The sequence below is a fragment of the Pseudomonas sp. 14P_8.1_Bac3 genome (assembly GCF_025466085.1).
Taxonomy (GTDB): Bacteria; Pseudomonadota; Gammaproteobacteria; order Pseudomonadales; family Pseudomonadaceae; genus Aquipseudomonas.
On sequence record NZ_JANLOD010000047.1, the window covers coordinates 1 to 56,424 of the forward strand.

At 60.6% G+C, this 56,424-nt stretch carries 54 protein-coding genes and 1 other RNA gene (1 of these 55 only partly in view); 38 read left to right on the forward strand and 17 right to left on the reverse strand.

Translation table 11 applies throughout. The features are described from left to right. Positions 1-99 precede the first annotated feature (99 nt). From ehuA to ehuB, 4 genes are all read right to left on the reverse strand, one after another. Complete coding sequence (gene ehuA, locus NTD84_RS12155) at positions 100-894, reverse strand: ectoine/hydroxyectoine ABC transporter ATP-binding protein EhuA (protein ID WP_262165891.1); 795 nt, start codon at positions 892-894, stop codon at positions 100-102. Between the two features lie 80 nt (positions 895-974). Further along, positions 975-1,631 carry an ectoine/hydroxyectoine ABC transporter permease subunit EhuD gene (ehuD, locus tag NTD84_RS12160; RefSeq protein ID WP_262165626.1) on the reverse strand — a complete coding sequence of 219 codons (657 nt, stop codon included), beginning with the start codon at positions 1,629-1,631 and terminating at the stop codon, positions 975-977. Next, complete coding sequence (gene ehuC, locus NTD84_RS12165) at positions 1,628-2,287, reverse strand: ectoine/hydroxyectoine ABC transporter permease subunit EhuC (protein ID WP_262165629.1); 660 nt, start codon at positions 2,285-2,287, stop codon at positions 1,628-1,630. Before ehuC ends, ehuD begins: the two co-directional genes overlap by 4 nt. 69 nt (positions 2,288-2,356) lie before the next feature. After that, entirely contained in the window at positions 2,357-3,214 is an 858-nt protein-coding gene (gene ehuB / locus NTD84_RS12170) for an ectoine/hydroxyectoine ABC transporter substrate-binding protein EhuB (protein WP_262165632.1), read from the reverse strand. A 282-nt stretch (positions 3,215-3,496) separates the two neighbouring features. Here ehuB and NTD84_RS12175 point away from each other — a divergent pair, with 282 nt between their 5' ends. The 8 genes from NTD84_RS12175 to NTD84_RS12210 all read left to right on the forward strand — a co-directional run bounded on the left by NTD84_RS12175 (position 3,497) and on the right by NTD84_RS12210 (position 12,908). Then, positions 3,497-4,891, forward strand: a complete 1,395-nt coding sequence (locus tag NTD84_RS12175; protein WP_262165893.1) for a PLP-dependent aminotransferase family protein — start codon at positions 3,497-3,499, stop codon at positions 4,889-4,891. Positions 4,892-4,998: 107 nt separating this feature from the next. Next, on the forward strand, positions 4,999-5,970 hold the full coding sequence (eutB, locus tag NTD84_RS12180) for a hydroxyectoine utilization dehydratase EutB (RefSeq protein ID WP_262165634.1): 972 nt from the start codon (positions 4,999-5,001) through the stop codon (positions 5,968-5,970). Between the two features lie 34 nt (positions 5,971-6,004). Next, entirely contained in the window at positions 6,005-6,997 is a 993-nt protein-coding gene (eutC, locus tag NTD84_RS12185; protein ID WP_262165636.1) for an ectoine utilization protein EutC, read from the forward strand. A gap of 42 nt (positions 6,998-7,039) precedes the next feature. Further along, complete coding sequence (doeA, locus tag NTD84_RS12190; protein ID WP_262165639.1) at positions 7,040-8,230, forward strand: ectoine hydrolase DoeA; 1,191 nt, start codon at positions 7,040-7,042, stop codon at positions 8,228-8,230. A 3-nt stretch (positions 8,231-8,233) separates the two neighbouring features. After that, positions 8,234-9,235, forward strand: a complete 1,002-nt coding sequence (gene doeB / locus NTD84_RS12195; protein WP_262165641.1) for a N(2)-acetyl-L-2,4-diaminobutanoate deacetylase DoeB — start codon at positions 8,234-8,236, stop codon at positions 9,233-9,235. Positions 9,236-9,381: 146 nt separating this feature from the next. After that, the gene (locus NTD84_RS12200) at positions 9,382-9,861 is read left to right on the forward strand and encodes an Lrp/AsnC family transcriptional regulator (RefSeq protein WP_262165643.1); all 480 of its coding nucleotides are present in this window, start codon (positions 9,382-9,384) and stop codon (positions 9,859-9,861) included. Positions 9,862-10,038: 177 nt separating this feature from the next. Then, positions 10,039-11,511 carry an NAD-dependent succinate-semialdehyde dehydrogenase gene (locus NTD84_RS12205; protein WP_262165645.1) on the forward strand — a complete coding sequence of 491 codons (1,473 nt, stop codon included), beginning with the start codon at positions 10,039-10,041 and terminating at the stop codon, positions 11,509-11,511. Between the two features lie 11 nt (positions 11,512-11,522). Further along, complete coding sequence (locus tag NTD84_RS12210) at positions 11,523-12,908, forward strand: aspartate aminotransferase family protein (RefSeq protein WP_262165648.1); 1,386 nt, start codon at positions 11,523-11,525, stop codon at positions 12,906-12,908. Between the two features lie 123 nt (positions 12,909-13,031). Here NTD84_RS12210 and NTD84_RS12215 read toward each other — a convergent pair whose 3' ends face one another. Then, complete coding sequence (locus tag NTD84_RS12215; protein ID WP_262165649.1) at positions 13,032-13,466, reverse strand: YhcB family protein; 435 nt, start codon at positions 13,464-13,466, stop codon at positions 13,032-13,034. A 144-nt stretch (positions 13,467-13,610) separates the two neighbouring features. Between NTD84_RS12215 and NTD84_RS12220 the strand changes: the two genes are divergently transcribed. From NTD84_RS12220 to zapE, 3 genes are all read left to right on the forward strand, one after another. Next, a complete protein-coding gene (locus tag NTD84_RS12220; protein ID WP_262165651.1) occupies positions 13,611-14,240 on the forward strand; it encodes an alpha/beta hydrolase in 630 nt (209 codons plus the stop codon). Between the two features lie 24 nt (positions 14,241-14,264). Next, on the forward strand, positions 14,265-15,620 hold the full coding sequence (locus tag NTD84_RS12225) for a tryptophan--tRNA ligase (protein ID WP_262165652.1): 1,356 nt from the start codon (positions 14,265-14,267) through the stop codon (positions 15,618-15,620). A gap of 90 nt (positions 15,621-15,710) precedes the next feature. After that, on the forward strand, positions 15,711-16,805 hold the full coding sequence (zapE, locus tag NTD84_RS12230) for a cell division protein ZapE (protein WP_262165653.1): 1,095 nt from the start codon (positions 15,711-15,713) through the stop codon (positions 16,803-16,805). A gap of 139 nt (positions 16,806-16,944) precedes the next feature. Here the strand turns inward: zapE and NTD84_RS12235 are convergent, their stop codons facing one another. From NTD84_RS12235 to NTD84_RS12255, 5 genes are all read right to left on the reverse strand, one after another. After that, complete coding sequence (locus NTD84_RS12235; protein WP_262165655.1) at positions 16,945-17,925, reverse strand: asparaginase; 981 nt, start codon at positions 17,923-17,925, stop codon at positions 16,945-16,947. A 70-nt stretch (positions 17,926-17,995) separates the two neighbouring features. After that, the gene (locus NTD84_RS12240) at positions 17,996-19,192 is read right to left on the reverse strand and encodes a hypothetical protein (RefSeq protein WP_262165657.1); all 1,197 of its coding nucleotides are present in this window, start codon (positions 19,190-19,192) and stop codon (positions 17,996-17,998) included. A gap of 13 nt (positions 19,193-19,205) precedes the next feature. Next, the gene (locus NTD84_RS12245; RefSeq protein WP_262165658.1) at positions 19,206-20,093 is read right to left on the reverse strand and encodes a nitrilase family protein; all 888 of its coding nucleotides are present in this window, start codon (positions 20,091-20,093) and stop codon (positions 19,206-19,208) included. Between the two features lie 184 nt (positions 20,094-20,277). Continuing rightward, on the reverse strand, positions 20,278-22,233 hold the full coding sequence (locus tag NTD84_RS12250; protein WP_262165660.1) for a flavin monoamine oxidase family protein: 1,956 nt from the start codon (positions 22,231-22,233) through the stop codon (positions 20,278-20,280). A 136-nt stretch (positions 22,234-22,369) separates the two neighbouring features. Then, positions 22,370-23,266 carry a GlxA family transcriptional regulator gene (locus NTD84_RS12255; RefSeq protein ID WP_262165896.1) on the reverse strand — a complete coding sequence of 299 codons (897 nt, stop codon included), beginning with the start codon at positions 23,264-23,266 and terminating at the stop codon, positions 22,370-22,372. A 244-nt stretch (positions 23,267-23,510) separates the two neighbouring features. On the opposite strand from NTD84_RS12255, the gene NTD84_RS12260 reads away from it, so the two are divergent. After that, the gene (locus tag NTD84_RS12260) at positions 23,511-24,647 is read left to right on the forward strand and encodes an acyl-CoA dehydrogenase family protein (protein WP_262165662.1); all 1,137 of its coding nucleotides are present in this window, start codon (positions 23,511-23,513) and stop codon (positions 24,645-24,647) included. Between the two features lie 264 nt (positions 24,648-24,911). Here NTD84_RS12260 and NTD84_RS12265 read toward each other — a convergent pair whose 3' ends face one another. Next, positions 24,912-25,952: an NADP(H)-dependent aldo-keto reductase gene (locus NTD84_RS12265; protein ID WP_262165664.1), complete on the reverse strand. Its 1,041-nt coding sequence runs from the start codon at positions 25,950-25,952 to the stop codon at positions 24,912-24,914. 245 nt (positions 25,953-26,197) lie between these two features. On the opposite strand from NTD84_RS12265, the gene rplM reads away from it, so the two are divergent. The 7 genes from rplM (at position 26,198) to NTD84_RS12300 (ending at position 31,086) form a co-directional block, all read left to right on the forward strand. After that, entirely contained in the window at positions 26,198-26,626 is a 429-nt protein-coding gene (gene rplM, locus NTD84_RS12270) for a 50S ribosomal protein L13 (RefSeq protein WP_007905295.1), read from the forward strand. Between the two features lie 14 nt (positions 26,627-26,640). After that, positions 26,641-27,033, forward strand: coding sequence for a 30S ribosomal protein S9 (gene rpsI / locus NTD84_RS12275; RefSeq protein ID WP_003205364.1), 393 nt, complete (start codon positions 26,641-26,643; stop codon positions 27,031-27,033). Positions 27,034-27,301: 268 nt separating this feature from the next. Beyond that, positions 27,302-27,895, forward strand: coding sequence for a ubiquinol-cytochrome c reductase iron-sulfur subunit (gene petA / locus NTD84_RS12280; RefSeq protein WP_007905300.1), 594 nt, complete (start codon positions 27,302-27,304; stop codon positions 27,893-27,895). After that, a complete protein-coding gene (locus NTD84_RS12285) occupies positions 27,895-29,106 on the forward strand; it encodes a cytochrome b (RefSeq protein WP_262165670.1) in 1,212 nt (403 codons plus the stop codon). The genes petA and NTD84_RS12285 overlap by 1 nt, the downstream gene beginning before the upstream one ends. Then, positions 29,106-29,888, forward strand: coding sequence for a cytochrome c1 (locus tag NTD84_RS12290; RefSeq protein ID WP_262165673.1), 783 nt, complete (start codon positions 29,106-29,108; stop codon positions 29,886-29,888). The genes NTD84_RS12285 and NTD84_RS12290 overlap by 1 nt, the downstream gene beginning before the upstream one ends. A gap of 150 nt (positions 29,889-30,038) precedes the next feature. Then, positions 30,039-30,656 carry a glutathione S-transferase N-terminal domain-containing protein gene (locus tag NTD84_RS12295; RefSeq protein WP_262165676.1) on the forward strand — a complete coding sequence of 206 codons (618 nt, stop codon included), beginning with the start codon at positions 30,039-30,041 and terminating at the stop codon, positions 30,654-30,656. Positions 30,657-30,672: 16 nt separating this feature from the next. Further along, complete coding sequence (locus NTD84_RS12300; protein ID WP_262165678.1) at positions 30,673-31,086, forward strand: ClpXP protease specificity-enhancing factor; 414 nt, start codon at positions 30,673-30,675, stop codon at positions 31,084-31,086. 167 nt (positions 31,087-31,253) lie between these two features. On the opposite strand, the gene NTD84_RS12305 is transcribed toward NTD84_RS12300, so the two are convergent. The 4 genes from NTD84_RS12305 to NTD84_RS12320 all read right to left on the reverse strand — a co-directional run bounded on the left by NTD84_RS12305 (position 31,254) and on the right by NTD84_RS12320 (position 34,700). Then, the gene (locus tag NTD84_RS12305) at positions 31,254-31,832 is read right to left on the reverse strand and encodes a BON domain-containing protein (protein ID WP_262165681.1); all 579 of its coding nucleotides are present in this window, start codon (positions 31,830-31,832) and stop codon (positions 31,254-31,256) included. Further along, on the reverse strand, positions 31,829-32,422 hold the full coding sequence (locus NTD84_RS12310; protein ID WP_008025961.1) for a phosphoheptose isomerase: 594 nt from the start codon (positions 32,420-32,422) through the stop codon (positions 31,829-31,831). The genes NTD84_RS12305 and NTD84_RS12310 overlap by 4 nt, the downstream gene beginning before the upstream one ends. Before the next feature lie 104 nt (positions 32,423-32,526). After that, entirely contained in the window at positions 32,527-32,889 is a 363-nt protein-coding gene (locus NTD84_RS12315; protein WP_262165899.1) for a YraN family protein, read from the reverse strand. Beyond that, the gene (locus tag NTD84_RS12320; protein WP_262165685.1) at positions 32,889-34,700 is read right to left on the reverse strand and encodes a penicillin-binding protein activator; all 1,812 of its coding nucleotides are present in this window, start codon (positions 34,698-34,700) and stop codon (positions 32,889-32,891) included. The genes NTD84_RS12315 and NTD84_RS12320 overlap by 1 nt, the downstream gene beginning before the upstream one ends. A 176-nt stretch (positions 34,701-34,876) precedes the next feature. Between NTD84_RS12320 and rsmI the strand changes: the two genes are divergently transcribed. The 18 genes from rsmI (at position 34,877) to lpxC (ending at position 54,377) form a co-directional block, all read left to right on the forward strand. Further along, entirely contained in the window at positions 34,877-35,782 is a 906-nt protein-coding gene (rsmI, locus tag NTD84_RS12325; RefSeq protein ID WP_262165688.1) for a 16S rRNA (cytidine(1402)-2'-O)-methyltransferase, read from the forward strand. A 75-nt stretch (positions 35,783-35,857) separates the two neighbouring features. Beyond that, positions 35,858-36,211, forward strand: an RNA gene (rnpB, locus tag NTD84_RS12330) — RNase P RNA component class A. 355 nt (positions 36,212-36,566) lie between these two features. Further along, positions 36,567-37,022 (forward strand): division/cell wall cluster transcriptional repressor MraZ, encoded by a 456-nt coding sequence (gene mraZ / locus NTD84_RS12335; RefSeq protein ID WP_003205355.1) that lies wholly within the window; start codon positions 36,567-36,569, stop codon positions 37,020-37,022. Then, positions 37,019-37,966 (forward strand): 16S rRNA (cytosine(1402)-N(4))-methyltransferase RsmH, encoded by a 948-nt coding sequence (gene rsmH / locus NTD84_RS12340; RefSeq protein WP_392891182.1) that lies wholly within the window; start codon positions 37,019-37,021, stop codon positions 37,964-37,966. Before mraZ ends, rsmH begins: the two co-directional genes overlap by 4 nt. Next, positions 37,963-38,256 carry a cell division protein FtsL gene (ftsL, locus tag NTD84_RS12345; RefSeq protein ID WP_262165692.1) on the forward strand — a complete coding sequence of 98 codons (294 nt, stop codon included), beginning with the start codon at positions 37,963-37,965 and terminating at the stop codon, positions 38,254-38,256. Before rsmH ends, ftsL begins: the two co-directional genes overlap by 4 nt. Then, complete coding sequence (locus NTD84_RS12350) at positions 38,256-39,995, forward strand: peptidoglycan D,D-transpeptidase FtsI family protein (protein WP_262165905.1); 1,740 nt, start codon at positions 38,256-38,258, stop codon at positions 39,993-39,995. Before ftsL ends, NTD84_RS12350 begins: the two co-directional genes overlap by 1 nt. Continuing rightward, positions 39,995-41,458 (forward strand): UDP-N-acetylmuramoyl-L-alanyl-D-glutamate--2,6-diaminopimelate ligase, encoded by a 1,464-nt coding sequence (locus NTD84_RS12355; protein WP_262165696.1) that lies wholly within the window; start codon positions 39,995-39,997, stop codon positions 41,456-41,458. The genes NTD84_RS12350 and NTD84_RS12355 overlap by 1 nt, the downstream gene beginning before the upstream one ends. Then, positions 41,451-42,818 (forward strand): UDP-N-acetylmuramoyl-tripeptide--D-alanyl-D-alanine ligase, encoded by a 1,368-nt coding sequence (gene murF, locus NTD84_RS12360; protein WP_262165698.1) that lies wholly within the window; start codon positions 41,451-41,453, stop codon positions 42,816-42,818. The genes NTD84_RS12355 and murF overlap by 8 nt, the downstream gene beginning before the upstream one ends. Then, a complete protein-coding gene (gene mraY, locus NTD84_RS12365; RefSeq protein ID WP_262165700.1) occupies positions 42,818-43,900 on the forward strand; it encodes a phospho-N-acetylmuramoyl-pentapeptide-transferase in 1,083 nt (360 codons plus the stop codon). The genes murF and mraY overlap by 1 nt, the downstream gene beginning before the upstream one ends. 5 nt (positions 43,901-43,905) lie before the next feature. Next, complete coding sequence (gene murD, locus NTD84_RS12370) at positions 43,906-45,252, forward strand: UDP-N-acetylmuramoyl-L-alanine--D-glutamate ligase (protein WP_262165702.1); 1,347 nt, start codon at positions 43,906-43,908, stop codon at positions 45,250-45,252. After that, positions 45,249-46,466 (forward strand): putative lipid II flippase FtsW, encoded by a 1,218-nt coding sequence (gene ftsW / locus NTD84_RS12375; protein WP_410017347.1) that lies wholly within the window; start codon positions 45,249-45,251, stop codon positions 46,464-46,466. Before murD ends, ftsW begins: the two co-directional genes overlap by 4 nt. Continuing rightward, positions 46,456-47,526 carry an undecaprenyldiphospho-muramoylpentapeptide beta-N-acetylglucosaminyltransferase gene (gene murG / locus NTD84_RS12380; protein WP_262165705.1) on the forward strand — a complete coding sequence of 357 codons (1,071 nt, stop codon included), beginning with the start codon at positions 46,456-46,458 and terminating at the stop codon, positions 47,524-47,526. The genes ftsW and murG overlap by 11 nt, the downstream gene beginning before the upstream one ends. After that, positions 47,519-48,979, forward strand: coding sequence for a UDP-N-acetylmuramate--L-alanine ligase (murC, locus tag NTD84_RS12385; RefSeq protein ID WP_262165707.1), 1,461 nt, complete (start codon positions 47,519-47,521; stop codon positions 48,977-48,979). Before murG ends, murC begins: the two co-directional genes overlap by 8 nt. Then, complete coding sequence (locus tag NTD84_RS12390) at positions 48,976-49,944, forward strand: D-alanine--D-alanine ligase (RefSeq protein ID WP_262165708.1); 969 nt, start codon at positions 48,976-48,978, stop codon at positions 49,942-49,944. Before murC ends, NTD84_RS12390 begins: the two co-directional genes overlap by 4 nt. 4 nt (positions 49,945-49,948) lie before the next feature. Continuing rightward, complete coding sequence (locus tag NTD84_RS12395; RefSeq protein WP_262165710.1) at positions 49,949-50,818, forward strand: cell division protein FtsQ/DivIB; 870 nt, start codon at positions 49,949-49,951, stop codon at positions 50,816-50,818. Positions 50,819-50,833: 15 nt separating this feature from the next. Continuing rightward, entirely contained in the window at positions 50,834-52,093 is a 1,260-nt protein-coding gene (ftsA, locus tag NTD84_RS12400) for a cell division protein FtsA (RefSeq protein WP_046048247.1), read from the forward strand. A 66-nt stretch (positions 52,094-52,159) separates the two neighbouring features. Continuing rightward, complete coding sequence (gene ftsZ, locus NTD84_RS12405) at positions 52,160-53,353, forward strand: cell division protein FtsZ (RefSeq protein WP_150633452.1); 1,194 nt, start codon at positions 52,160-52,162, stop codon at positions 53,351-53,353. A 112-nt stretch (positions 53,354-53,465) separates the two neighbouring features. After that, on the forward strand, positions 53,466-54,377 hold the full coding sequence (lpxC, locus tag NTD84_RS12410) for a UDP-3-O-acyl-N-acetylglucosamine deacetylase (RefSeq protein ID WP_105696110.1): 912 nt from the start codon (positions 53,466-53,468) through the stop codon (positions 54,375-54,377). A 117-nt stretch (positions 54,378-54,494) separates the two neighbouring features. Here the strand turns inward: lpxC and NTD84_RS12415 are convergent, their stop codons facing one another. After that, positions 54,495-55,994, reverse strand: coding sequence for a sensor domain-containing diguanylate cyclase (locus tag NTD84_RS12415; RefSeq protein ID WP_262165719.1), 1,500 nt, complete (start codon positions 55,992-55,994; stop codon positions 54,495-54,497). 110 nt (positions 55,995-56,104) lie between these two features. Here NTD84_RS12415 and NTD84_RS12420 point away from each other — a divergent pair, with 110 nt between their 5' ends. After that, positions 56,105-56,242 carry a hypothetical protein gene (locus NTD84_RS12420; RefSeq protein WP_262165723.1) on the forward strand — a complete coding sequence of 46 codons (138 nt, stop codon included), beginning with the start codon at positions 56,105-56,107 and terminating at the stop codon, positions 56,240-56,242. Here NTD84_RS12420 and NTD84_RS12425 read toward each other — a convergent pair whose 3' ends face one another. Continuing rightward, positions 56,243-56,424, reverse strand: the 3' portion of a protein-coding gene (locus tag NTD84_RS12425) for a hypothetical protein (RefSeq protein ID WP_262165726.1). The gene runs 43 nt beyond the window's last position; the window shows 182 of its 225 coding nt (coding positions 44-225); its start codon lies beyond the right edge, outside the window; the stop codon is at positions 56,243-56,245.

Consider the following 56,424-nt stretch of genomic DNA (forward strand, 5'->3'; position numbering starts at 1 on the left):
GGGCTGGCTATGACGGTTTGAAAAAAATATCTTGGTTTCTGATTCGCCGCCATCGCGAGCAGGCTCGCTCCCACATGCGTATCTGCCCTGTCTCTTTATCTAATTTGCTTCTTTCACCGCGCTGAGAAATGCGCAGGTGCGTTCCTGCTGCGGGTGTTCGAATATCTGCGCTGGCGTGCCCTGCTCGTGAATCTGCCCCTTGTAGAAAAAACACACGCGATCCGCGAACTCCCGAGCGAAGCCCATCTGGTGCGTGACCATCAGCATGGTCAGGTTGTGCTCGGTGCCGAGCTTGCGGATGACGTTAAGCACTTCGCCACACAGTTCCGGGTCGAGGGCTGAGGTCACTTCATCGAACAGCATGACTTTCGGGCGCATTGCCAGCGCCCGGGCGATCGCCACCCGTTGCTGCTGGCCGCCGGACAATTGCGACGGGTAATGCCCAAGCTTGCTACCCAGCCCCACCAGTTCCAGCAAGTCTGCGGCGCGCTCACGTGCCTCGGCGGGTTTCATGCCGAGCACCTGCACGGGCGCCTCGATCACGTTTTGCAACGCCGTCATGTGCGGGAACAGGTTGAAACTCTGGAACACCATGCCGATCTTGCCGCGCACCCGACGGATGTGCCGATCGTTGGCAGGCACCAATACGCCATTGCGGTTGTGCATGTGGGTCAGCAAGTCGTCTTCGATGCGGATCAACCCGTCGTCGATGCCTTCGAGCGTCATCAGTACCCGTAACAGCGTGGATTTGCCCGAGCCGCTGGGACCGATGATCGCGACTTTCTCGCCCGGCGTGACATCGAGGTTCAAGTGATCGAGCACCGTGAAGTTGCCGTAGCTCTTGGTGACGTCCTGGAAACTGACGATCGGTTTGACCGCCTGGGTTGCCTGCATGGCCGTGGCCTCCTGCGGATGCAGCGGGGGCGGGGTGCTGTGTCGGGAAAAGTCGCTGGGTGTCGAGAGTGGAGAAGTCATTAGCGTAGCTCCAGGCGCACTTCAAGGCGCCGTACCAGATAAGCCAAAGCGATGCTCAGGGCGAGGAAAAACAGACCGACCATGGTGATCGGCTCCAGGTAGCGGAAGTTCTCGGAGCCGATGTTCTTGGCCTGTTGCATGATTTCCACCACGGTAATCGCCGACAGCACCGGCGTGTCTTTGAGCATCGCCACCAGGTAGTTGCCCAACGGCGGCAGGATCGGCCGCAGGGCCTGGGGCAGAATGATGTTGCGATAGGCGCTGTACGGGGCGATGTTCAGCGCGGTGACCGCCTCCCATTGCGCGCGTGGCACGGCATCGAGGCCACCGCGATAGACCTCGGCGATGTAACAGGCGTAATGCAGGCCGATGCCGAGAATGCCCACTTGCATGGCGCTCATGCTGACGCCGTAGTTGGGCAGCACGTAATAGAGGAAATACACCTGGATCAGCAGCGGCGTGCTGCGAATGAACTCGATCACCCCGGTCGCCGGCAGCGAGAGCCACAGCCTGCGACTGCGGCGGCCGATGGCCAGGAACAAGCCCAGCACGATGGCGATCAGGAAACCGATCAGGGTAATGCCCACGGTGTTGAGCGAGGCCTGCAGCAAGTCGGGCAGGATTTGCCAGGCATAGGTCCAGTCGAACAGGGTCATGACAGACCTCCACGCATCCGTCCGCGCGCCAGGCGCCGTTCAAGCTGGCGCATGCCGAGGTTGATGGCCTGGGCCAGGATGAAATACATCACCAGGGCCAGGCTGAAAATCTCCAGGGTCTGGAACGTCGCCTGATCGAGTTGACGAGCGCGGAAGCTCAAGTCCGACAAGGTAATCAACGACACCAGCGAGGTGTTTTTCAGCAATTCGATCAGCAGGTTGGTGCCCGGCGGAATGGCCGCCAGCAGTGCCTGCGGCAGAATGATCCGGCGAAAACGCTTGTAGCCGCTGAAGTTCAGCGCCGTGGACGCTTCGTACTGACCCTTGGCGACGGAGCCGATCGCACCGCGCATCACTTCCGCACCGTAAGCACCGATGTGCAAACCGAGGCCGACGATGGCCACGCTGTATGAACTCAACTCGACGTTGAACGGCGGCAAGGGCAATACAAAAAACAGCCAGAACAATTGCACCAGCAACGACGTGCCGCGAAACACTTCAATGTAGGCAATGGAAAACCAGCGCAACGCTCGCCATGGCGACATGCGTCCCAGCGCCGCGAGGATGGCGGCGACGATGGCCAGCAGCGAGCCGAACACCGTCACCTGGAGCGTGACCCAGGCGCCTTGTATCAACAGCGGAAGTAATTCACCCATGGTTTAAACCTGGCCATCCGGATTAAGCAGGGAAATAGGCATCGCGCCGCAGCGCCATGCCTGTTTCGACTATTGAGCGCAGAGCTCGGCAGCCGTTTTGCTGGTCACGTTGGATTTGTCGAACCCGAACGGGGCGACGGCCTTGAGGTGCTCCTCGGAGCCCAGCCACTTTTTCAGTTCGGCGTTGACCGCGTCACGCAGGTCCTTGTCTTCCGGACGGAAGGCGAGGGCGCCGTAACCGATGTGCGACGGATCGTCCTTGAACTCGGTAACCGCTTCGACTTTCTCGCCGCCCTTGGAAGCCAGGCCTTTCATGGTCAACTGAGTGCCCACGGCCGCATCGGCACGCCCGGCCCGTACGGCTTGCAGTTGTGCGGTCGTGTCCGGCACCTGAAGAATCTGCGCATCCTTCACCCCCGAATCCCGCGCATACGCCAGGTTCACCGTGCCGGCCATGATCGCCAGTTTCACATCCGGGTTCCTGGCGATGTCTTCATAGCTGTGCAGGTTTTTCGGATTGCCCTTGGCGGTCAGCAGGGCGTCCGGCAACTGGTACTGCGGATCGGTAAACAGCACTTGCTTGCAGCGCGCCGGGGTGATGTACATGCCGGCCGCGATCACATCAAAACGTCCGGCGCGCAAACCCGGAATCAACGAGCCCCACTCGGTCAACACGCCGTCGACTTTCTTGATGCCCATTTTCTCGAAGATCGCCTTGGCGATTTCCGGCGACTCACCGGTGACCCTGCCGTCGGTTTCAGTAAAGGCAAAAGGGGTTTCGTTGGCGTAGCCGATGCGGATGCTGCTGTTTTGTTTGACGGTTTCCAGCGTAGTCGCGGCGTGGGCGCTGGCGGCCAGGCCGAATATCGCGCAGGCCACGAACAGGCAACGCAATGCAGGGGTCGTGCGGGAAGGGAAATTGCTCATCGATAAAATCTCCTGTTTCTTGTGGACCCGTCGTTGACGGCTCTGTGGTAGGAGGCAGTGTTACAAGAGCAAAGCGTACAAAGGCTGGTTCCATTGAATGGGACACCGCCTGGGTACAGATCGATTGGTATTTTTGTGAGGGCTTGCTGACAAGCCCGGGCATCGACCTTGGACCGAGCATACAAAAGCCCCGGCCATCATTGCATTGCACTAGGACAATTGCTTTGCAGGGATTCTCGCGGGATGCTGTCGGCACTGGCATTTACGCGGGTTTTAGCGCTGATGGAGAAGTGGAAAGCAGCTTTGGAGATCGCCCGCAGCGGCGAATCCAAATACAAGATCCTGGTGCAGGCCATCGCCGAAGACATCGAGCAGGGTGTGCTGGCCAACGATCAGCGCCTGCCACCCCAGCGGCAGGTGGCCGATGCCATGGGTATCAGCGTGCAGACGGTGACCAATGCTTACAAGGAACTGGAGCGCCAGGGCCTGGTGCGTTGCGAAGTCGGGCGCGGCAGCTTTGTCTCGCGGCGCATGAGCGACCGGGTGGCGACCTATATTCTCGACAGCCCCGAACGGGCGCTGGTGGACTTTTCTATCGCACGGATCCTCCACACCCGCGAGCACGATCAGTGCTGGCGCGACACCTGCCGGGCGCTCAGCACGGAAGAAGACCAGCCGTGGATTCGCGCCTTTCGTCCGATCGCCGGTTTCGAATCGCACCGCGAAGCCGCGATGCACTGGATCGCAAAGCTGGGCCTGCGGGTAGAACGCGACGATATCCTGATCACCAATGGCGCGGCGCACGCGGTGTTCCTTGCCCTGGCCTCACTGGCCGGCCCAGACGACGTGGTGTTGTGTGAAGGCATCACCGACCATGGCGTCATCGGCAATTCCCAGGTGTTGGGGTTTACCCTCAAAGGCTTGGAGATGGACCGATATGGCATCGACCCGGAACACTTTGAAGACATGTGCAGCAACGAGCGCATCACCGCGCTGGTGTGCACGCCGAACCTGAACAACCCGACCACGACCCTGATGCCGGACAGTCGTCGCCGGGAAATCGCCGACATTGCCCGACGGTTCGGCGTGCACATCATTGAGGACGACGTGTATGGCCCGCTGCTGGATGAGCGCCACGCACCGCCGATCAGTCACTACCTGCCGGAACTGTCGTTCTATTGCACCAGCATGACCAAGTCGGTGCTCACCGGTTTACGCGTCGGCTATCTGGTCATGCCCAAGCGGCTGGCGTTGCGCACCGAGAGCATCCTGCGAGTCAACAGCTGGATGGCCACGCCCATGGTGTCGGAGATCGCGGCGCGCTGGATTCGCGACGGTCGCGCCGACACCCTCGTGGCTTTGCAGCGTCAATTGCTGGCCGGGCGGCAGGCGATGGTCAGCGAATACCTGGGCGAGTTCCTGCTGGGGCAGCATCCCCATGCCTTGAACGCCTGGGTCGGGATTCCGGCGCATTGGGAAGTCGACAGTCTGGTGCGGGCCCTGCGTCACCGGCACATTGCGGTCACCTCGCCTGACCCGTTCACCGTACGTGGCACGCCCCGGGCCCGGGCGGTGAGGATGTGTGTCGGCGCCGAATGCAGCGATGAAGAAATGCGTGACGCACTGATGAGCATGCGCGAGATCTTCGGCCAGTACCCGCAAATCCATGACTTCTGACCGGGGAAAAGACGGCGAAAAGTTTGTCGGCTAAATTGCCCTAGTACATTCATTGCGACAATCCAGTCCTCTTAGACTGCGCCCAACACCTCCGTCGGGACGCGGTCATGGCAACGTTGCAGCTACAGGATATTTACCTCGCTCGCCAGCGCATCGAATCGCTGGTTCGGCGGACCCCGATGGAATATTCGCCCAGCCTTTCACAGCGCCTGGGCGTGGCGGTTTACCTCAAGCTCGAATCCCGGCAAATCACCGGCAGCTTTAAGTTGCGCGGTGCAAGCCATGCGGTGGCGCAGCTCAGTGCCGAGGAAAAAAGTCGTGGCGTCGTGGCAGCATCGACCGGCAATCACGGTCGCGCGCTGGCGTATGCCGCTTCCCGCCAAGGCGTGAAGGCGACTATTTGCCTGTCGCAGTTGGTGCCGGCAAACAAGGTTCAGGCCATTCGCGACCTGGGTGCCGAGGTGTGCGTTTTCGGTCGGTCCCAGGACGACGCCCAGCGTCAGGCCGAGCGCATTGCCAGCGATGAGGGCGCGACCTTGCTGCCGCCGTTCGATCACCCGGCCATCATCGCGGGGCAGGGCACGCTGGGCCTGGAAATCCTCGAACAACAACCCGACGTGACGCAGGTCCTGCTGCCGTTGTCCGGTGGTGGTCTGTTTGCCGGTGTGGCGCTGGCGCTCAAAAGTGCCAGCCGGAATATCGTCACTCATGGCATCAGCATGGCGCGCGGTGCGGCCATGCACGCCAGCCTCGCGGCCGGTTATCCCGTGGTAGTCGAAGAGCTGCCGACCCTCGCCGATTCGCTCGGCGGCGGCATCGGCCTGGACAACCGTTACACCTTCAGCCTGACCCGCGAGCTGTGCGATCACCTGCACCTGCTCAGCGAAGCCTCCATTGCCAATGCCATGCGCCATGCCTATCGCGAAGAGCGCCTGGTGCTCGAAGGCGCGGCGGCGGTCGGCATCGCCGCGCTGCTCGATGGCCTGATCGAGCCGCGCGGACCGATCGTGGTGGTGGTCAGCGGTCGCAACGTCGATGTCGATCAGCATCTGCGCGTACTTGCCGGAGCCGATGCATGAACCCCAACCAAACACTGACGGGAGCGCTGCGTTGATGAGCGGAATCACTTTATTGAGCGAAGCGGATCTGCGCGCCTGCGTGGCGCTGGATGTGTCGGTCATCGACGCCATCGAACAGGCCTTCGTGCTGTTGGCCACGGCGGACGTGGCAATGCCGCCGATCTTGCGTCTGGATATTGCGCAGCATAACGGTGAAGTGGACGTGAAAACCGCTTACCTGCCAGGTCTCGAGCGGTTCGCGATCAAAGTCAGTCCGGGTTTTTTCGATAACCCCACACTGGGCCTGCCGAGCCTCAACGGCATGATGATGTTGTTGTCGGCGCGCACCGGTTTGCTGGACGCCTTGTTGCTGGACAACGGTTACCTGACCGCTGTCCGCACCGCGGCGGCGGGTGCGGTCGCGGCGCGAGCCCTGTCGCGGGTCGACAGTTGCTGCGTGGCCTTGATCGGTGCGGGTGAGCAAGCCGCGTTGCAGCTTCAGGCGTTGCGTCTGGTGCGGCCGATTGAGTCGGTCCGCGTCTGGACACGGGACATCGCCAAGGCCGAAGACTTCAGCGCCGGGCTGGCGCGCACTACCGGGCTGACGGTCAGCGCTTGCGCGAGCATCGAAGAGGCCATCGCTGACGCGGACATCGCCGTGACCTGTACGCCGAGCCGTGAACCGCTGATTGAAGCGCGTCACTTGCACCCCGGCCTGCATATCACCGCCATGGGCTCGGACGCCGAACACAAGAACGAAATTTCCCCCCAGGCGCTGGCCAGGGTCGATCGTTACGTGGCGGATCGCCTGAGCCAGACGCGCATTCTTGGCGAGTTGCATCACGCCCTGGTGGCCGGCGCTATCACCGACGAATCGGGCCTGACGGAGCTGGGCCAGATCCTCGCGGGTCAGCACCCCGGTCGCACCGATGCCTCGCAGATCACGTTGTGCGACCTCACCGGCACCGGAGCTCAGGACACGGCCATGGCCAATCTGGCCTTCGAGCGCGCGCGCTCGGCCGGCAAGGGTTTTCAGTTCGGCAGCTAAACGTTTTTTTCATCCGTGCGTCATTTATCAGAGGGCATGTGCATGTCTCAGATAGTCGTCAATCTCCCGTTCGAACGGGAAGAGTACGCCCAGCGTCTGGCCAAGGTTCGAGCGGCCATGCAAACCCAGGGCATCGAGCTGTTGCTGGTGACCGATCCGTCGAACATGGCCTGGCTGACGGGCTACGACGGTTGGTCGTTCTATGTTCACCAATGCGTGCTGCTGGCGCTCGACGGCGAGCCGGTGTGGTTCGGTCGCGGGCAGGATGCCAACGGTGCCAGGCGCACGGTGTTCATGCAGCACCAGAACATCGTCGGCTACCCGGACATTTACGTGCAGTCCCGGGAACGGCATCCGATGGATTACCTGTCACAGGAAGTCATCAGCGCCCGCGGCTGGGACGCGCTGACCATCGGCGTGGAAATGGACAACTACTACTTCAGTGCGGCCGCGTATCTGTCGCTGCAACGACACCTGCCGAAAGCCACCCTGATCGACGCCGTCGGGCTGGTGAACTGGCAGCGGGCAATCAAGTCGCCCCAGGAAATCGCCTACATGCGCATTGCCGCGCGCATCGTCGAGAACATGCACGGGCGGATCCTCGAGCGGATCGAACCGGGCATGCGCAAGAACGAACTGGTGGCCGAGATCTACAGCAGCGGCATCCTTGGCGCCGATGGCCATGGTGGCGACTACCCGGCTATCGTGCCGCTGTTACCAACCGGCGCCGACGCCAGCGCGCCGCACCTGACCTGGGACGATACGCCGTTCGAAAAAGGCGCCGGGACATTCTTCGAAATAGCCGGGTGCTACAAGCGTTATCACTGCCCGTTGTCGCGCACGATCTACCTGGGTAAACCGCCGCAACATTTTCTCGAAGGCGAAAAAGCCGTGGTCGAAGGCATTGCCGCGGGGCTGGACGCGGCGAAACCGGGCAACACCACCGGCGACATTGCCGTGGCGTTTTTCAAGGTGCTGGAGAAGTTCGGCATCCACAAGGACAGCCGTTGCGGCTATCCGATCGGGATCAGTTATCCGCCGGACTGGGGCGAGCGCACCATGAGCCTGCGCCCCGGCGACAGCAGCGTGTTGCAACCGGGTATGACGTTCCACTTCATGCCGGGCCTGTGGATGGACGACTGGGGGCTGGAAATCACCGAAAGCATCCTGATCACCGAGACCGGCGTCGAAACGCTGTGCACTGTGCCGCGCCAACTGTTCGTGAAGGATTGAGCCATGAGCGAACTGCCAGAAAACCCGATCAGCGCCACGGTGGATTTCGCCCGTGAAGGCGTGCAGCACGGGTTTCTCAAACTGCCTTACTCGCGGGACGACTCGGCCTGGGGCGCGGTGATGATTCCGGTCACGGTGATCCAGCGTGGTCAGGGGCCGACCGCACTGTTGAGCGGCGGTAACCACGGTGACGAATACGAAGGGCCGGTTGCGCTGAGCAAACTGGCCCACCGTCTTACGGCTGCCGAGGTGACCGGGCGGGTGATCATCGTTCCGTTCATGAACACGCCGGCGTTCCATGCCGGTCGGCGCACATCACCGATCGACAAAGGCAACCTCAATCGCAGTTTTCCCGGCAAACCGGACGGCACCGTCACCGAGAAAATTGCCGATTATTTCAACCGGACGTTGTTGCCCCTGGCGGACATCGTCCTGGACATTCATTCCGGCGGTCGCACCCTGGATTTCCTGCCATTTGCCGCGTGTCATGTGCTGCCCGACAAACGCCAGCAGGCGCAATGTGAAGCCGGCATGCGCGCGTTCAATGCGCCTTACAGCATGCGCATGCTGGAACTGGATGCCGGGGCGATGTACGACACTGCCGCCGAATCCCAGGGCAAGGTGTTCGTCACCACGGAGTTGGGCGGTGGCGGTTCGTCCACTGCGCGCAGCGTGGCGATTGCCGAGCGCGGCGTGCGTAATCTGCTGATTCATGCCGGGATCGTCGAAGGCAAGATGCAGTCGGCGCCGTCGATCATGCTCGACATGCCCGATGGCGATTGCTTCATCGCCAGCGAGCACGACGGTTTGCTGGAAATGTGCCGCGACCTGGGCGACACCGTGGACAAAGGCGAAGTGATCGCCCGGGTCTACGACGCCACCCGCAGCGGCGTGGCGCCGGTGGAGTACCGCGCGGCCCGCAGCGGCTTGCTCGCGGCGCGGCATTTCCCGGGGTTGGTGCAGTGTGGCGACACCCTTGCGGTGATTGCCGACATACTGGACTAAGGTCCCCCTGTAGGAGCGTGCTCGCTCGCGATGGACGTTAACGAAAACGCGGGGTGCCTGATGCCCAACGGTGCATCGTCGGAATGCCGCCCGGAGCGTGCTCACTCCTACAGGGGTTTTTTATTTATTCAGGAGATCACCGACCCATGCACAAACTCGATCGCTATGACCTGAATATCCTGCGGATCCTCGCCGAAGACGGTCGGATTACCAAGTCGAGTCTGGCCGAGGCGATCAATCTGTCGGTGACCCCGGCCTGGGAGCGGGTGCGCAAACTGGAGGCGCTGGGGCTGATCAAAGGCTACCGCGCGCAAATCGACTGGAACGCCGTGTTCAAAAGCCAGCAGGTGCTAGTGGAAATTACCCTGGCCCGGCACACGGCTCAGGACATGCGGCGTTTCGAGCAGCGCATGCGCGAGTCCGCTGAAGTCGCGTTCTGCTACGCCACCGGTGGCGGCGTCGATTACATGGCGATGATCCAGGCGCCGGACATCGATCATTACCAGCGTTTTATCGATCAGTTGCTGCTCGATGACCTGGGCATCGAGCGTTATTTCACCTACATCGTCACCAAGACCATCAAGACCGCTGGCGCCTTGCCGGCCGAGTTGTCGCAAGAATCCTGAACACCCCCGAAAACCCTGTGGGAGCTAGCGCCCACAATCGTTTTGCTCCAACCGCAAAATCAGCTGTTCACCCCCGCCCAATCAGAAAAAACCACCTGCCAGCCCCCGCCAAACGCCAAATCTGCCGGCCCCCGCTGCCCTAGCATGGGTTCACGCACACGGTTTGGAGTGAACGCCATGACATACAAACATCCACTGCTGTTCAAAGCCCTTTGCTACGTCGATGGGCATTGGGTGCACAGCGACAGCGGCCACAGTGTTGCCGTGCACAACCCGGCCGACCAGCAATTGATGGGGCATGTGCCGATGCTCGACCGGCCGCAAATAGTCGCCGCGGTCGATGCGGCGCACCGGGCCTTTGCCGGTTGGCGCGAGCAGAGCCTCGACGCCCGGGCCACGATCCTGCGGCGCTGGGCGGCGTTGATGCTTGAGCATCAGGAAGACCTCGCGCGCATCCTCAGTCAGGAGCAGGGCAAGCCACTGGCCGAGTCCCGTGGCGAGATCGCCTACGCGGCGAGTTTCATTCCGTGGTTCGCCGAAGAAGCGCGCCGCCTGTACGGGCAGAACATACCCAGTCATATCCCCGGTGCGCACCTGGGGACGCTGAAGGAGCCGGTCGGCGTCTGCGCCCTGCTGACACCCTGGAACTTCCCCTCGGCGATGATCACCCGCAAAGCCGCGGCGGCACTCGCCGCCGGTTGCACCGTGGTGATCAAACCGGCCCACGAAACGCCGTTTTCGGCCCTGGCCCTGGCGCAACTGGCGGAGGAGGCCGGCTTCCCGGCGGGTGTCTTCAACGTGGTCCTGGGTGAACCGCAAATGGCCATGGAGACGCTGGTGCAGGACGCCCGCGTGCGCTCGGTCAGCTTCACCGGATCGACCCGCGTCGGTCGGTTGGTCCTGCAGGCCGCCGCTCAGGATGTGAAGAAAGTCTCGCTGGAATTGGGCGGCAACGCGCCATTCATTGTGTGCGCGGATGCCGATCTGGAGCTGGCCGTGAAGGTCGCGGTCGAGGCCAAGTTCCAGACCTCTGGTCAGGATTGCTGCGCCGCCAACCGGATCATGGTCGAGCGCTCGATCTACCCGGCCTTCCTCCAGCGCTTCGCGGCGGCAGTACGCGAATTGCGGGTCGGCCCGGCGCTGGTCGGTCAACAGGAGCAAAGCGTCGATATCGGGCCGTTGATGCATCAGGCCGCGCTAGAGGTCACCGCCGCCCGTGTGGCGGATGCCGTGCAACGGGGCGCCCAACGGCTGGTCGGCGGTGAGGCCCACGCATTGGGGGGATTGTTCTATCAACCGACGGTGCTGGCCGATGTCACGCCCGAGATGCGCATCTACCGCGAAGAGAACTTCGCGCCGATTGCCGGCGTGATGCCATTCGACAGCCTCGAGCAGGCCATCGAGATGGCCAATGACACCGAATACGGTCTGGCCGCCTACATTTGTTCCAATCGCCTGGACCTGATCTACCCGCTGATTCGTCGTCTCGACCACGCCATGGTCGCGGTCAACGGCGTCAAGTTCACCGGCCATCCGATCCCGTTCGGTGGCATGAAAGCCTCGGGCCTTGGCCGCGAAGGCGGCACCGAGGGCTTCGACGCCTTTGTCGAAACCAAATACTTTTGCCTGCACCATCAAGGCCAGTTCTAAGGAGATCCACCATGAGCCAAGAACTCGACACGCTGTTCGAACAAGACCGCGCGCACTTCATGCACCCGTCGACCCACGCCCACGACCACGCCAGTGGCGCGCTCAAGGGGCGCATCATCAAGAGCGCGTCGGGCATCCGCATTCGCGACCACGAAGGCCGTGAATTCATCGACGCCTTTGCCGGTTTGTATTGCGTGAACATCGGCTACGGTCGCACCGAAGTCGCCGATGCGATCTACAAGCAAGCCAAGGAACTGGCCTATTACCACACCTACGTCGGCCACTCGACCGAGGCGATCATCGAGCTGTCCAGCCGCATCATGGACTGGGCGCCGGAGGGCATGAAAAAGGTCTACTACGGCCTGTCCGGCTCCGACGCCAACGAAACCCAGATCAAACTGGTGCGTTACTACAACAACGTGCTGGGGCGTCCGCAGAAGAAGAAAATCATCTCCCGCGACCGTGGTTATCACGGCTCGGGCATCATGACTGGCAGCCTGACCGGCCTGCCGACCTTCCATCAGCATTTCGATCTGCCGGAGCAAGGCATCAAGCACACGGTGTGCCCGCATTGGTATCGCAAGGCGCCGGCCGGGATGGATGAAGCCACGTTTGTGCGGTATTGCGCCGACGAGCTGGAAAAAATGATCTTGGCGGAAGGGCCGGACACCGTCGCGGCGTTCATCGGTGAACCGTTGATGGGCACCGGCGGGATCATCGTGCCGCCGGCCGGTTATTGGGCGGCGATTCAAGCGGTGCTGAACAAATACGACGTGCTGTTGATTGCCGACGAGGTGGTCTGTGCCTTTGGTCGCCTGGGCTCGAAGATGGGCAGCCAGCGTTACGGAATGCGTCCGGATTTGATCACCACCGCTAAAGGCCTGACCAGTGCCTATGCACCCTTGTCGGCGGTGATCGTCGGTGAAAAAGTCTGGGATGTGATCGAAAAGGCTTCCGAATCACAAGGTGCCATGGGCCACGGCTGGACGTACTCCGGCCACCCGATTTGCGCCGCCGCGGCCTTGGCCAACCTCGATATTCTTGAGCGGGAAAACCTGACGGCGAACGCGCAGAAGGTCGGCAGTTACCTCAACCGTCGGTTGCGCGAGGTGCTGGAAGGTCATCCGCTGGTGGGCGAGGTGCGCGGCGACGGCATGCTGGCGGCGGTCGAATTCATGGCGGACCGTGAGCAGCGCACACCGTTCGATGCGGCGTTGAAGGTGGGGCCGAAGGTCTCGGCGGCGTGCCTGGAGCGCGGCATGATCGCCCGCGCGATGCCCCATGGCGACATTCTCGGCTTCGCACCGCCACTGATCCTGACCGAAGCCGACGCGGACTTGATCGTCGACATCACCCAAAGTGCGGTGGACCAGGTGGCCAGCGAGGTGCTTGGCTGAGGTGATCTCCTGTGGGAGCGGGCTTGCTCGCGAAGAGCCCAACCGCCCAGCAGAAATAATGGAAACAAAAAAGCCCCCGGACGAGTGATCATCCGGGGGCTTTTGGTATCGCGCGAAACCTGATTACTTCTTCAGACCGTAATGCTCATCGAGCATGCCCGGCGCGTTAGGGGCTTTCGGGGCGTAGTCGCGAGGCGGCTCCTGATTGCGCGGTGGCGTCAGGCGTTCACGTGGGGCCGCTGCCGCATCGGCGTGCAGCGAGGCCAGCAGGCGTTGGCGGGTCTGCTCGTCCAGGGCCAGACGATTGGCACCCTCGGCGAGATGATCCTGCACTTCCTGATAGCTCTGAGTCAGTTTCTTGACCAGGGAAGCGGTGCTGTTGAAGTGGGTAACCACCTCGTTCTGATAACTGTCGAAACGTTCCTGAACGTCATCCAGCTGACGTTGCGTGCTGCTGGGAGCGGCATTCGGCACCAGGCGAGCGATCAGGAATCCAATGGCGACACCCACGACCAGGGCAAGAGTCGGCAACAACCAAACTAAGAGCGAGTGTTCCACGAGTCCTTCCTCTATAAACGGCTTTGCTTTACGTTAACGGCTCGAACCTGCGCTGTATACCGCGATTCACTCGCAATAGACTGGCACAGACAATTTGCTAGACGAGTCGACCCGATTCGAGGTCACGGAGTTCCTTCCTTGCTTATGCGCGAAACCCCTGTAGTGATTGATGGCCCGGTCGGTCAACTGGAAGCTTTGTATCTGGAGATTGAGCAGCCCCGCGGCCTGGCGCTGATCTGCCATCCAAACCCGGTGCAGGGCGGCACCATGCTCAATAAAGTCGTGTCGACCCTGCAGCGCACCGCGCGCGATGCCGGTTTGATTACCTTGCGTTTCAATTACCGGGGCGTCGGTGCCAGCGCAGGCACGCACGACATGGGCACAGGCGAGGTCGACGATGCCCAGGCCGCGGCGCAATGGCTGCGGTCGAAACATCCCGGCTTGCCGCTGACGTTGTTCGGTTTCTCCTTCGGCGGTTTTGTTGCCGCAAGTCTCGGCGGACGCCTGGAAGCCAAGGGCGAACACTTGAAACATCTGTTCATGGTCGCGCCGGCGGTCATGCGCCTCGGTGATCAGGATCAACTGCCGCAGCACGGCGAGCTGACCCTGATCCAGCCGGAAACCGACGAAGTCATCGACCCGCAAGCCGTCTACGACTGGTCCGCGAAACTCGAGCGTCCCCATGAGCTGCTGAAAGTGGCAGAATGCGGGCACTTTTTTCATGGCAAGCTGACCGATCTCAAGGATCTGATCCTGCCGCGTCTTTCGAATTGATTGCAGTCTGACAAGCGATTACCCATGACGACTCGTACCCGTATCCTCACTGGCATCACCACCACCGGCACGCCGCACCTGGGCAACTACGCCGGCGCCATCCGCCCGGCGATCCTGGCCAGCCGTGACAGCAATGTCGATTCGTTCTACTTTCTGGCCGACTACCACGCCCTGATCAAATGCGATGACCCGCTGCGCATCCAGCGTTCGCGTCTGGAAATCGCCGCGACCTGGCTGGCCGGTGGCCTCGACGTGGACCGCGTGACGTTCTACCGCCAGTCCGACATCCCGGAAATCCCCGAGCTGACCTGGCTGCTGACCTGCGTCGCCGCCAAGGGCCTGCTCAACCGCGCCCACGCCTACAAGGCCTCGGTGGACAAGAACGTCGAAACCGGTGAAGACCCGGACGCCGGCATCACCATGGGCCTGTACAGCTACCCGGTGTTGATGGCCGCGGACATTCTGATGTTCAACGCGCACAAGGTGCCGGTCGGTCGTGACCAGATCCAGCATGTGGAAATGGCGCGGGACATCGGCCAGCGTTTCAACCACCTGTTCGGTCAGGGCAAGGAATTCTTCACCATGCCCGAAGCGTTGATCGAAGAAAGCGTGGCCACGCTGCCCGGTCTCGACGGTCGCAAGATGTCGAAAAGCTACGACAACACCATTCCGTTGTTCAGCAGCGCCAAGGACATGAAAGACGCGATCTCGCGGATCGTCACCGACTCCCGGGCACCGGGCGAAGCGAAAGATCCGGACAATTCGCACCTGTTCACCTTGTTCCAGGCCTTCGCCACTCCGGCGCAGTCCGACGAATTCCGCAGCGAACTGCTGCAGGGACTGGGTTGGGGCGAGGCGAAGAATCGCCTGTTCCAGCTGCTCGACAGCGAACTTGGCGAGTCCCGTGAGCGCTATCACCAGTTGATCGAACGCCCGGCAGACCTGGAAGACATGCTGCAGGTCGGCGCCAGGAAGGCCCGTTCGGTGGCGACGCCGTTTCTTCAGGAACTGCGTGAAGCGGTCGGCCTGCGTTCGTTTGTCGCCCAGACCCAGGTCGCGGCGACCACCAAAAAGAAAGCCGCGAAAGCCGCGCGTTTTGTCAGCTTCCGCGAAGACGATGGCAGTTTCCGTTTCCGCCTGCTGGCAGCCGATGGCGAGCAACTGCTGCTGTCGCGCAATTTCGCCGACGGCAAGACCGCCGGTCAGGTGACCAAGCAACTGCAAGCGGGCCAGCCACTGGACGTGCGCAGCGAAGACCTGAGCTTCAGCGTCTGGCTGGAAGGCGAGTGCGTCGGCGACAGCCCGGCCTTCGCCGACAGCGCCGCTCGCGACAGCGCGATCGATGCCCTGCGGGTCGCGCTGACGCCGGTTCAGGAATAATCAACGGCGCGGCCCGACCAAGGGCTGATTGCCATTCCCACGGGCCATCGCTACAGTGACGGCCCGTTTTTGTTGCCTTGCTAACGAATTATGACGCCCCTAGAACGATATCAAGCTGATCTGAAACGCCCGGAATTCTTCCATGACGCCGCGCAGGAAACCGCCGTGCGCCATTTGCAGCGCCTGTACGACGATCTGGTCGCGGCCTCGCAAAACAAACCGGGCCTGCTCGGCAAACTGTTTGGCAAGAAGGATCAGGCGCCGGTCAAGGGCCTGTACTTCTGGGGCGGCGTGGGTCGCGGCAAGACTTACCTGGTCGACACCTTCTTCGAAGCGCTGCCGTTCAAGGAAAAGACTCGCACGCACTTCCACCGCTTCATGAAGCGCGTGCACGAAGAAATGAAAACCCTCGGCGGCGAGAAAAATCCGCTGACCATCATCGCCAAGCGTTTCTCAGATGAGTCGCGGGTGATCTGCTTCGATGAATTCTTCGTCTCCGACATCACCGACGCGATGATCCTCGGCACGCTGATGGAAGAGCTGTTCAAGAATGGCGTGACCCTGGTCGCGACGTCGAACATCGTGCCGGACGGCCTGTACAAGGACGGCCTGCAACGTGCGAGATTCCTGCCAGCCATCGCGCTGATCAAACAGAACACCGAGATCGTCAACGTCGACAGCGGCGTCGATTATCGCCTGCGTCACCTTGAGCAAGCGGAGCTGTTCCATTTTCCGCTGGACGAAGCGTCCAACGAAAGCCTGCGCAAGAGCTTCCGCGCACTGACGCCGGAATGCACCGCCGCCATCGAAAACGATGTGCTGATTATCGAGAACCGCGAAATTCGTGCCTTGCGTACTTGCGATGACGTGGCCTGGTTCGACTTCCGTGAACTGTGCGATGGCCCGCGCAGCCAGAACGATTACATCGAACTGGGCAAGATCTTCCACGCCGTGTTGCTCAGCGGTGTCGAGCAGATGAGCGTCACCACCGACGACATCGCGCGCCGCTTCATCAACATGGTCGACGAGTTCTACGACCGTAACGTCAAGTTGATCATTTCTGCTGAAGTCGAGCTGAAGGACCTCTATACCGGTGGTCGCCTGAACTTCGAATTCCAGCGCACCCTCAGCCGGTTGCTGGAAATGCAATCCCACGAATTCCTGTCCCGGGCGCACAAGCCTTAGCACGCCCCGCTTCCTGTAGGAGCGAGCTTGCTCCGGGCGGCGCTCCGACGATGGACGTCAACGATGACGCGCTCATTCTGGATGAACGCGTTGTCAGGACGTTTTTTCGCGAGCAAGCTCGCTCCTACAGTGGGGTGTGTCAGTCGTGGGCGAGGAAAAGCGCCAGCTCATCCTGTCGCTGGCATCCCACCAGCAACCACAGCAGAATCCTGGCTTTGCGCGGACAGAGAAACCCCGCCATCAACGCCCCCCTGCCGAGCAAATCCATCTCGCTGCCGATAAACCCGTAGCTCGACCGAGCCGTCGAGCCTGAACCGGTCCGTGTGGCAATCACCACCGGGATCTTTTCGGCAACGGCCTCAATGGCATCCGCCCAGCCCCCGGATACATGCCCCGCACCGAAACCCGCAATGACCAGTCCGTCGTAGCCCATGGCGATGATGTTTTCCAGCAGCAGGTTGTCCGCAGAAAGCGACGCTTCCAGCAGCGCAATCCGCTGTGAGGTCTGCAATGGCAACGGCAGGGTTTTGCGCGGGCAGGGTGGGCGCAGATAGCGAACGGTGTCCTCCACCATCAGGCCCGCAGGCCCGACGATGGCTGAATTGAACGCCTGCAACGCCAGCGAGTCGCTTTTGCGCACGGCGTTTGCCGAGTGAATTTGCCCGTTCATGACCACCTGCACGCCGCGACCGCGGCTACGGTCTGCCATGGCTACCCGACAGGCATCCAGCAGGTTCGCCGGACCGTCCGCCCCCGGCTGCGCCGCCGAACGCATGGCGCCGGTCAGGATCAACGGCTCGGGGTGGTCCCATAAGTAGTCAAAAAAGGTCGCGGTTTCTTCCAGGGTATCGGTGCCCTGGAGGATGACGACGCCTGCAGCGCCTTGCTTGATCTGGAAATTCGCCCAGGACAGCACGCTCAGCAGAAACTCGAAATCCAGTGAGGCACTGGGCAACAATCCAAGTGTTTCGATCTTCACCCGGGCCAATGACGACAACTCGGGGACGGAAGCCAGCAGGGTTTCGCCACTGATGGTCGGGATGACGCCTCCGCCGGCGTTCCTGGCTTGCATGCTCACGGTGCCGCCGAGCGCCGCAATGGCCAGTGTGGGTAAGTCCATGTGCTACCTCGCTTTGCTGTGATGAGGGCGGCTGCACCGCGTTCGCGCTGCAGCCGGATAACAGGGTGGGTCAGTGGGTGAGCAGGAAGCCGATGAACGGAATGGTCAGCAGCGTACTAAGGGCCATGGACAGCACGTTGCCAATGAACCCGTGCATGTCCGCCGGCAACCGCTTCGCTATCGCCCACGCCAGAGGCGGTGCAATCAAGGCCCCGAGCAGTGCGCTCATGACAATCACCTGCCAGCTACCGCCATAGGTCAGCAGCGCCGCCGGCACCACCGACACCAGCGGAACGTAGGTGGGATACCAGCCATAGGCGATCCAGTGCCGACGCCAGATCACCACACCCAGCGCCGAGGTCAGCGCTTGCGCCGCGATCAGCTGTGGCAGCAAGGCCGAGCCGTAAACCGGGCTCAACGGATTCAGCGTGAACGCCAGCAGAGCGCCCAGGATCAGGCCGAGGCTCGCCCATTCGTTGCCAAAGAACGGCGCTTCCGAAAAGTCGGCGAGGATTCGACGCAGACTCCAGATCACCCCGTAGTCAGGCGCCCTGGTGGGCTCGGGTGCAGGGTCGGACGGTTGCACCGGCGCCGTGGGTTTCACCAGGCCCGGCAGATAGCGGCAGAGCAAAAAGGCCAACACGCTGGCGATGGCCATGCCGGAGACATTGCCAATCACGACGGGCAAGCCGAGCGGGTTGCACACGTAATTGACCATGAGCAAACACATCGGTGTGACGAGCACGGCGCCCAAAATTGCCCCGTTGATCGTGACCTTCCAGCCGCCACCGAACATCAACACCATCGCCGCCGGCAGTGAAACAAACGCGGCAAAAGTGGGTTGCCAACTGGTGGCGGTCACCGTCCAGCCCCACATCAGGTTGCTCAGCAGCAGCCCGAGCAACGAACTGGTGACCAGCCACGGCCATAAGCCGCTGCCGTAGGCGATGGCAAAACCTTGCCAGGATTTGCGCGTCCGGTTCGCCCAATAGGCCAGATAGGCGCCCGCCAACAGTCCGATCGAGGCGAATTCGTGCTTGTAGAACGCCACTTCGCTGATGTCGCCGAGTACCCAGCGCAGCCAGGCACTCGGCTCGGGAAGCCCCGACAGCATGTCGCTGTAACCGGGCCAGTGAGCGGCCCAGAGCGTACGGTTGGTGAGTGAAAGCCAGATCACCAGCAGCGTGATGCCGATCATCAGCAAAATGACCGCCGTATCGAACGGCGATCGCTGGGCAGACCGGTTTTTCTCGGTTGTGGTTTGCATGAGTCAGGCCCCCTTAGCGCGGGAGGCATGGGTGATGGGTGTAACCGAGCATCTGATCGTAAAGGTCGGCGCGACGATCACGATGCAGATCGTTCAGGTCGTTCCAGATCGGCGCGCTGCGGGCGCTGGTCAGGTCGATGTCGGCCAACAGGATTTCCTCTTGGTCTGCCGACGCCACCGCGCCAATCGGCCAGCCATTGGTACCGGCAATCAGTGAGCAGCCAAGATAACGGGCGCCGCGCTCCTCACCGATCCGGCTGGCCGCAGCGATAAACACGTTGTTGACATGCGCAGCGGTCATCGTCAGGTACGACGCCATGCATTTGCCCGCTTCGTCGAACAACGGCGGGGGCGTCCAGACCCAGTTGTTCAGGCTGCAAATGATGTCCGCGCCTTGCTGGCTGAGGATGCGCGGCACTTCCGGAAACCAGATGTCCCAGCAGATCAACAAACCGATGCGACCGATCGGTGTGTCGAACACCGGAAAACCGAGGTCCCCCGGCGTGAACCAGAGCTTCTCCAGATTCCACAAATGCGCTTTGCGGTACTTGCCGATAAACCCGTCAGGCCCGAGCAGCACGCCGGTGTTGAACAGCCGCGCACCGTCGCGCTCGGTCAGGCCAGCCACCAGGTAAACCTGGTGCTGGCGGGCGAAGTCCATCCAGGCTTGCACGCTCGGGCCATCGGGCACCGGCTCCGCATGGGCGAAGGCATCCTGCCGATTGTTGAAAAAATACCCGGTGCTGGACAGCTCGGGCAGAACAATAAGGTTCGCTCCACCGTCCAGCGCTTCCTGCGCCAACTCCAGGCTTCGCCGGAGATTTTCCTCACGATGCTCGATGCCGACTTGTGGATCGAATTGCACGACTGCTACGCGAACAGGACTGGTTACTTCGCTCATTCCGGTGACCTCTTTTTATTGTTATTCACGCTGTTTAATTGCGTGTTTATAAGAGTTGAAAGCCGGCGATGAGCGGAAGTCGGCGGCTTCCGGTACCGTTGTAGTCCTTGTCCGAAGATGCGCGGGTTATTTTGCCAAGGGCGTAGGACGCCAGTGCCAGCACGAGGCGTGCAGGGCGCTGGCGTCAGGTTTGTCGGACGTTGGGCTGGTAGTGCGGATAGTCATTCATGGAAAACCCGCCGTTAAACGTTGCGTGGGTTTTGCTGCAGATGTGAATGACCGCATCCACGGCACCGCGAAAGCAGGGTTCCGTCCAGCCGGCATCCACGGAAAATGATTCACCAGAAAAATACAGGCCTGAAACATGGGCGAAATCCCGGTTGTACTTCATCAATCCCACGGCTTCGTAATAGGTGCCGGGCCGATATAACTTTGCACAGCCCAGCGCATTTTTATCGGTGATCCAGCGCTGGACCACCGCATGTTCAAGCGCAATGTATGGCGAGATTTTTTCCCGGATGTTGGTGGCGTTCATGAGGATGCGATCCAGTTCATTGGCGCACCGAGTCACCAGTTCCTTGTCGCTGAATGAGGCAAGCTTGGTGGCATCGTCTTCCCAGGTGTAACTCAGAAGGATGCAGTCATAACTGTAATGATCGTTGTAGCGATAGGTGTAGACATCGTGGATAAAACTGTCGGTGACGATGGCTTGAGGAATGTTGGTGTTTTTTGAAAGAAACGATTTTTTCAAGGGCGCGAAAACCTTGCAGCTGGTTTCCCAGTGTGCGGTTTTATAGGCATTGATCGTCTCGAAAGGCAGCATCTGCGCTGTGAAGCTTTCCAGGGTGATCCGGGTTTCGATCAGCCACGACGGCAGCGTCATGATGACCGAATCGAAGTCGGCGAAGCGTTCCCGGGCTTCCTCGGGTTGGCTGTGTTTCCAAGTGAAGTAAACGCGGATTTTCTGGTTGCTCAGTTTTCTGAGCCTGGTAACGGACGCATCGGTCAAGAGGCCGGTATTTCGTTCGTGGCTGTGTTCGTAGACCGATTTTCCGGTCTCGGCGGTTTTCATGAACATCAGGCATTCGTCCAGCGCGGCGAGCCCAATGTAGCGGGGCGGATCGAACGTCAGTCCCGCCGAGTCGAAAACGGCTTCATTGTTGAGGTAGGGCGAATCCAGTGGATCACCGTTTGAGTCGACCCGGCCATGGATCAACTGCAGTTGGCTGCTGAAACCAAAGATGGCAGTGCGTAGCGGATACAGGCAGCAAACGTCGTAAAAGGCGCCCCAGCTGCCGTCACCGATACCGATCGCATAGAAAATCGCCGACTCCTCTGTGGACATCCCCATGCCGCCAAAGTCGCCGGGCGAGCGTTCATCCCAGGCGTCCAGGGCCGCCATACTGACCAGATCGCGAAATGAAACCCGTTGGTATTTTTTGACGATGGCCGCCCACATCGCCTCCCATTGCGAGCTCGCGTAAACCTCGGCGACATGATCGGTCATGCGGTCGGCGAAGGTTTTCCATCTGGCATAGACCTTCTGCAGTGCCTCGCCAGGGGGCGGGGTCAAGCCATCCGCGTTTTTCCAAATCAGCATGTGCGGTGCCGGTTCGCCGCTGAGGCTGCCTTCTCGCAGATAGATGCCGGTCGAGCTGACCCATTGGCTACCGGGGTTGGCGAAGTCTGAAAATGCCAGGTCGAACGTCTGGGCGTAGTGGGCCATGAGTGACCGCCCTTCGGTCGGCGACTCGTCGGCGCGATTGAAGAAGGGCATGCGCATTGCGCCCATCTCGAACGGTGTGTGGCTCCGCGTGGAGTGTCGGCTGCCGGGGACGGTCAGGTGTCGGCCACCGATGCGTCGGGCTTGTTCGATGAGGGAAATCTGGGTAAAGCCGCACCGATAAAGTTCTCTGGCCGCTGTCAGTCCAGTAACGCCGGCGCCGATGATGCAGATGCTGTGTTGTAAGTCGGTTGCCTTGGCAATGCCGTTTTCTTGCTCCACCAGCGCTCTGTAGTCAAAGCAGAGATCTGGCGGATTGGGAAAGCGTCCAACCCATTTATTGTCAGCCGAACGCTTGGTTCGAACGGCATCGCGGGCAATGGAGGAGGGGTAGTCGTAGCTTGATCCAATAGTCACTGTTCATCTTCCCTGATGGAATTGCGAGGGAAGATGTTGAGGTATTAAACGGGCCGTGTATGTGAGTAAAGTCCGGGGCTACGCTGTTCCGTCTTCGGTTTTTCGCGTGGGAAAACAGACGTTGAGGCCCGACCGTTCAAGCCGCCTGCTGAAACTGCTGCCGATACTGGTTCGGCGACAATTCCGTGTGCTGGCGGAACAGCCGTGCAAAGAAGCTGGCGTCGTCATAGCCGACTTCATAGCTGATGGTCTTGATGCTTTTACGACTGCCGGACAGCAAGCCCTTGGCGGTTTCGATGCGCAGGCGTTGCAGGTAATGCAGTGGCTTGTCGCCGGTGGCGGTCTGGAAGCGGCGCATGAAGTTGCGGATGCTCATGCCGTGTTCGCGGGCAACGTCTTCGAAGCGGAACTTGTCGGCGAAATGTTCTTCGAGCCAGTGCTGGATCTGCAGGATGATCACGTCCTGATGCAGCTTCTGCCCGCCGAAACCGATACGGCCCGGCGCGTAGCTGCGTTGCACTTCATAGAGAATGTCGCGGGCCACGGCCTGGGCGACGTTGGCGCCGCAGAAGCGCTCGATCAGGTAGATGTAGAGGTCGCACGCCGAGGTGGTGCCGCCGGCGCAATACAGGTTGTCGGCGTCGGTCAGGTGCTTGTCTTGATTGAGATAGACCCGCGGGAAGCGTTCGGCGAAGGCATTGAAGAAACGCCAGTAGGTGGTCGCTTCCTTGCCGTTGAGCAGCCCGGCTTCGGCGAGCCAGAACACGCCGGTGGCTTCGCCGCAGAGCACCGCGCCACGCGCGTGTTGCTGGCGCAGCCACGGCATCACCTGTGGATAACGCTGGCACAGGGTTTCGAAATCGTCCCAGAACGCCGGGAGAATAATGATATCGGCGTTTTCCAGGCCGCCGTCCACCGGCATGATCACATCGCTGAAGCTGTTCACTGGTTGGCCGTCGGGGCTGACCAGTCGCGTTTCGAACGCTGGCGTCAGGCCGTGGCCCAGTTGTTTGCCATAGCGCAGGCTGGCCAAATGGAAGAAATCCTTGGCTTGCATGAGGGTGGAAGCGAAAACCCGGTCGATCGCCAGGATGCTGACGCGCCGCAAGGGCGTGGAGGCTTGGTTAGACATAATTCAACTTTATTCTTATAGGGGAAAGTGGTCACCAGACGGCTGGATCGTCTTATTTTTTGTCTGATGTGTCCAGTGTCCTGTGTCGAACGCGCGGCTTAGTCTCTGATGGTCTACTCCCCCCAACAATAACGACAGGTGCCGCATGATTCCCAGAACCTTGTTCAGCTCCGAGCACGAACTTTTTCGTGACAGCGTGCGAACGTTCCTCGAAAAAGAGGCCGTGCCATTTCATGCGCAATGGGAGAAACAAGGCTATATAGACCGTCAACTCTGGAACAAGGCAGGGGAGGCGGGCATGCTCTGTTCGCACCTGCCGGAAGAATATGGCGGGCTGGGAGCGGACTTCCTCTACAGCGCGGTGGTCATCGAAGAGGTCGGCCGGCTTGGCCTGACCGGCATTGGTTTTTCTCTGCATTCCGACATTGTTGCGCCGTACATCCTGCATTACGGCAGCGAAGCCCTGAAGCACAAATACCTGCCGAAACTGGTGTCCGGCGAGATGGTCACTGCGATTGCCATGACCGAGCCGGGCGCCGGTTCCGACCTGCAAGGGGTGAAGACCACCGCGGTGCTGGATGGCGACGACTACGTGATCAACGGCTCGAAGACCTTCATCACCAATGGCTATCTCGCGGACCTGGTGATCGTCGTGGCCAAGACCGATCCGAAGGCGGGCGCAAAGGGCACCAGTCTGTTTCTGGTCGAGGCCGACACGCCGGGTTTTGCCAAGGGCAAGCGTCTGGAAAAGGTCGGCATGAAGGCGCAGGACACCTCGGAGCTGTTCTTCCAGGACGTTCGCGTGCCCAAGGAAAATTTGCTGGGGCAGGCGGGAATGGGCTTCGCCTATCTGATGCAGGAACTGCCGCAGGAGCGCCTGACGGTCGCCATCGGCGGGCTGGCGTCGGCGGAAGCCGCGCTGCAATGGACGCTGGAATATACCCGCGAGCGCAAGGCGTTCGGCAAGGCGATTGCCGACTTCCAGAACACCCGATTCAAGCTGGCGGAGATGGCCACCGAGATTCAGATTGGCCGGGTTTTCGTCGATCGCTGCCTGGAATTGCACCTGCAAGGCAAGCTCGATGTGCCGACTGCAGCGATGGCCAAGTATTGGGGGACCGACCTGCAATGCAAGGTGCTCGACGAGTGCGTGCAATTGCATGGCGGCTATGGGTTCATGTGGGAGTACCCGATTGCCCGGGCCTGGGCGGATGCGCGGGTGCAGCGGATTTATGCGGGCACCAATGAAATCATGAAGGAGATTATTGCGCGGTCCCTTTGATTTCTCGGCGTCTGCGCGGGCCTCTTCGCGGGCAAGCCCGCTCCCACTGGGAATTGTGGTGCGCTCAGATTCAGGCGCGCCACACATCCTTGTGGCAGCGGGCTTGCTCGCGATAGCGGTGGGTCAATCATCATCGATGTTGGAGGTGATGGCCTCATCGCTGGCAGGCCAGCTCCCACCGGGATCTATGGCGAGCTCAGGATTCCGGCTCGATACCAATCCACTGCAGGAGCGGGCTTGCCCGCGACGGGATTTCAGGAACAATCAAGGCGCCGGATTCGGATGATCCTTGTGAATCGCCTCGATCCCCGCCAGCACTTCATCGGAAAGTTTCAGCTCGAAGCTGGCGATGTTGCTGTCCAGTTGCTCCAGCGTCGTCGCGCCGATGATGTTGCTGGTCACGAACGGCTGCTGCGTGACAAACGCCAGCGCCATCTGCGCCGGATCAAGCCCGTGTTCCCGGGCCAATGCCACATAGCGGCTGCACGCGGCTTCCGACTGTGGATTGAAATAGCGGCTGAAGCGGCTGTAGAGGCTCAGACGACCTTTCGGCGGACGAGCGCCACCTTCGTACTTGCCCGACAGGAAACCGAACGCCAGCGGCGAATAGGCGAGCAGGCCGCACTGTTCGCGGATGGCGATTTCCGCCAGGCCAACCTCGAAGCTGCGGTTCAGCAGGTTGTACGGGTTCTGGATCGATACCGCGCGTGACCAGCCCCGGGCTTCGGCCAGCGCCAGGAAACGCATGGTGCCCCACGGTGTTTCGTTGGACAGGCCGATGTGACGGATCTTGCCGGCCCTGACCTGTTCGTCCAGTGCTTCCAGGGTGTCTTCCAGCGGCGTCAGGTTGGCTTCGGTCTGGTGCTTGTAGCCGAGCTGGCCGAAGAAGTTGGTGCTGCGCTCCGGCCAGTGCAACTGGTAGAGGTCGATGTAGTCGGTCTGCAGGCGCTTGAGGCTCGCGTCCACGGCTTCGGTGATGTGCTGGCGGTTGTGCCGCAGGTTTTTATCGCGGATGTAGTCGATGGTGTTGCCGGGGCCGGCGATCTTGCTGGCCAGGATCCAGTCGGCGCGATCGCCGCGGCTTTTGAAGTAGTTGCCGATGTAACGCTCGGTGGTGGCGTAGGTTTCGGCCTTGGGCGGCACCGGGTACATCTCGGCGGTGTCGATGAAATTGATCCCGGCGCTTTTGGCCCGTTCAATCTGGGCGAAGGCTTCAGCTTCGCTGTTTTGCTCGCCCCAGGTCATGGTTCCGAGGCAGATGGCGCTCACGTTCAGATTGGTTCGGCCTAGCTGGCGATAGTCCATCGGGTGCTCCTTGGGCAAAACAATCATAAAAGCAGGTTGAAATATTTTTCGCAATCTGCATAATTGCGCACCTCTTTCTGCAGTGGAAGTGATGCGCCGCCGCCGAAGAATCTTGCCGTTGAACGGACGCGCCGACCCGAGCCCCCGAAAGCGTCTGTATCCGGCTGCCTTTGACTTGTCAAAGTACGCACTATTCAGTAAGATCCGCCGTCTAATTTACAGGGCGGCCCCTGAGGCTATAAAGAATGAAAACTTTTACTGCTAAACCGGAAACAGTACAGCGCGACTGGTTTGTCGTCGACGCTGCAGGTCAGACCCTGGGTCGTCTGGCCACCGAAATCGCGAGCCGTCTGCGTGGCAAGCATAAAGCTGAGTACACTCCTCACGTTGACACCGGCGACTACATCGTCGTTATCAATGCCGAGCAGATTCGTGTAACCGGTGCTAAAACCACCGACAAAATCTACTACTCCCACTCCGGTTTCCCGGGCGGCATCAAGTCGATCAACTTCGAAAAGCTGATCGCTAAAGCCCCTGAGCGCGTGATCGAGACCGCGGTCAAAGGCATGCTGCCTAAGAACCCGCTGGGTCGCGACATGTATCGTAAGCTGAAAGTCTATGCGGGCGCTGTACACCCTCATACTGCTCAGCAGCCCCAAGAACTGAAGTTTTAACGGAATAGTTCATTATGTCGGCGACTCAAAATTACGGCACTGGCCGTCGCAAGACCGCAACCGCACGCGTTTTCCTGCGTCCGGGCACTGGTAACATCTCCATCAACAACCGTTCGCTGGATAATTTCTTCGGCCGCGAAACTGCCCGCATGGTAGTTCGTCAGCCGCTGGAATTGACTGAGACTGTCGAGAAGTTCGACATCTACGTCACCGTGATCGGCGGTGGTGTAAGTGGTCAAGCTGGCGCAATCCGCCACGGTATCACTCGCGCTCTGATGGACTACGACGAAACCCTGCGTGGCGCTCTGCGCAAAGCTGGCTTCGTTACTCGCGACGCTCGTGAAGTTGAACGTAAGAAAGTCGGTCTGCGTAAAGCGCGTAAGCGTCCGCAGTACTCGAAGCGTTAATTCGCTTTCTCGTTCAAAAAAGAACGCCCAGTTTCCTCACGGAGCTGGGCGTTTTTTTATGCGCGCGATTTATTAAAGAATTGCTCTGTGACAACTTGCCACAGCCGTAGAGGCCCTATACTGCAAGGCTTGGCAGTGGGGCCCTTCGGTAATTACCTTGTCAGAATTGGGGCTTTTCATTACCATTCGGCAAAATTTTTATAAGTACATAGATTTACTTAGTAGATGCCTGATTTAACAGGCCACAAAGCTGATGGGAGAGGACTGAATGAGCAATGACGGCGTGAATGCAGGCCGGCGTCGCTTCTTGGTAGCAGCCACATCCGTGGTGGGTGCTGCAGGAGCGGTGGGGGCTGCGGTCCCGTTCGTGGGGTCATGGTTTCCCAGTGCCAAGGCGAAAGCCGCAGGTGCACCGGTGAAAGTGAATGTCAGCAAAATCGAACCAGGCCAGCAGATGATTGCTGAGTGGCGCGGTCAGCCGGTGTTCATCGTCCGCCGTACCGAGGAAATCCTGGGGAATCTGAAAAAGATCGAGGGCCAGTTGTCTGACCCGACCTCCAAGAACTCGACTCAACCGACGTATGTCGACCCGGAAACACGATCGATCAAGCCAGAGGTTCTGCTGCTGATCGGTATCTGCACACACCTCGGTTGCTCGCCGACCTTCCGCCCAGAAGTGGCACCTGCGGATCTGGGCAAGGATTGGGTAGGTGGTTATTTCTGCCCTTGCCACGGCTCCCACTACGATTTGGCTGGCCGCGTCTACAAGTCGCAACCTGCGCCTTTGAACCTGCCAGTTCCCCCGCATTCCTATGAGACCGATGACATCATTGTCATTGGCGTCGATACGGAGAAAGCGTGATGAGCAAGTTCATGGATTGGGTTGATGCGCGCTTTCCCGCGACCAAAATGTGGGAAGACCATCTCAGCAAGTACTACGCCCCGAAGAACTTCAACTTCTTCTATTTCTTTGGTTCCCTCGCGCTGCTCGTTCTGGTCAACCAGATCGTCACCGGTGTCTGGCTGACCATGAGCTACACCCCGTCGGCGGAAGAAGCCTTTGCCTCCGTCGAATACATCATGCGCGACGTCGAGTACGGCTCGATCCTGCGTCTGCTGCACTCCACCGGCGCTTCGGCGTTCTTCATCGTGGTCTATCTGCACATGTTCCGCGGCCTGCTCTACGGTTCGTACCAGAAACCGCGTGAGCTGGTGTGGGTCTTCGGCATGCTGATCTATCTGGCGCTGATGGCGGAAGCCTTCATGGGCTATCTGCTGCCGTGGGGCCAGATGTCCTACTGGGGCGCCCAGGTGATCATCTCGCTGTTCGGTGCGATCCCGGTCATCGGTAACGACCTGACCCAGTGGATCCGTGGTGACTACCTGATTTCGGGTATTACCCTGAACCGCTTCTTCGCCTTGCACGTGGTGGCCTTGCCGATCGTGATTCTCGGTCTGGTGGTGCTGCACGTTCTGGCGCTGCACGAGGTCGGCTCGAACAACCCGGACGGCGTGGACATCAAGAAACACAAAGACGAAAACGGCGTACCGCTGGACGGCATTGCTTTCCACCCGTACTACACCGTGAAAGATATCGTCGGCGTGGTGGTGTTCCTGTTCATCTTCTGCTCCATCGTGTTCTTCTTCCCGGAAATGGGCGGCTATTTCCTCGAGAAGCCGAACTTTGAAGTGGCGAACGCCTTCAAGACCCCTGAACACATTGCCCCGGTCTGGTACTTCACCCCGTTCTACGCGATCTTGCGCGCGGTTCCGGACAAGCTCCTGGGCGTTATCGCCATGGGTGCGGCCATCGCTGTCCTGTTCGTCCTGCCATGGCTCGACCGTAGTCCGGTCAAGTCGATGCGCTACAAGGGCTGGTTGAGCAAGATCTGGCTCTGGGTGTTCTGCATCTCGTTCGTGATCCTGGGTGTACTGGGCGTACTGGCTCCAACTCCTGAGCGGACGTTGCTGTCGCAGGTGTGTACGTTCCTGTACTTCGCCTACTTCATTCTGATGCCGTTCTACACCAGGCTCGAGAAGACCAAACCGGTTCCGGAAAGGGTGACTGGCTGATGAAAAAGCTATTTGCTGTACTGATTCTTGCTGCTTTGCCTGTCCTGTCCTTCGCGGCTGAACACGGTGGTCCAGAACTGGAAAAGGTCGATATCGACGTTTCCGACAAGGCTGCCATGCAGGATGGCGCACGTACCTTCGCCAACTACTGCATGGGCTGCCACAGCGCCAAGTTCCAGCGCTACGAGCGCGTGGCCGACGACCTGGGTATTCCCCATGACCTGATGCTGTCGAAGCTGGTGTTCACCGGGGCCAAGATCGGCGACCACATGAGCATCGGCATGCAGCCGGCTGACGCCAAGACCTGGTTCGGTGCCGCGCCGCCTGACCTGACCCTGGTGGCCCGTGTTCGTGGCACCGACTGGCTTTATGGCTACCTGAAGTCGTTCTACGAAGACCCGTCGCGCCCTTGGGGTGTGAACAACAAGGTCTTCCCGAACGTCGGCATGCCAAACGTTCTGGTGGGCCTGCAAGGTCGCCAGGTCATCGGTTGCAAACAGGTGCAGATCGTCGAAGACGGCAAGAAGCAATATGATCCGCTGACCGGTACCGCGCTGACTCATGAAGCGTGCGATCAGATGACCATCGTGCCGAAAAGCGGTGCCCTGACCGAAGAGCAGTTCGATGAGAAGGTCAAGAATCTGGTAACCTTCCTCGCTTACTCGGCTAACCCGGTTAAGTTGCAACATCAGCGCATTGGTACCTACGTCCTGCTGTACCTGGCGTTCTTCTTCGTATTCGCTTATCTGCTGAAGCGCGAATACTGGAAAGATGTGCACTGATTAAGTTTCAAGCAATTGCTGTTAATCGCGCGCGCCCAAGGGCGTCTCTGAACGTGTAACGAGCCTGATCATTCAGGCGTTACGGGAGACGCCCTCTGGGCGCGCTCGTTTTTCCGCTTCCGATAATTTCAACAAGCGAGGAGGACCGCCATGGGCGTGACCAATCGGTTGGCCTGTTACTCCGACCCCGCCGACCACTATTCCCACCGAGTGCGCATCGTACTTGCAGAGAAGGGTGTAAGCGCCGAGATCATTTACGTGGAAGCTGGCCGCCAGCCGCCTAAACTGATTGAGGTGAACCCTTACGGAAGCCTGCCTACCCTGGTCGATCGTGACCTGGCGTTGTGGGAGTCGACCGTGGTGATGGAATATCTGGATGAGCGTTACCCGCATCCGCCTTTGCTGCCGGTTTATCCAGTGGCGCGTGCCAATAGCCGTCTGCTGATTCATCGTATTCAGCGTGACTGGTGTGGCCTGGTGGATCTGATCCTGGATCCCCGGAGCAAGGAAGCAGCCCGTGTCGTTGCTCGTAAAGAGCTGCGCGAAAGCCTGACCGGTGTGTCGCCGTTGTTCGCCGACAAGCCGTTTTTCCTCAGCGAGGAACAAAGTCTGGTGGATTGCTGCCTATTACCAATACTCTGGCGCTTGCCGATTCTGGGTATTGAACTGCCGCGGCCAGCCAAGCCGCTGCTTGATTATATGGAGCGCTCGTTTGCGCGTGAGGCTTTCCAGGCGAGTCTGTCTGGCGTCGAACGCGATATGCGCTAAGGCTTAAGGAGCCGCTATGAACTCCAGTCGACCTTATCTGGTCCGCGCGCTCTACGAGTGGATTGTGGATAACGATTGCACCCCGCACATGCTGGTCAATTCCGAATATCCGTCGGTGCAGGTGCCACAAGGTTTCGCCAGTGACGGACAGATTGTCCTGAACGTATCGCCGGCCGCCGTGCGTCATCTGCACATGGACAACGAAGCGGTCAGCTTCGAAGGGCGCTTCGGTGGTGTGCCGCACACCCTGTACGTGCCTATCGCTTCGATCCTGGGCATCTACGCTCGGGAGAATGGGCAGGGCATGGTGTTCGATCTGGAATCGCCTATGGAAGACGAGGACGAGATCGAGCCGGATGATGATGTTCCGCCACCCGATAGCGAACCGCCGCGACCCAGCGGTCGACCCAGTTTGAAAGTGGTGAAGTAATAAAAAAGGCGATCCGAAAGGATCGCCTTTTTTTGTGCCTGCTCCCTGTAGGAGCGAGCATGTTCGCGATGGTCGTCAACGATAACGCTGGCTATCTGGATGCCCGCGGTGTCTGGGCTACCATCGCGAGCATGCTCGCTCCTACAGGGGGGGGGCAGGGACCGTGTTCAGTCGATGTATTCGAACAGCTTCACAATCTTTTGTACCCCGGAAACGCCTTGCACCAGGTTGGTGGCCTGGGCCGCTTCCTGCTTGGTCAACAAGCCCAGCAGATAGACGATGCCGTTCTCAGTGACCACCTTGATGCGCGTGCCCGGGATGCTCGGGTCGGTGAGCATCTGGGTCTTGATCTTGGAAGTCAGCCAGGTGTCATTCTGGCGGGCGAGGAAGCCCGATGGTGGCAGCACCTGAAGTTCGTTGTGCACCTTCTTCACGCGCTGAACGGCGGCGGCGGCTTGCTCGGCCTTGGCCTTCAGGTCTTCACGCGGAGTTTGTCCGGCGAGCAGCACGATACCGTTGTAGCTGGTAACGACGATGTGCGAATCGTTATCCAGGGCCGGATCGGCCTTGGCAATGTTCACACCCACCTTGGTGTCGATCAGTGAGTCGTCGATCTTGCTGCCCAAGGTACGCGTGCCGCGGTCATCATCGATCGGCGCTTCACGGCTGGCGTTAACCACCGAGGTGCAGCCGCTGATGCCAAGGCACAGGGTCAAGGCCAGAAGGCCTAAGCGATTAGGGGTCATTCTTCACTCCCGAACAGTTGGCTGTCGATCAAGTCGCAAAGGCAATGGATCGCCAGCAGGTGGACTTCCTGAATACGTGCAGTGACGTTGGCCGGTACGCGAATCTCGACGTCCTCGGGTAATAGCAGCGACGCCATGCCGCCGCCATCACGTCCCGTCAATGCTACGACAATCATTTCGCGATCATGTGCGGCCTGGATCGCCTGAATTATGTTGGCCGAGTTGCCGCTGGTGGAAATCGCCAGCAAGACATCGCCCGGCTGGCCAAGGGCGCGGATCTGTTTGGAAAAGATTTCGTTGTAGCTGTAGTCGTTGGCGATCGAGGTGATCGTCGAGCTGTCGGTGGTCAGTGCGATGGCCGGCAGGCTCGGACGCTCGCGCTCGAAGCGGTTGAGCAGCTCGGATGAGAAGTGCTGGGCGTCGCCGGCAGAGCCGCCGTTCCCGCAGGACAGCATTTTGCCCTCGTTGAGCAGGGCGTTGACCATGACCTGGCTGGCTTGCTCGATGTGCGGTGCAAGTACGTCCATCGCCATTTGCTTGGTGTCGATACTGGCCTGAAAAAGCTGGCGAATTCGGGATTGCATGTCCATCTGTGTGACCTTAATTAGCGCGGCTACTGGGCACATGAATGTGCAGCCCGCAACGCAAAGAGCAAAATTGTCGGGTGGAAGTGTCCGGTTCGGGACGCACGCGATCAGCTGTCGAAGGCATTCTTCAGCCAGTTCAACTGATCGTGGTCGCTGTCGATGGCAACCACGTCGAAACGGCAAGGGGAATTGGCCCAACGCGACTCGCGCTGAAGAAAATACTGCGCGGCAAATATCAGTTTCTGCCGTTTGCGCTCATCGATGCTAGCGAGCGCGCCACCCCATTGAGTGTTTTTTCTGTAGCGAACTTCAACGAATACTACTGTATCGCCATCAAGCATGACCAGATCAAGCTCGCCCCGTTTACATAACCAGTTCTGCGCCAGCAGGCGCAGACCCTGTCGTTGCAGATGCTCGAGCGCATGGCGCTCGGCATCTTTACCGCTTTGCTGGCGTGACCTGTCCGGCATCAGTGCGGGGTGTCCGGCAGGCGTTGAACCTGACCGTTGACGAACTGTGCCCATGGCAACTGGCGTACGACGCGTTGGTTCTGGCTCATCCCCAGGCTGCCCGATTGGCCTTCGATGCGGCTGTCCGGCAAGGCCTTGAGTTGCCCCAGGCGCGGCGCCAGGCGGTAAGCGTCGACGCCCATCGCATACAAGCGGCCCAGGCTGCCGCCCGCTTGCGGCCATTGCGCAGTCACTTGCTTGCGCAGCGGATCGTTGGCATCCAGCAACCATGGGGTTTCGCAGAAGCGAATGCCGTTCATGTCGTTGTACTGGTTGACGTCGCCGCTGGCACTGAACACATGGGACGTGGCGTAAACCGGCACGTCACCCGCGTACTGGAAGTTCAGGGTCGGCTTGATCTGTTGGGCTTGCTGAGGCGTGGCGGCGAGGAAGATGAACTCGATGTCCTGGCGACGCGACGGCTGGGCGGCGACTTGCGAACCCACCGTGCTTTGCAGGCTCTTGGCGCGGCCTTCGCTCTGGCGCAGCTGGAACATGTCGGCAATCTGCTGGGCCAGTTGCACCGGCTGATCAACCCGTTCGGTGGCGACGACGGTGCCGCCGTTGGCTTGCCAGTCCTGGCTGAACGCCCGGAGGACGCGGTCGCCCCATTCGCCTTTCGGCACCATGATCGCGGCGCGATGCAGGCCATCGGCGCGGGCGCGACGGGACACTTCGCGGGCTTCGTCTTCTGCGGCCAGACCGAACTGGAACAGCTGCGCCGGACCTTGTTCGCCTTCGCTGTAGTTCAGCGCCAGGGTGGTGATCGGCAGTTGCGGGCGAGCGCTGAGTTGTTTGACCAGTGGCTTCTCCAGCGGACCGACGACCAGTTGCACGCCATCGGCTTGAGCCTTGCGATAGAACTCGTCCATCGAGGTCAGGCGCGAGCTGTCATAGAACTCGATGGCTGGCGGCTTCTGACCGGCCTGTTGGGCCTGGTAGTGAGCGGCGATGAAGCCTTCGCGCAGCGCTTTGCCGACCGATGCCAGCGGGCCGTCCTGCGGCAGCAGCAGGGCGATCTTGCCCAGGGGCTGGCTGGCCAGTTCCTTGAGTTTGGTCAATGGCAACGGCAGCTGGATGGCGGCCGGGTGTTTCGGGTTCTGGGCGCGCCAGTTGTCAATCGCGGCTTGCTGCTGTTCCAGGGTGCCGGCGGTTTTCACGGCCAGCGCCAGGCCCATCCAGCCACCGAGGTCGTCGTTGGTGGTCGGTTGCAGTTGATCGGTTGGCAGCGAAGCGACCAAGGTCCAGATCGCTTCATGGTTTTTGGCTGCCGCATCACCGCTGAGCATTGGCGCGATGAAAATGCGTTCGCGCGCTGCTGCGAGGGTCTGGCCATCGGCCTCAAGGGCGCGAGCGTGCACGGTGCCGGTGCGAACCTGTTGCTCGACTGGCAGCTCGCCCAGGCGTTGCAGGCTCGGATGGCTCAAGGCGGTTAGCGCGGCTTTCGGTTGATTGCGGACCATGGCCAGTTCAGCGGCCAAGGTACTGGCGAAGACTTGTTGGCCGGGCTTGAGCTGTTCGACCGGCACTTGTTGCAGGATTTGCGCGGATTGACCGGCATTGCCCTGGTGATAAGCGAGGTCGGCGGCGCTCAGGCGAAGGAGCGCGGCTTGTTCTGGCGTTTTGGCTTTGGCGGCTTGATCGAGCAGTTGCTCGATACTGGCATCCGGGGTCCGTGGAAGTTCGCCAAGGCTGGAAGAGGGCGAGCTGGCGCAAGCGGCCAGCAACGCAGCGAGGCAGAGGGCAGTGAACAGCCGCAGGCAAGCGATCATGTAGTGTTCCTGATACTCGATCAAATTAGCGTGGAATTGTACCCAAGCACTGGCCGGGGCGCGATGTTACTGGCGTGAATCGATCAATTTAGCTCGTGCAAATGTTGCAGCGCTGCACAAAGGGCTGAAAAAACCGGCCTTGCTTGCGCGTATCGAAAGCATCGCCACGCGCTACAATGTCGGCTTTTACCGATCATGAGGTGTGCGCTTTGACTGCTCCAGGTGCTTTGAATTCCGCTGCTGGCTCGCTTTATGTGGTGGCGACGCCCATCGGCAACCTGGACGATATCAGTGCACGAGCGCTGAAAATCCTGCGCGAGGTGGCCTTGATCGCCGCCGAAGACACCCGCCACTCCCAGCGCTTGATGCAGCATTTCGGCATTCCCACGCCGTTGGCGGCCTGCCATGAACATAATGAACGGGATGAAGGTAGCCGGTTTATTACTCGCCTGCTGGCTGGCGACGACGTGGCGCTGATCTCCGATGCCGGGACGCCGCTGATTTCCGATCCGGGTTATCACTTGGTCCGCCAGGCGCGCGCGGCGGGTATCAATGTGGTGCCGGTTCCTGGCGCCTGTGCATTGATCGCGGCATTGTCGGCAGCGGGCCTGCCGTCCGACCGTTTTATCTTCGAAGGCTTCCTGCCGGCCAAGGCCGTCGGTCGGCGTGCGCGTCTGGAGCTGGTAAAGGAAGAGCCGCGCACGTTGATTTTTTATGAAGCGCCGCACCGTATCCTGGAATGCCTGCAAGACATGGAGCTGGTCTTCGGTCCTGAGCGTCCGGCGTTGCTGGCACGGGAACTGACCAAAACCTTTGAAACCCTCAAGGGCCTGCCATTGGCCGAGTTGCGCGAGTTCGTCGAGTCGGACAGCAATCAACAGCGCGGCGAGTGCGTGGTCCTGGTCGCCGGCTGGTCGGCGCCCGAGACGGAAGACGCGGTCAGCAGTGAAGCGATGCGCATCCTCAACTTGCTGCTGGAAGAGATGCCGCTCAAACGTGCCGCGGCGTTGGCTGCGCAAATTACCGGTGAGCGCAAGAATGTGCTTTATCAAGTTGCGCTGGATAAGCAGAAGGGCGAATAAAACCCGACGTGCAACAGCGGCTTAAGGCGTTTAGCGCTTGTTCTTCAAGCGCTCTGCCGTTAACCTTCGCGGCGGAGAGTCGATCGGACAGTCGCTGCCCTCTATGAAAATTAGGGGGGGGAGGAAAGTCCGGGCTCCATAGGGCGAAGTGCCAGGTAATGCCTGGGAGGCGTGAGCCTACGGAAAGTGCCACAGAAAATAACCGCCTAAGCGCTTCGGCGCCGGTAAGGGTGAAAAGGTGCGGTAAGAGCGCACCGCACGTCTGGCAACAGTTCGTGGCTAGGTAAACCCCACTTGGAGCAAGACCAAATAGGGTCCCAAGGCGTGGCCCGCGCTGGGACCGGGTAGGTTGCTAAAGATGTCCAGTGATGGCCATCGTAGACGAATGACTGTTCAAGACAGAACCCGGCTTACAGATCGACTCTCCACCTTTTTCTCCTCCTTGTTTGAAGCATTGAACAGGGCGTTCGTAATGGCAGTTTCCCTCCTTGTAAAATCAGTCACAGAACCTCCTTTGTAATACCGAAAAAATCTTACTCTTAATAAATCACTTTAACTTCCGGACGCAGTTTCCTGTGCTTGTTCGAGTTATTGGTCGGATTCGTCTGTCAGATTCTGGTTACCCCTCCGGATACGCTCCTAAATCTCAGTTCTGTAAGGGTTTTCCTTTGCTCCGCGCCTTGACGGTGCGGTGGCCGCATTCCTATAGTGTGCGCAAGTGGCGGAAAGTGGCACGAAGTGGGTTTTTTGAGCGCAAAACGCTAATATTTGGAGAAACGCTGACGTGTTTCGCGGAGCTAACGCTATCAGTCTCGACGCAAAGGGCCGTCTCGCCATGCCGAGCCGGTACCGTGACGAGCTCGTTTCGCGTAGTTCCGGTCAGTTGATCGTCACAATTGATGCCGTTGATCCGTGTTTGTGTGTTTACCCCCTCGATGAGTGGGAAATTATTGAAACCAAACTGCGCGCACTGCCTTCGCTTCGCGAAGAGAACCGCCGCCTGCAACGTTTACTGATTGGTAATGCCGTCGACCTCGAGCTCGATGGCAGTGGTCGTTTCCTGGTTCCGCCGCGTCTTCGCGAATATGCCAAGTTGGATAAGCGCGCAATGCTGGTAGGCCAACTGAACAAGTTCCAGTTATGGGACGAGGATGCCTGGAATGCGGTTTCTGCCGCTGACCTGGCTGCTATTCAACAACCGGGCGCGATGCCTGATGAACTGCGTGATTTGATCCTGTGACTATTGATAGCGGCTTTAACCACATCACCGTACTGCTTGACGAAGCCGTCGAGGCTCTCGCCGTACGTCCTGATGGCTGCTATCTGGATGGCACGTTCGGGCGCGGCGGGCACAGCCGGTTGATCCTCAGTCAGCTCGGTCCCGACGGTCGGTTGCTCGGATTCGACAAGGATCCTCAAGCGATTGCCACCGGGCAGACGCTAGCGGCCGAAGACGGCCGCTTTGTCGTTGTGCAGCGCAGCTTTGCCGAGCTCGGTTCGGAAGTCGCCGAACGCGGTCTGGCCGGCAAGGTCAGCGGCGTTTTGCTCGACCTCGGCGTGTCCTCGCCGCAGCTCGACGACCCTGAGCGCGGTTTCAGTTTCCTCAACGACGGTCCGCTGGACATGCGCATGGACCCGTCCCGCGGGATCAGTGCAGCCGAATTCGTCAACACCGCGCCGGTGGAAGAGATCGCCCGGGTGTTCAAGGAATATGGCGAGGAACGTTTCTCCGGGCGCATGGCCCGTGCCGTGGCCGAGCGCCGCGACATCAAGCCGTTCGAACGCACCGGCGACCTGGCTGAAGTTTTGAAAGTCGCCAACCCGGCGTGGGAGAAGGGCAAGAACCCGGCGACCCGTGCGTTCCAGGGCCTGCGTATTCACGTCAACAACGAACTGGGCGATCTGGAAGCCGGTCTCGAAGCCGCACTGGAAAGCCTGGAAATCGGCGGTCGGCTGGTGGTCATCAGCTTCCATTCCCTGGAAGACCGTATCGTCAAACTGTTCATGCGCAAGCTGGTGAAAGGCGAAGCCGACAACCTGCCGCGCAACCTGCCGGTTCGCCACGTCGCGTTCGAACCGAAAATCAAAGTCCATGGCAAAGCGCAGTCCGCCTCCGAGGCCGAACTCAAAGCCAACCCGCGTTCCCGTAGCGCCGTCATGCGCGTCGCGGAGAAGCTGCGGTGAGCAAGCTTTTCGCCAAGCCACTTCCCGGCGGAAGCTTTTTCATGCTGCTGCTGTTTGTTGCCGTGCTCGTATCGGCCATCGGCGTTTCGTACAGCGCCCACTGGAACCGCCAGTTGTTGAACTCGCTGTACAACGAATTGAGCGTGCGCGACAAGGCGCAGGCCGAGTGGGGTCGCTTGATTCTCGAGCAGAGCACCTGGACCGCCCACAGCCGTATCGAAGTCCTGGCTACTGAACAACTGAAGATGCACATTCCCGGTGCCGCTGACGTGAAGATGGTGGCGCCATGATGAAACTCGAAGGCGCGCTCTTCCCATGGCGATTCCGCCTGGTTCTGGGTTTGCTTGGCGTCATGGTGGCGGCGATCTGCTGGCGAATCATCGACCTGCAAGTCGTCGACCGTGCCTTCCTCAAAGGCCAGGGCGATGCGCGCAGTGTTCGTCACATTCCTATTCCGGCGCACCGTGGCCTGATCACCGACCGTAACGGCGAGCCTTTGGCCGTCAGTACCCCGGTCACCACCCTGTGGGCCAACGCCAAGGAAATGCAGCTGGCTAAAGAGAAGTGGCCGGCACTGGCCGCCGCCTTGGGGCAGGATCCGAAAGCCCTGGCTGAACGTCTCGAAGCCCAGGCCAACAAAGAATTCATTTACCTGGTGCGCGGGCTGACCCCCGAGCAAGGCCAGTCCGTGCTCGACCTGAAAGTACCGGGCGTCTACGGCATCGAAGAATTCCGCCGCTTCTATCCCGCCGGCGAAGTGACGGCGCACATGGTTGGCTTTACCGACATCGACGACCATGGTCGTGAAGGGGTCGAACTGGCCTATGACGAATGGCTCGCCGGTGTGCCCGGCAAGCGGCAGGTCATCAAGGACCGGCGCGGACGACTTATCAAAGATGTTCAGGTGACCAAAAACGCCAAGGCCGGCAAGCCCTTGGCGTTGTCCATTGACCTGCGTCTGCAATACCTGGCCAACCGCGAGCTGCGTAACGCGATCATCGAAAACGGTGCCAAGGCCGGCAGCCTCGTGATCATGGACGTGAAGACCGGCGAGATCCTCGCCATGGTCAACCAGCCGACCTACAACCCGAACAACCGGCGCAACCTGCAGCCGGCGATGATGCGTAACCGCGCAATGATCGACGTGTTCGAGCCGGGTTCGACGATGAAAGCGATCTCGATGAGCGCCGCGATCGAGACCGGCCGCTGGAAACCGAGCGACACCGTCGAGGTGTACCCGGGCTCCTTGCAGATTGGCAAGTACACCATCAAGGACGTGTCCAAGACTGAAGGTCCGGTGCTCGACCTGACCGGCATTCTGATCAATTCCAGTAACGTCGGCATGAGCAAGGTCGCGTTCGATATCGGCGGCGAAACCATTTTCCGCCTCGCGCAGAAGGTCGGCCTCGGCCAGGACACCGGCCTCGGCTTCCCGGGCGAGCGCGTGGGCAACCTGCCGAACTACCGCGAATGGCGCAAGGCCGAAACCGCCACGCTGTCCTATGGCTATGGCATTTCCGTGACCGCGATCCAGTTGGTCCACGCCTTCTCGGCCCTGGCCAACAACGGTCGCCTCGCGCCGCTGACCCTGATCAAAACCGACAAGGCACCGCAAACCACGCAAGTGCTGCCGGAAGCGGTCGCGAAAACCATGCAAGGCATGCTGACCCAGGTGATCGAGGCCCCGCGCGGAGTATTCCGTGCACAGGTGCCGGCGTATCACGTGGCCGGCAAGTCGGGTACTGCGCGTAAAACATCGGTGGGTACCAAGGGCTATGCCGAAAACTCGTACCGCTCGCTGTTCGCCGGTTTCGGCCCGATGAGCGATCCGCGTTATGCCATCGTGGTGGTGATCGACGAACCGAGCAAGGCTGGCTACTTTGGTGGTCTGGTGTCGGCGCCGGTGTTCAGCAAAGTGATGTCCGGGACCTTGCGCCTGATGAACATCACGCCGGACAACCTGCCGCCGACGCAACAGGCCAACGCAGCCCCGGTCGTTCCACTGAAAGCCAATGGAGGGCGCGGCTGATGTCTCTTAGCCTGAACAAGATTTTCGCCCACGCTGGCCGCGATCTGTTGATCCGTGAATTGGCCCTCGACAGCCGTAACGTGCGGGCGGGCGATCTGTTTCTTGCCGTCCCGGGTGGCCGCTTCGACGGTCGCGCGCACATTGCCGACGCCTTGCAGCGCGGTGCGGCGGCAGTGGCTTATGAAGTGGAAGGCGCGACCGTGTTGCCGATCACCGATGTGCCGCTGATTCCGGTCAAAGGCCTGGCTGCGCAACTGTCGGATATTGCCGGGCGTTTTTACGGTGACCCGAGCCGCCACTTGAATCTGGTCGGCGTGACCGGCACCAACGGCAAGACCAGCGTGACCCAACTGGTGGCTCAAGCCCTGGATTTGCTCGGCCAGCATTGCGGCATCGTCGGCACGCTGGGCTCCGGTTTCTACGGCGCACTGGAAAGCGGCCTGCACACCACGCCGAACCCGATCGCGGTGCAAGCGACCCTGGCCGACCTGAAAAAGGCCGGTGCCAAGGCCGTGGCCATGGAAGTATCGTCCCATGGCCTGGATCAAGGCCGCGTTACCGCGCTGGCGTTCAATGTGGCGGTGATGACCAACCTGTCCCGCGATCACCTGGATTACCACGGCACCATGCAAGCCTACGGCGAAGCCAAGGCCAAGCTGTTTGCCTGGAACGATCTCAAGTGCAGGGTGGTGAACCTCGATGACGATTTCGGCCGGCAACTGGCCGCCGAAAAACGTGAGTCGCGCCTCATTACTTACAGTTTGCTCGACAGCAGCGCCTACCTGTTCTGCCGCGAAGCGCAATTCGACGACGAAGGCGTGCGCGCCACGCTGGTCACGCCTCAGGGCGAGCACCATCTGCGCAGCGCCTTGCTCGGCCGCTTCAACCTCAGCAACGTACTGGCCGCGGTCGGCGCCTTGCTCGGTCTCGACTACGCGCTGGACGAAATCCTCAAGGTCCTGCCAAAACTCGAAGGCCCGGCCGGACGCATGCAGCGTCTCGGCGGCGGCACGCAACCGTTGGTGGTGGTCGATTACGCCCATACCCCGGATGCCCTGGAAAAAGTGTTGATGGCCCTGCGTCCGCACGCCAAAGGCCGGTTGTTGTGCCTGTTCGGTTGCGGCGGCGATCGCGATCGCGGCAAGCGTCCCCTGATGGCGGAAGTGGTCGAACGTCTGGCCGATGGCGTGCTGGTCACCGATGACAATCCGCGCACCGAAGACCCGGCCGTGATCTTCGATGACATCCGCGCCGGTTTCACCGATGTGGACAAAGTCACCTTCGTTGCCGGCCGTGGCAAGGCGATTGCCCAACTAATTGCAGGCGCTTCGGTGGATGACGTGATTGTCCTGGCCGGCAAAGGTCACGAGGACTATCAGGAAATCAACGGCCAGCGCCATGACTTCTCTGATCTGGTCGAGGCTGATCACGCCTTGACCGCGTGGGAGGTGGCCCATGCTTAAGAACTGGAAATTGAGCGAGCTGACCGGGGCCTTGAATGGCCAATTGAACGTGGCCGATGCCACATTTAATGGCGTCAGCATCGACAGCCGTGCGATCAAGCCCGGGCAGCTGTTCATTGCCCTGACCGGTCCGCGTTTCGATGGCCATGATTATTTGAACGACGTGGCCAACAAAGGCGCCGTGGGTGCCTTGGTCGAGCGCGAAGTCGCCGACAGCGCCTTGCCGCAACTGGTGGTCAAGGATGCCCGTCAGGCCTTGGGCCAACTGGGTGCGATGAACCGTGCGGCGTTCACCCATCCGGTTGCCGCCATCACCGGTTCCAGCGGCAAGACCACGGTCAAGGAAATGCTCGCGAGCATCCTGCGCACTCGTGGTCCGGTGCTGGCGACCCGTGGCAACCTGAACAATGACCTCGGCGTGCCGCTGACCCTGCTCGAACTCGCGCCGGAACATACCGCCGCCGTGATCGAACTCGGTGCCTCGCGCCTCGGCGAAATTGCCTACACCGTCGGCATGACCAAGCCTCATGTGGCCGTGCTCAACAACGCCGGGACCGCCCATGTCGGCGAGTTCGGCGGGCCGGACAAAATCGTCGAGGCCAAGGGCGAGATTATCGAAGGGCTGGACGCCAATGGCGTCGCCGTTCTGAATCTTGACGACAAGGCCTTCGACATCTGGAAGACCCGTGCCGCCGGTCGCAAAGTGCTGACGTTCGCCTTGAGCAACGTCAGCGCCGACTTCCATGCCAGCGACCTGGATCGCGATGCCCGTGGCTGCCCGGCGTTCAACCTGCACAGCCCCGACGGTGTGGAGCGCGTTCAATTGAACCTGCTCGGCACCCATAACGTGGCCAACGCCATGGCCGCTGCTGCGGCCGCGCATGCCTTGGGCGTGTCGCTGTTCGGCATTGCCACGGGCCTTGGCGCGGTGCAGCCGGTCAAGGGTCGCACCGTCGCGCAACTGGCCAGCAATGGCATGCGCGTAATCGATGACACGTACAACGCGAACCCCACCTCCATGTGCGCCGCCGTTGATATACTCGCCGGCTTTTCCGGCCGCACCGTTCTGGTGCTCGGGGATATCGGCGAACTCGGCGACTGGGCGGAGCAGGGTCACCGCGACGTGGGCGCGTACGCCCGTGGCAAGGTTTCCGCGCTCTATGCCGTGGGTCCGCTGATGACCCACGCCGTGAACGCGTTCGGCGAGCAGGCTTTTCACTTCAGCACCCAGGCTGAACTGATCAAGGCCCTTGGCGCCGAGCAAGACACAAACACCACCATTTTGATCAAGGGCTCGCGCAGCGCAGCGATGGAAAACATCGTCGCCGCTTTGTGCGGGGCCAGTCCGGAGAAACATTAATGCTGCTGCTGCTAGCGGAGTATCTGCAACAGTTCTACAAAGGCTTCGCGGTCTTCCAGTACCTGACCCTGCGCGGGATTCTCGGTGTGCTGACCGCGCTGGTCTTGTCGCTGTGCTATGGCCCGTGGATGATCCGCACCCTGCAGAACCGTCAGATCGGCCAGTCCGTTCGTAACGATGGTCCGCAATCGCACCTGTCGAAATCCGGCACCCCGACCATGGGTGGCGCGCTGATCCTGTCGTCCATCGGTGTCAGTACCTTGCTCTGGGCTGACCTGAGCAATCGCTATGTCTGGGTCGTGCTGCTGGTGACCCTGCTGTTCGGTGCCATCGGCTGGGTCGATGACTATCGCAAGGTGATCGAGAAAAACTCCAAAGGTCTTCCGAGCCGCTGGAAATACTTCTGGCAGTCGGTGTTCGGCCTGGCCGCAGCGATCTTCCTGTACAAGACCGCTGCAACGCCGGTGGAAACCACGCTGATCCTGCCGATGCTCAAGGACTACAGCATTCCGCTGGGCGCGGGTTTCATCGTGCTGACCTATTTCGTCATCGTCGGTTCGAGCAACGCGGTCAACCTGACCGACGGCCTCGACGGCCTGGCGATCATGCCGACCGTGATGGTGGGCGGTGGCCTGGGGATTTTCTGCTACCTGTCGGGTAACGTGAAATTCGCCGAATACCTGCTGATCCCTTACGTGCCGGGCGCCGGTGAACTGATCGTGTTCTGCGGCGCGCTGATCGGTGCGGGCCTTGGCTTCCTCTGGTTCAACACCTACCCGGCGCAAGTCTTCATGGGTGACGTCGGCGCGCTGGCGCTGGGCGCGGCCCTGGGCACCATCGCCGTGATCGTCCGTCAGGAAATCGTCCTGTTCATCATGGGCGGCGTGTTCGTGATGGAAACCCTGTCAGTCGTCATTCAGGTTGCCTCCTTTAAGCTGACCGGTCGCCGTGTGTTCCGCATGGCACCGATTCACCACCACTTTGAACTCAAGGGCTGGCCCGAGCCGCGTGTGATCGTCCGTTTCTGGATCATCACCGTGATTCTCGTATTGGTCGGCCTTGCCACCCTGAAGCTGAGGTAGAACGAGTGTCTCTGATCGCTTCTGACCACTTCCGCATCGTTGTCGGCCTCGGCAAGAGCGGCATGTCCCTGGTTCGCTTCCTGGCGAACCGGGGCACGTCGTTTGCTGTCGCCGATACGCGGGAAAATCCACCGGAACTGGCCACGCTCAAGCGTGACTATCCGCACGTGGAAGTGCGTTGTGGCGAGCTGGACGTCGAATTCCTCTGCCGTGCCGACGAGCTCTACGTGAGCCCCGGCCTGGCCCTGGCGACCCCGGCCCTGCAGGCCGCCGCGGCCCGTGGTGTGAAGTTGTCCGGCGACATCGAGCTGTTCGCGCGTAACGCGAAGGCGCCGATCGTGGCCATCAGCGGTTCCAACGCGAAAAGCACCGTCACCACTCTCGTGGGCGAGATGGCTGCTGCGGCGGGCAAGCGTGTCGCCGTCGGCGGCAACCTCGGCACGCCGGCGCTGGACCTGCTCGACGATGCTATCGAGCTGTACGTGATGGAGCTGTCGAGCTTCCAGCTTGAAACCACCGATCACCTCGGTGCCGAAGTGGCGACCGTGCTCAACGTCAGCGAAGACCACATGGACCGTTACAGCGGTCTGCCGGCCTATCACCTGGCCAAGCACCGGATCTTCCGGGGCGCCAGGCAGTTCGTGGTCAACCGTCAGGATGCCCTGAGCCGTCCGCTGATGGGCGAGGGTCAGCCGTGCTGGACTTTCGGTTTGAGCCAACCCGATTTCAAGGCGTTCGGTATCCGCGAAGAGGATGGCGAGAAATACCTGGCCTTCGAATTCCAGAACCTGATGCCGGTGCGTGAACTGAAAATTCGCGGCGCGCACAACCAGTCCAACGCCCTCGCGGCATTGGCCCTGGGGCATGCGGTCGGCCTGCCGTTCGACGCCATGCTGTCAAGCCTGCGCACCTTCGCCGGCCTCGAACATCGCTGCCAGTGGGTGCGTGATCTGGACGGCGTGAGTTACTACAACGATTCCAAAGCCACCAACGTTGGCGCCGCACTGGCCGCTATCGAAGGCCTCGGTGCGGACATCGAGGGCAAACTCGTGCTGATCGCCGGCGGCGACGGCAAGGGTGCCGAGTTCAAGGATTTGCGTGATCCGGTGGCGGCCAACTGCCGCGCCGTCATCTTGATGGGGCGCGACTCCGACAAGATCGGCGAAGCCATTGGCGACGCCGTGCCGCTGATCCGTGTCGGTTCGCTGGTCGAAGCGGTCGAGCAATGCCGCGCCGCTGCGCATCCGGGCGACGCGGTGCTGCTGTCACCGGCCTGCGCCAGCTTCGATATGTTCAAGCATTACGAAGACCGTGGTCACCAGTTCGTCCGCGCTGTGGAGGATCTGGCATGAGCCTGAAAAATATCATCAAGCCCTATCCTTCGCCGCTGATCACCGGGCGCGGTATCGACCTCGACTTTCCGATGCTTGCCGGTTGCCTGGCGCTGCTCGGCCTCGGTCTGGTCATGATCGCCTCGGCGTCCACCGAAGTGGGTGCCGTGCAGTCGGGCAGCGCCCTGTATTACATGATTCGCCACCTGATCTACGTCGTGCTCGGCCTGGGTGCCTGCATCGTCACCATGATGATTCCGATCGCCACCTGGCAACGCCTCGGCTGGCTGATGCTGATCGGTGCGTTCGGTTTGCTGGTGATGGTGATCGTCCCGGGGATTGGCCGTGAAGTGAACGGTTCGATGCGCTGGATCGGCTTCAGTTTCTTCAACGTCCAGCCGTCCGAAATCGCCAAGGTATTCGTGGTGATCTACCTCGCCGGTTACCTGGTGCGTCGCCAGAAAGAGGTGCGCGAAAGCTGGATGGGTTTCTTCAAGCCGTTCATCGTGCTGTTGCCGATGGCGGGCCTGCTGCTGATGGAGCCGGACTTCGGTGCCACCGTCGTCATGATGGGCGCCGCGGCGGCCATGCTGTTCCTCGGCGGCGTCGGGCTGTTCCGTTTCTCCCTGATGGTGGTCCTGGCCGTCGCGGCGGTGGTGTTGCTGATTCAAGTGCAGCCGTACCGGATGGCGCGTCTGACCAACTTTGCCGACCCGTGGGCCGACCAGTTCGGCGCCGGCTACCAATTGTCACAAGCGTTGATCGCGTTTGGTCGCGGCGAATGGCTGGGCGTTGGCCTGGGCAACAGCGTGCAGAAGCAGTTCTACCTGCCGGAAGCGCACACCGACTTCGTGTTCTCGGTCCTCGCCGAAGAGCTGGGTGCCGTCGGTTCCCTGTGCACCGTCGCGTTGTTTGTGTTCGTCTGTATCCGTGGCATGTACATCGGCTACTGGGCCGAGAAGGCCAAGCAGTTCTTTGCCGCGTACATCGCGTATGGCTTGTCGTTCCTGTGGATTGGCCAGTTCCTGATCAACATCGGGGTGAACGTCGGCCTGTTGCCAACCAAAGGCCTGACCCTGCCATTCCTCAGTTATGGCGGCAGTTCGCTGGTGATTTGCTGTGCCTGTCTCGGCTTGTTGCTGCGCATCGAATGGGAGAGTCGAACCCATTTGGGCAGCGAAGAAATGGAGTTCCATGAGAGCGACTTCGCCGAGGAGTCGACCCATGGGCGCTAACGTCTTGATCATGGCGGGCGGCACCGGTGGCCATGTGTTCCCGGCATTGGCCTGCGCGCGCGAATTCCAGGCCCGCGGTTACACCGTGCATTGGCTCGGAACGCCGCGCGGCATCGAGAACGACCTGGTGCCGATGGCCGGCATCGAGCTCCATCGGATCAACGCCAGCGGCCTGCGCGGCAAGGGCAAATTGTCCCTGCTCAAGGCACCGCTGATGTTGCTCAAATCGGTCTGGCAGGCGCGGGCGATCATTCGCCAGCTGCGGCCGGTGTGCGTGGTCGGCTTTGGTGGTTATGTGACCGGCCCTGGTGGCGTTGCGGCGAAACTGGCCGGCGTGCCGGTGATCGTTCACGAACAGAACGCGGTCGCCGGTACCGCCAATCGGTTGCTGGTGCCGTTGGCCGCCCGAGTCTGTGAAGCGTTCCCCGACACCTTTACCCTGTCGGACAGCCGACGGACCACCGGTAACCCGGTGCGCACCGAGCTGTTCCTCGACACACCGCGGCCTGCCATGGCAGGGCGCAAGGCGCGTTTGCTGATCCTGGGCGGAAGCCTGGGCGCAGAACCGTTGAACAAGTTGCTGCCTGAAGCCCTGTCGCAAGTCAGTCCCGACCTGCGCCCGGACGTGTTCCATCAGGCCGGCAAAAACCACGATGAAGTGACTGCAGAGCGCTATCGCGCGGCTGGCGTCGAGGCGCAAGTGCAGCCGTTCATCAAAGACATGGCCCAAGCCTATGGCTGGGCCGACCTGGTGGTGTGTCGCGCAGGCGCATTGACCATCAGTGAACTGGCCGCCGCCGGTCTGCCCTCGATGCTGGTGCCTTTGCCCCACGCGATCGACGATCACCAGACCCGCAACGCCGATTATTTGGCCCGTGAAGGCGCTGCCTTCCTGATGCCACAAAGAACGACTGGCGCAGCGGATCTAGCCGCACGCCTGACAGAGGTCCTGATGCAACCACAACGACTCACCGATATGGCCAGCGCTGCACGTCGCCTGGCGAAACCCGATGCCACCCGTAATGTGGTCGATACCTGTCTGGAGGTGGCCCATGGTTGAGCATCAGAAAGCCATGCCACAACCGGAAATGCGCCGCATCCGTCGCATCCACTTCGTCGGTATCGGCGGCGTGGGCATGTGCGGCATCGCTGAAGTGTTGCTGAACCTGGGCTATCAAGTGTCCGGTTCCGACCTGAAGGCTTCACCGGTGACCGAGCGCCTCGAATCCTTCGGCGCACACATCTTTATCGGTCACCGCGCCGAGAACGCCGCGAACGCCGATGTGCTGGTCACCTCGAGTGCCGTGAACACCTCCAACCCGGAAGTGGCCACTGCGCTGGAACGGCGTATTCCCGTGGTTCCGCGCGCCGAGATGCTGGCCGAGCTGATGCGCTATCGCCACGGCATCGCCGTCGCCGGTACCCATGGCAAAACCACCACCACCAGCCTGATCGCTTCGGTGTTCGCGGCCGGTGGCCTGGACCCGACGTTCGTCATCGGTGGCCGTCTGAATGCCGCGGGCACCAATGCCCAGCTCGGCACCAGCCGTTACCTGATCGCCGAAGCCGACGAAAGTGACGCGAGTTTCCTGCACCTGCAGCCGCTGGTGGCCGTGGTCACCAACATCGACGCCGATCACATGGCGACCTACGACGGTGACTTCAACAAACTGAAGAAGACCTTCGTCGAGTTCCTGCACAACCTGCCGTTCTACGGTCTGGCCGTGGTGTGCCTGGACGATCCGGTGGTGCGTGAAATCCTGCCGCTGGTCAAGCGTCCGGCCGTGACCTACGGCTTCGGCGATGACTGCGACGTGCGTGCAATCAACGTGCGCCAGCAAGGCATGCAGACGTTCTTCACCGTGCTGCGTCCCGATCGTGAGCCGCTGGATGTTTCGGTGAACATGCCGGGCAACCACAACGTGCTGAACGCGCTGGCGACCATCTGCATCGCCACGGACGAGGGGGTCAGCGACGAAGCCATCGTCCAGGGCCTGTCCGGATTCCAGGGCGTCGGCCGACGCTTCCAGGTCTACGGCGAACTGCCGGTCGACGGCGGCAACGTGATGCTGGTCGACGACTACGGCCATCACCCGACCGAGGTCGCCGCGGTGATCAAGGCCGTACGCGGTGGCTGGCCGGAGCGCCGTCTGGTGATGGTCTACCAGCCGCACCGCTACAGCCGCACCCGCGATCTGTACGACGATTTCGTCAATGTACTGGCCGACGCCAACGTGCTGCTGCTGATGGAAGTGTATCCGGCGGGCGAAGAGCCGATCCCGGGCGCTGACAGTCGCAAGTTGTGCAACAGCATCCGTCAGCGCGGCCAGCTCGACCCGATCTACATCGAGCGCGGTGTCGACCTGGCGCCGATCGTCAAGCCGCTGCTGCGTGCCGGCGACATCCTGCTGTGCCAGGGCGCCGGTGATGTGGGCGGTCTTGCCCCGAGCCTGTTGAAGAGTCCGTTGTTCACCGGTGCCGTGGCTGCGCCGGTCGAGGGGAAGTTGAAATGACTGCTGCCTACGCCAACCTCGTCTCCACGATCGCGCCGAAAGACTTCGGCCGCGTCGCCGTGCTGTTCGGTGGCAAGAGCGCCGAGCGCGAGGTGTCCCTGAAGTCGGGGAATGCGGTGCTCGAAGCGCTGCAAAGTGCGGGTGTGGACGCGTTCGGCCTCGACGTGGGCGACGACCTGCTGCAGCGTTTGCTCAACGAAAAAATCGACCGCGCCTTCATCATCCTCCACGGTCGTGGCGGTGAAGACGGCAGCATGCAGGGCCTGTTGGAATGCCTGGGCATTCCGTACACCGGCAGCGGCATTCTGGCCTCGGCCCTGGCCATGGACAAACTGCGCACCAAGCAGGTCTGGCACAGCCTCGGCATCCCGACGCCACGCCACGCAGTGCTGAGTTGCGAGGCCGATTGTATTTCGGCAGCGACGGAACTGGGCTTCCCTTTGATCGTCAAACCGGCCCATGAAGGCTCAAGTATCGGTATGGCCAAAGTGAGTTCCGCGTCCGAGTTGATCGACGCCTGGAAAGCGGCCAGTACCTACGATTCGCAAGTGTTGGTCGAGCAATGGATTCAAGGTCCGGAGTTCACCATCGCCACCCTGCGTGACCAGGTGTTGCCACCGATTGCCCTGGGCACGACGCACAGTTTCTACGACTACGACGCCAAGTACGTGGCTTCCGATACCCAGTACCGGATCCCGTGTGGCCTCGACAGCACCAAGGAAAAAGAATTGATGGACCTCACGGCGAAAGCCTGTGAGGCGCTGGGTATCGCCGGTTGGGGCAGGGCAGACGTGATGCAGGACGCCGACGGGCAGTTCTGGTTTCTCGAAGTCAACACCGCACCGGGCATGACCGATCACAGTCTGGTGCCCATGGCGGCCCGTGCCGCCGGACTGGATTTCCAGCAACTGGTGCTGTCGATTCTGGCCGCCAGCATTGCCGGCAACAACGAGCCGCGAGGGTAAGACCATGCAAGGCGCTCAGCTGAGACATCAGCCTCCACCCGCACCCGGCCGCAAGCCGGTGCCGCGGGGTGCCAGCCGAATGGTGGCGAAAGAGCCGATGTCCGCGCGCCTGCCGAAAGCCAATTTTGGTTTTCTCAAAGCCTTGTTCTGGCCGGTGCTGCTGGTGGCGCTGGGGTTCGGTACGTACGAAGGCGCGCAGCGTTTGCTGCCGTATGCGGACCGGCCGATCACCAAGGTCGCGGTCCAAGGCGACCTGAGTTACATCAGCCAGCAAGCGGTGCAGCAGCGGATCGCTCCTTACGTGGCGTCGAGCTTCTTCACCATCGACCTGGCGAGCATGCGCACCGAGCTGGAACAGATGCCCTGGATTGCCCACGCTGAAGTGCGTCGGGTGTGGCCGGATCAAGTGGTGATCCGCCTGGAAGAGCAATTGCCGGTGGCCCGTTGGGGCGATGAGTCCCTGTTGAACAACCAGGGTCAGGCGTTCACCCCGCGCGAGCTGGCGAACTACGAACACTTGCCGCAGCTGTTCGGCCCACAACGGGCCCAGCAGCAAGTGATGCAGCAATACCAGGTACTGAGCCAGATGCTCAGGCCGCTGGGCTTCTCGATTGCGCGCCTGGAGTTGCGTGAACGGGGCAGCTGGTTCCTGACCACCGGTGCCGGCAGTTCGGGCCCGGGGATCGAACTGCTGCTGGGCCGCGGCAACCTGGTGGAAAAGATGCGCCGCTTCATTGCCATCTACGACAAGACGCTTAAAGAACAGATTACGAACATTGCGCGCATCGATCTGCGCTACGCCAACGGCCTCGCTGTTGGCTGGCGGGAACCTGTAGCGCCCACGACAGCCCAACCCGCTGTCGCGAAGAATTAAGAAGAGGCAGGACCCATGGCAAACGTGCAAAGCGGCAAAATGATCGTCGGTCTCGATATCGGCACCTCCAAAGTGGTGGCGCTGGTAGGCGAGGTCTCGGACGACGGCACGCTGGAAATCGTCGGGATCGGCACTCATCCGTCCCGCGGCCTGAAGAAGGGCGTGGTGGTGAACATCGAGTCCACCGTGCAGTCGATCCAGCGCGCCATCGAAGAAGCGCAGCTGATGGCCGGTTGCCGGATTCACTCGGCGTTCGTCGGCGTGGCGGGCAATCACATCCGCAGCCTGAACTCCCACGGCATCGTGGCGATTCGTGATCGCGAAGTCAGCGCCGCCGACCTTGAGCGCGTCCTCGATGCCGCCCAGGCCGTGGCCATCCCGGCGGACCAGCGCGTGCTGCACACCCTGCCGCAGGATTACGTGATCGATAACCAGGAAGGCGTGCGTGAACCCCTGGGCATGTCCGGCGTCCGTCTGGAAGCCAAGGTCCATGTGGTCACCTGCGCCGTCAACGCCGCGCAGAACATTGAAAAATGCGTGCGTCGCTGTGGCCTGGAAATCGACGACATCATTCTCGAACAGCTGGCGTCCGCGTACTCGGTACTGACCGACGACGAAAAAGAGCTGGGCGTGTGCCTGGTGGACATCGGCGGCGGCACCACCGACATCGCGATCTTCACCGAAGGCGCGATCCGTCATACCGCGGTGATCCCGATTGCCGGCGATCAGGTGACCAACGACATCGCCATGGCGTTGCGCACCCCGACCCAGTACGCCGAAGAAATCAAGATCCGCTACGCCTGCGCCCTGGCCAAGCTGGCCGGTGCCGGTGAAACCATCAAGGTGCCAAGCGTCGGCGACCGTCCACCGCGCGAACTGTCCCGCCAGGCCCTGGCCGAAGTGGTCGAGCCGCGTTACGACGAGCTGTTCACGCTGATCCAGGCCGAGCTGCGTCGCAGTGGCTACGAAGACCTGATCCCGGCCGGCATCGTGCTGACCGGCGGTACTTCGAAAATGGAAGGCGCGGTCGAACTGGCTGAAGAAATCTTCCACATGCCGGTCCGCCTGGGCGTGCCGCACGGCGTCAAGGGGCTGGACGATGTGGTTCGCAACCCGATCTATTCCACCGGCGTTGGTTTGTTGATGTACGGCCTGCAAAAGCAGTCCGACGGGATTTCGTTCTCGGGCATCAGCAGCCGCGACAGCTACAGCAATGAAGAACCGAAAGCCGCCCTGCTCGATCGCATCAAGAGCTGGGTACAAGGCAACTTTTAAAGATTTACCGCAACACCGCAGTAAAAGCAGTAGGCGAAAAAACTAGAGAATCAAAGGAGAGGGAACATGTTCGAACTCGTAGACAACATCCCCGCAAGCCCGGTCATTAAGGTTATCGGTGTTGGCGGAGGCGGCGGCAACGCCGTCAACCACATGGTCAAGAGCAACATTGAAGGCGTCGAGTTCATCTGCGCCAACACTGATGCCCAGGCGCTGAAAAGCATTAGCGCGCGGACCATCCTGCAACTGGGCACCAGCGTGACCAAAGGTCTGGGTGCCGGTGCAAACCCTGAAGTAGGTCGTCAGGCCGCTCTCGAAGATCGTGAGCGCATTGCCGAAGTCCTGCAGGGCACCAACATGGTGTTCATCACCACTGGCATGGGTGGCGGTACCGGTACCGGTGCTGCGCCGATCATTGCCGAAGTGGCAAAGGAAATGGGGATTCTCACCGTTGCGGTGGTGACCCGTCCGTTCCCGTTCGAAGGTCGCAAGCGCATGCAGTTGGCCGACGAAGGCATTCGCCTGCTGTCGGAAAGCGTCGACTCGTTGATCACCATTCCCAACGAGAAACTGCTGACCATCCTCGGTAAAGACGCCAGCCTGCTGTCGGCTTTCGCCAAGGCTGACGATGTCCTGGCCGGTGCCGTTCGCGGTATCTCCGACATCATCAAGCGTCCGGGCATGATCAACGTCGACTTTGCCGACGTCCGTACCGTAATGAGCGAAATGGGCATGGCGATGATGGGCACTGGCTGCGCCAGCGGTCCGAACCGTGCACGCGAGGCCACCGAAGCGGCCATTCGCAACCCGTTGCTGGAAGACGTGAACCTGCAAGGCGCACGCGGCATCCTGGTGAACATCACCGCCGGTCCTGACCTGTCCCTGGGTGAGTACTCCGACGTGGGTAGCATCATCGAAGCCTTCGCTTCCGAGCACGCAATGGTCAAGGTCGGTACCGTTATCGATCCGGACATGCGCGACGAGTTGCACGTGACTGTAGTTGCTACGGGTCTGGGCGCGAAAATCGAGAAGCCTGTGAAGGTCATCGACAACACCGTTCACACGTCCATGGCCTCGCAGCCGCAACAATCGGCTCCCGCTCGTCAGGAAGCACCCGCGGTGAACTACCGTGATCTGGACCGTCCGACCGTCATGCGCAACCAGGCTCAGGCCGGTGCTGCGACTGCCGCGAAGATGAATCCGCAGGATGACCTGGATTACCTGGACATCCCGGCGTTCCTGCGTCGTCAGGCCGATTAATGGAATGTATCAGGGCTATGAAGGTGATTGGTGTTCAGCAAAGGCGTGGTCTGCTATCATCGCCAGCCTTTGTTGATACCAGTTCGCAATTTGCGCTGAAGCGGCCCAAGCCATGATTAAACAACGCACACTGAAAAATATTATCCGTGCCACAGGTGTCGGTCTGCACTCCGGGGAGAAGGTATACCTGACCCTCAAGCCTGCACCTGTCGACACCGGCATCGTGTTTGTTCGTGCCGATCTGGACCCTGTGGTGCAGATTCCTGCTCGCGCGGAAAACGTTGGCGAAACCACGATGTCGACCACACTGGTCAACGGTGACGTCAAAGTGGACACGGTGGAGCACTTGCTCTCGGCCATGGCTGGCCTGGGCATCGATAACGCCTACGTCGAGCTCTCCGCGTCCGAAGTCCCGATCATGGATGGTAGCGCTGGACCTTTCGTATTCCTGATTCAATCGGCCGGCCTGGAAGAACAGGACGCTGCCAAGAAATTCATTCGCATCCTGCGGGAAGTGACAGTGGAAGACGGCGACAAGCGCGCCACTTTCGTCCCTTTCGAAGGTTTCAAGGTGAGTTTCGAGATCGATTTCGATCACCCGGTTTTCCGTGACCGCACACAAAGTGCAAGCGTGGATTTTTCCAGCACTTCGTTCGTAAAAGAAGTCAGCCGCGCCCGTACCTTTGGTTTCATGAGTGACATCGAGTACCTGCGCAAGCACAACCTCGCACTCGGCGGCAGCGTTGAAAACGCTATTGTGGTCGACTCGGATGGCGTACTGAACGAAGACGGTCTTCGCTATGAAGACGAATTCGTGAAGCACAAGATCCTCGATGCAATTGGTGACCTCTACCTGCTGGGCAACAGCCTGATTGGTGAGTTCAAGGGCTTCAAGTCCGGACATGCATTGAACAACCAGCTGCTGCGCAAGTTGATTGAGCAGACAGATGCTTGGGAAGTCGTGACTTTCGAAGACGCCAGCACTGCACCGATCTCTTACATGCGTCCGGTTGCGGCGGTGTAAGTAAAAACCTCTCTAGTTTTTAAAGGCTGCCTTCGGGTGGCCTTTTTTTATGACTTCGATTTGATGGGGGCTGTGATTGCCCTTTCGTGAGCAAGCCCGGTCCTTACACCGCAAATCTCATGCGGCCACCACCCGATTTCGCCCACTCTCCTTCGCCTGATACAGCGCCTTGTCCGCCGCAAACAACAACTGCTCCAGGCTGGTATCCATCGTCGTGCTCCAAGTGCTGATCCCGATACTGACAGTAATCGGCGATTCAACGCCGGTCACACAGGGCAATTGCTCCACTGCCAACCGGATGTGTTCGGCAATCTGCTGCGCGCCGGCGCTGTCCGTTTCCGCCAGCACCACGGAAAACTCCTCGCCGCCGTAACGGGCCACCAGATCCGCCGGCCGTCGTACGTTGTCGGTGATCACTTTGGCCAGCGCCCGTAACGCATCGTCGCCGGCCGGATGACCATGCTGATCGTTGAACGCCTTGAAGTGGTCGGCGTCGATCATCAGCACCGACAGCGGTTTACCCGAGCGCTGGGCGCGGAACCATTCATGACGCAGGGTCTGGTCGAGCATTCGGCGATTGGCCACGCCGGTCAACGCGTCGGTGGCCGCGAGTTGCGCCAGTTCCTGCTCGGCAGTGTGGCGCAGGCGCAGTTCCCGGCACAGCAGCCAGGTCAGCCACAGCAGGCCGATGCACAACACGCCCGTGGCACCGCTGATCACCAGCGCCGTGCGTTTCCAGGCGGCGAACACTTCGTTGCCGGAGAGCGCGACGATCACCGTCAACGGCAGGTTGCCAACCCTGGAAAAGGTATACAGGCGTTGATGGTGATCGATGCTCGACACGCTATCGAAGCTGCCGCTGCGTTCGCGCAAAATGCGCTGGACGTTCGGGCGGCTGGCAAAGCTCTTGCCGACCGAGTCATTGATCAGGTGAGGCTTCTGCGCCAGCAGGATGCCGTCGTCGTTGATGATGGACAACGCGCTGCCGGGGCTCATGTTCAGGCTGTTGAACAATTGATCGAAGTAGCTCAGGCGCATCGAGGCGACGGCAACCCCGAGAAATTCACCCGTGGCCGATGAGATGCGGCGACTGAAGCTGATTTGCCATTCCTCATTATCGTTGCAGTCACAACGGGGCTTGAAGGGCTGGCTGATGAACATGTCGCTGTCACGATTGTCGGCATGCGCGAGGAAGTAATCGCGATCGGCGAAGTTGCCGGCCTTGGGCTCGATCAATGACGAGTCCGCCAAAACCTCACCGTGCTTGTCCAGCAGCCGTATGTCGGCCTTGAAGCGCGCCGTGGTGGAGCGGTCGAACAGCACCAGATGACGGATCTGTGGCGACACCTGCTTCAGGTCGTCCCGCTGCGAGGCGGCAATCAGCCCTTGCAGCGTCAGGTCGTAGAGTTCGACGGTGCGCAGCACATCCGCATCGATCAGTTGGGCAATCGTGGTTGCGCTACGCGTGGCCGCCTGCTGGGCATTGGCGTGTTCGCGGATCAGCAGAAAGGTGACGATGCTGATGATCGCAATGACAGTCAGCGAGCTGCCGAGGATCACCATGAGTTCGGGGCGACCGGTTTTGCCTGATGCGTAAGGAGAACGACTCGCGGGCATGGGAATAAGGTCTGCTTGAAGAGCAAAAAAAGGCCAGCAAACCGCGCTGGCCTTACTTATTCAAGCGTAGAAGACATTGAGCGGGTAGTCGACGATCCGCGGTTAATCGGATGATCGTTGCAGCAATTGCAATGAATAACCGCTGTGCAGCACAAAAAAAAGCCGCTGATAGCAGCGGCTTTGAAGACAACTTTTCAGCAGGAAGAGCCGCTGAAAAGTGTCGAGGGAAACAGGGCGATGCGGTGTGATCAGCTGTCTTTCTCGACCCCTGGCTGGGCCTGGGAGGACGACGCTTGAGGGGTTTGCGCAGCGTCCGGTGCCTTGGCCGTCATTTCGCTCTGATGCGCTTCGAACGCCGATGCGCGGGCTGCCGACTGGGCAACAAACGTCTGCGACTCTTCGGCCATGGCGAACGGGGAAAGGAACAATG

Excerpts from the sequence above, each read along its gene's own strand:
- ehuA (WP_262165891.1), bottom strand. The coding sequence starts at position 894 with ATGCAGGCAACCCAGGCGGTCAAACCGATCGTCAGTTTCCAGGACGTC.
- ehuD (WP_262165626.1), bottom strand. The coding sequence starts at position 1,631 with ATGACCCTGTTCGACTGGACCTATGCCTGGCAAATCCTGCCCGACTTG.
- ehuC (WP_262165629.1), bottom strand. The coding sequence starts at position 2,287 with ATGGGTGAATTACTTCCGCTGTTGATACAAGGCGCCTGGGTCACGCTC.
- ehuB (WP_262165632.1), bottom strand. The coding sequence starts at position 3,214 with ATGAGCAATTTCCCTTCCCGCACGACCCCTGCATTGCGTTGCCTGTTC.
- NTD84_RS12175 (WP_262165893.1), top strand. The coding sequence starts at position 3,497 with ATGGAGAAGTGGAAAGCAGCTTTGGAGATCGCCCGCAGCGGCGAATCC.
- eutB (WP_262165634.1), top strand. The coding sequence starts at position 4,999 with ATGGCAACGTTGCAGCTACAGGATATTTACCTCGCTCGCCAGCGCATC.
- eutC (WP_262165636.1), top strand. The coding sequence starts at position 6,005 with ATGAGCGGAATCACTTTATTGAGCGAAGCGGATCTGCGCGCCTGCGTG.
- doeA (WP_262165639.1), top strand. The coding sequence starts at position 7,040 with ATGTCTCAGATAGTCGTCAATCTCCCGTTCGAACGGGAAGAGTACGCC.
- doeB (WP_262165641.1), top strand. The coding sequence starts at position 8,234 with ATGAGCGAACTGCCAGAAAACCCGATCAGCGCCACGGTGGATTTCGCC.
- NTD84_RS12200 (WP_262165643.1), top strand. The coding sequence starts at position 9,382 with ATGCACAAACTCGATCGCTATGACCTGAATATCCTGCGGATCCTCGCC.
- NTD84_RS12205 (WP_262165645.1), top strand. The coding sequence starts at position 10,039 with ATGACATACAAACATCCACTGCTGTTCAAAGCCCTTTGCTACGTCGAT.
- NTD84_RS12210 (WP_262165648.1), top strand. The coding sequence starts at position 11,523 with ATGAGCCAAGAACTCGACACGCTGTTCGAACAAGACCGCGCGCACTTC.
- NTD84_RS12220 (WP_262165651.1), top strand. The coding sequence starts at position 13,611 with ATGCGCGAAACCCCTGTAGTGATTGATGGCCCGGTCGGTCAACTGGAA.
- NTD84_RS12225 (WP_262165652.1), top strand. The coding sequence starts at position 14,265 with ATGACGACTCGTACCCGTATCCTCACTGGCATCACCACCACCGGCACG.
- zapE (WP_262165653.1), top strand. The coding sequence starts at position 15,711 with ATGACGCCCCTAGAACGATATCAAGCTGATCTGAAACGCCCGGAATTC.
- NTD84_RS12235 (WP_262165655.1), bottom strand. The coding sequence starts at position 17,925 with ATGGACTTACCCACACTGGCCATTGCGGCGCTCGGCGGCACCGTGAGC.
- NTD84_RS12240 (WP_262165657.1), bottom strand. The coding sequence starts at position 19,192 with ATGCAAACCACAACCGAGAAAAACCGGTCTGCCCAGCGATCGCCGTTC.
- NTD84_RS12245 (WP_262165658.1), bottom strand. The coding sequence starts at position 20,093 with ATGAGCGAAGTAACCAGTCCTGTTCGCGTAGCAGTCGTGCAATTCGAT.
- NTD84_RS12260 (WP_262165662.1), top strand. The coding sequence starts at position 23,511 with ATGATTCCCAGAACCTTGTTCAGCTCCGAGCACGAACTTTTTCGTGAC.
- NTD84_RS12265 (WP_262165664.1), bottom strand. The coding sequence starts at position 25,952 with ATGGACTATCGCCAGCTAGGCCGAACCAATCTGAACGTGAGCGCCATC.
- rplM (WP_007905295.1), top strand. The coding sequence starts at position 26,198 with ATGAAAACTTTTACTGCTAAACCGGAAACAGTACAGCGCGACTGGTTT.
- rpsI (WP_003205364.1), top strand. The coding sequence starts at position 26,641 with ATGTCGGCGACTCAAAATTACGGCACTGGCCGTCGCAAGACCGCAACC.
- petA (WP_007905300.1), top strand. The coding sequence starts at position 27,302 with ATGAGCAATGACGGCGTGAATGCAGGCCGGCGTCGCTTCTTGGTAGCA.
- NTD84_RS12285 (WP_262165670.1), top strand. The coding sequence starts at position 27,895 with ATGAGCAAGTTCATGGATTGGGTTGATGCGCGCTTTCCCGCGACCAAA.
- NTD84_RS12290 (WP_262165673.1), top strand. The coding sequence starts at position 29,106 with ATGAAAAAGCTATTTGCTGTACTGATTCTTGCTGCTTTGCCTGTCCTG.
- NTD84_RS12295 (WP_262165676.1), top strand. The coding sequence starts at position 30,039 with ATGGGCGTGACCAATCGGTTGGCCTGTTACTCCGACCCCGCCGACCAC.
- NTD84_RS12300 (WP_262165678.1), top strand. The coding sequence starts at position 30,673 with ATGAACTCCAGTCGACCTTATCTGGTCCGCGCGCTCTACGAGTGGATT.
- NTD84_RS12305 (WP_262165681.1), bottom strand. The coding sequence starts at position 31,832 with ATGACCCCTAATCGCTTAGGCCTTCTGGCCTTGACCCTGTGCCTTGGC.
- NTD84_RS12310 (WP_008025961.1), bottom strand. The coding sequence starts at position 32,422 with ATGGACATGCAATCCCGAATTCGCCAGCTTTTTCAGGCCAGTATCGAC.
- NTD84_RS12315 (WP_262165899.1), bottom strand. The coding sequence starts at position 32,889 with ATGCCGGACAGGTCACGCCAGCAAAGCGGTAAAGATGCCGAGCGCCAT.
- NTD84_RS12320 (WP_262165685.1), bottom strand. The coding sequence starts at position 34,700 with ATGATCGCTTGCCTGCGGCTGTTCACTGCCCTCTGCCTCGCTGCGTTG.
- rsmI (WP_262165688.1), top strand. The coding sequence starts at position 34,877 with ATGTCGGCTTTTACCGATCATGAGGTGTGCGCTTTGACTGCTCCAGGT.
- NTD84_RS12350 (WP_262165905.1), top strand. The coding sequence starts at position 38,256 with ATGAAACTCGAAGGCGCGCTCTTCCCATGGCGATTCCGCCTGGTTCTG.
- NTD84_RS12355 (WP_262165696.1), top strand. The coding sequence starts at position 39,995 with ATGTCTCTTAGCCTGAACAAGATTTTCGCCCACGCTGGCCGCGATCTG.
- murF (WP_262165698.1), top strand. The coding sequence starts at position 41,451 with ATGCTTAAGAACTGGAAATTGAGCGAGCTGACCGGGGCCTTGAATGGC.
- mraY (WP_262165700.1), top strand. The coding sequence starts at position 42,818 with ATGCTGCTGCTGCTAGCGGAGTATCTGCAACAGTTCTACAAAGGCTTC.
- ftsW (WP_410017347.1), top strand. The coding sequence starts at position 45,249 with ATGAGCCTGAAAAATATCATCAAGCCCTATCCTTCGCCGCTGATCACC.
- murG (WP_262165705.1), top strand. The coding sequence starts at position 46,456 with ATGGGCGCTAACGTCTTGATCATGGCGGGCGGCACCGGTGGCCATGTG.
- murC (WP_262165707.1), top strand. The coding sequence starts at position 47,519 with ATGGTTGAGCATCAGAAAGCCATGCCACAACCGGAAATGCGCCGCATC.
- NTD84_RS12390 (WP_262165708.1), top strand. The coding sequence starts at position 48,976 with ATGACTGCTGCCTACGCCAACCTCGTCTCCACGATCGCGCCGAAAGAC.
- NTD84_RS12395 (WP_262165710.1), top strand. The coding sequence starts at position 49,949 with ATGCAAGGCGCTCAGCTGAGACATCAGCCTCCACCCGCACCCGGCCGC.
- ftsA (WP_046048247.1), top strand. The coding sequence starts at position 50,834 with ATGGCAAACGTGCAAAGCGGCAAAATGATCGTCGGTCTCGATATCGGC.
- ftsZ (WP_150633452.1), top strand. The coding sequence starts at position 52,160 with ATGTTCGAACTCGTAGACAACATCCCCGCAAGCCCGGTCATTAAGGTT.
- lpxC (WP_105696110.1), top strand. The coding sequence starts at position 53,466 with ATGATTAAACAACGCACACTGAAAAATATTATCCGTGCCACAGGTGTC.
- NTD84_RS12415 (WP_262165719.1), bottom strand. The coding sequence starts at position 55,994 with ATGCCCGCGAGTCGTTCTCCTTACGCATCAGGCAAAACCGGTCGCCCC.
- NTD84_RS12420 (WP_262165723.1), top strand. The coding sequence starts at position 56,105 with ATGATCGTTGCAGCAATTGCAATGAATAACCGCTGTGCAGCACAAAAA.